60 protein-coding genes and 1 pseudogene are annotated in these 56,115 nt (G+C 59.2%); 31 read left to right on the top strand and 30 right to left on the bottom strand.

Annotated elements, in window-relative coordinates; all coding sequences use genetic code 11:
• A partial coding sequence (locus tag UNPA324_RS31930) for an ABC transporter substrate-binding protein (RefSeq protein WP_210246772.1) occupies window positions 1-721 on the top strand: 721 nt, incomplete at its 5' end.
• A gap of 457 nt (window positions 722-1,178) precedes the next feature.
• Here UNPA324_RS31930 and UNPA324_RS31925 read toward each other — a convergent pair.
• On the bottom strand, window positions 1,179-2,606 hold the full coding sequence (locus UNPA324_RS31925; RefSeq protein ID WP_245471576.1) for an alpha/beta fold hydrolase: 1,428 nt from the start codon (window positions 2,604-2,606) through the stop codon (window positions 1,179-1,181).
• Between the two features lie 294 nt (window positions 2,607-2,900).
• Here UNPA324_RS31925 and UNPA324_RS31920 point away from each other — a divergent pair, with 294 nt between their 5' ends.
• Entirely contained in the window at window positions 2,901-3,839 is a 939-nt protein-coding gene (locus tag UNPA324_RS31920; RefSeq protein ID WP_141937966.1) for a class I SAM-dependent methyltransferase, read from the top strand.
• Window positions 3,840-4,001: 162 nt separating this feature from the next.
• Here the strand turns inward: UNPA324_RS31920 and UNPA324_RS31915 are convergent, their stop codons facing one another.
• From UNPA324_RS31915 to UNPA324_RS31885, 6 genes and pseudogenes are all read right to left on the bottom strand, one after another.
• Window positions 4,002-4,238, bottom strand: a complete 237-nt coding sequence (locus UNPA324_RS31915) for a hypothetical protein (protein ID WP_141937964.1) — start codon at window positions 4,236-4,238, stop codon at window positions 4,002-4,004.
• A gap of 344 nt (window positions 4,239-4,582) precedes the next feature.
• Window positions 4,583-5,343 (bottom strand): annotated as a pseudogene (locus tag UNPA324_RS31910) (IS5 family transposase).
• A gap of 115 nt (window positions 5,344-5,458) precedes the next feature.
• Complete coding sequence (locus UNPA324_RS31905; RefSeq protein WP_128916494.1) at window positions 5,459-5,797, bottom strand: hypothetical protein; 339 nt, start codon at window positions 5,795-5,797, stop codon at window positions 5,459-5,461.
• A 449-nt stretch (window positions 5,798-6,246) separates the two neighbouring features.
• On the bottom strand, window positions 6,247-6,462 hold the full coding sequence (locus UNPA324_RS35870; protein ID WP_128916492.1) for a hypothetical protein: 216 nt from the start codon (window positions 6,460-6,462) through the stop codon (window positions 6,247-6,249).
• 69 nt (window positions 6,463-6,531) lie between these two features.
• Complete coding sequence (locus UNPA324_RS31890) at window positions 6,532-6,774, bottom strand: transcriptional regulator (protein WP_128916491.1); 243 nt, start codon at window positions 6,772-6,774, stop codon at window positions 6,532-6,534.
• 98 nt (window positions 6,775-6,872) lie between these two features.
• Complete coding sequence (locus tag UNPA324_RS31885) at window positions 6,873-7,082, bottom strand: cold-shock protein (RefSeq protein WP_128917146.1); 210 nt, start codon at window positions 7,080-7,082, stop codon at window positions 6,873-6,875.
• A gap of 431 nt (window positions 7,083-7,513) precedes the next feature.
• Between UNPA324_RS31885 and rpsU the strand changes: the two genes are divergently transcribed.
• Window positions 7,514-7,795: a 30S ribosomal protein S21 gene (gene rpsU / locus UNPA324_RS31880; protein ID WP_128917145.1), complete on the top strand. Its 282-nt coding sequence runs from the start codon at window positions 7,514-7,516 to the stop codon at window positions 7,793-7,795.
• Here the strand turns inward: rpsU and UNPA324_RS31875 are convergent.
• Both UNPA324_RS31875 and UNPA324_RS31870 read right to left on the bottom strand, forming a co-directional pair.
• Window positions 7,785-8,063, bottom strand: coding sequence for a DUF1488 family protein (locus UNPA324_RS31875; RefSeq protein WP_128916490.1), 279 nt, complete (start codon window positions 8,061-8,063; stop codon window positions 7,785-7,787). The genes rpsU and UNPA324_RS31875 overlap by 11 nt on opposite strands.
• A gap of 124 nt (window positions 8,064-8,187) precedes the next feature.
• The gene (locus tag UNPA324_RS31870) at window positions 8,188-8,484 is read right to left on the bottom strand and encodes a hypothetical protein (RefSeq protein WP_128916489.1); all 297 of its coding nucleotides are present in this window, start codon (window positions 8,482-8,484) and stop codon (window positions 8,188-8,190) included.
• Window positions 8,485-8,919: 435 nt separating this feature from the next.
• Between UNPA324_RS31870 and UNPA324_RS35865 the strand changes: the two genes are divergently transcribed.
• The gene (locus tag UNPA324_RS35865; protein WP_245471926.1) at window positions 8,920-9,261 is read left to right on the top strand and encodes a hypothetical protein; all 342 of its coding nucleotides are present in this window, start codon (window positions 8,920-8,922) and stop codon (window positions 9,259-9,261) included.
• A 127-nt stretch (window positions 9,262-9,388) separates the two neighbouring features.
• Here UNPA324_RS35865 and UNPA324_RS31860 read toward each other — a convergent pair whose 3' ends face one another.
• Both UNPA324_RS31860 and UNPA324_RS31855 read right to left on the bottom strand, forming a co-directional pair.
• Window positions 9,389-9,754, bottom strand: coding sequence for a response regulator (locus tag UNPA324_RS31860; protein ID WP_245471925.1), 366 nt, complete (start codon window positions 9,752-9,754; stop codon window positions 9,389-9,391).
• A 17-nt stretch (window positions 9,755-9,771) separates the two neighbouring features.
• Entirely contained in the window at window positions 9,772-10,758 is a 987-nt protein-coding gene (locus tag UNPA324_RS31855) for a sensor histidine kinase (RefSeq protein ID WP_141937960.1), read from the bottom strand.
• Between the two features lie 154 nt (window positions 10,759-10,912).
• On the opposite strand from UNPA324_RS31855, the gene UNPA324_RS31850 reads away from it, so the two are divergent.
• From UNPA324_RS31850 to UNPA324_RS31815, 9 genes are all read left to right on the top strand, one after another.
• Window positions 10,913-11,242 carry a cold-shock protein gene (locus UNPA324_RS31850; protein ID WP_141937958.1) on the top strand — a complete coding sequence of 110 codons (330 nt, stop codon included), beginning with the start codon at window positions 10,913-10,915 and terminating at the stop codon, window positions 11,240-11,242.
• A gap of 196 nt (window positions 11,243-11,438) precedes the next feature.
• Window positions 11,439-11,636: a hypothetical protein gene (locus UNPA324_RS31845; protein WP_128916486.1), complete on the top strand. Its 198-nt coding sequence runs from the start codon at window positions 11,439-11,441 to the stop codon at window positions 11,634-11,636.
• A gap of 69 nt (window positions 11,637-11,705) precedes the next feature.
• The gene (locus UNPA324_RS36015; RefSeq protein WP_283810285.1) at window positions 11,706-11,837 is read left to right on the top strand and encodes a hypothetical protein; all 132 of its coding nucleotides are present in this window, start codon (window positions 11,706-11,708) and stop codon (window positions 11,835-11,837) included.
• A gap of 444 nt (window positions 11,838-12,281) precedes the next feature.
• Window positions 12,282-13,559: a site-specific DNA-methyltransferase gene (locus UNPA324_RS31840; RefSeq protein ID WP_246667265.1), complete on the top strand. Its 1,278-nt coding sequence runs from the start codon at window positions 12,282-12,284 to the stop codon at window positions 13,557-13,559.
• Entirely contained in the window at window positions 13,552-13,965 is a 414-nt protein-coding gene (locus UNPA324_RS31835) for a DUF5681 domain-containing protein (protein WP_141937954.1), read from the top strand. Before UNPA324_RS31840 ends, UNPA324_RS31835 begins: the two co-directional genes overlap by 8 nt.
• Window positions 13,962-15,404, top strand: a complete 1,443-nt coding sequence (terL, locus tag UNPA324_RS31830) for a phage terminase large subunit (protein WP_141937951.1) — start codon at window positions 13,962-13,964, stop codon at window positions 15,402-15,404. Before UNPA324_RS31835 ends, terL begins: the two co-directional genes overlap by 4 nt.
• A 426-nt stretch (window positions 15,405-15,830) precedes the next feature.
• A complete protein-coding gene (locus UNPA324_RS31825) occupies window positions 15,831-16,625 on the top strand; it encodes a YqaJ viral recombinase family protein (RefSeq protein WP_141939139.1) in 795 nt (264 codons plus the stop codon).
• A gap of 72 nt (window positions 16,626-16,697) precedes the next feature.
• The gene (locus UNPA324_RS31820; RefSeq protein WP_141937948.1) at window positions 16,698-16,925 is read left to right on the top strand and encodes a hypothetical protein; all 228 of its coding nucleotides are present in this window, start codon (window positions 16,698-16,700) and stop codon (window positions 16,923-16,925) included.
• A gap of 19 nt (window positions 16,926-16,944) precedes the next feature.
• Complete coding sequence (locus tag UNPA324_RS31815; RefSeq protein WP_141937945.1) at window positions 16,945-18,105, top strand: ERF family protein; 1,161 nt, start codon at window positions 16,945-16,947, stop codon at window positions 18,103-18,105.
• Window positions 18,106-19,203: 1,098 nt separating this feature from the next.
• Here UNPA324_RS31815 and UNPA324_RS31810 read toward each other — a convergent pair.
• The 4 genes from UNPA324_RS31810 to UNPA324_RS31795 all read right to left on the bottom strand — a co-directional run bounded on the left by UNPA324_RS31810 (window position 19,204) and on the right by UNPA324_RS31795 (window position 20,899).
• Window positions 19,204-19,443, bottom strand: coding sequence for a PilZ domain-containing protein (locus tag UNPA324_RS31810; protein WP_141937942.1), 240 nt, complete (start codon window positions 19,441-19,443; stop codon window positions 19,204-19,206).
• A gap of 22 nt (window positions 19,444-19,465) precedes the next feature.
• Window positions 19,466-19,687, bottom strand: coding sequence for a hypothetical protein (locus tag UNPA324_RS31805; protein WP_141937938.1), 222 nt, complete (start codon window positions 19,685-19,687; stop codon window positions 19,466-19,468).
• A 65-nt stretch (window positions 19,688-19,752) separates the two neighbouring features.
• On the bottom strand, window positions 19,753-19,956 hold the full coding sequence (locus UNPA324_RS31800) for a hypothetical protein (RefSeq protein WP_141937935.1): 204 nt from the start codon (window positions 19,954-19,956) through the stop codon (window positions 19,753-19,755).
• A 604-nt stretch (window positions 19,957-20,560) separates the two neighbouring features.
• On the bottom strand, window positions 20,561-20,899 hold the full coding sequence (locus tag UNPA324_RS31795) for an H-NS histone family protein (RefSeq protein ID WP_141937931.1): 339 nt from the start codon (window positions 20,897-20,899) through the stop codon (window positions 20,561-20,563).
• A 369-nt stretch (window positions 20,900-21,268) separates the two neighbouring features.
• Here UNPA324_RS31795 and UNPA324_RS31790 point away from each other — a divergent pair, with 369 nt between their 5' ends.
• Window positions 21,269-21,994 (top strand): hypothetical protein, encoded by a 726-nt coding sequence (locus UNPA324_RS31790; protein WP_141937928.1) that lies wholly within the window; start codon window positions 21,269-21,271, stop codon window positions 21,992-21,994.
• 586 nt (window positions 21,995-22,580) lie between these two features.
• On the opposite strand, the gene UNPA324_RS35450 is transcribed toward UNPA324_RS31790, so the two are convergent.
• A complete protein-coding gene (locus UNPA324_RS35450; protein WP_181769591.1) occupies window positions 22,581-23,117 on the bottom strand; it encodes a hypothetical protein in 537 nt (178 codons plus the stop codon).
• 372 nt (window positions 23,118-23,489) lie between these two features.
• Here UNPA324_RS35450 and UNPA324_RS31780 point away from each other — a divergent pair.
• The 3 genes from UNPA324_RS31780 (at window position 23,490) to gmd (ending at window position 26,789) form a co-directional block, all read left to right on the top strand.
• A protein-coding gene (locus UNPA324_RS31780; RefSeq protein WP_141932835.1) for an IS3 family transposase occupies window positions 23,490-24,643 on the top strand; the annotation gives its coding sequence in 2 pieces (ribosomal slippage) (window positions 23,490-23,739 and window positions 23,739-24,643; 1,155 coding nt in all).
• A 280-nt stretch (window positions 24,644-24,923) separates the two neighbouring features.
• Window positions 24,924-25,508 (top strand): transglutaminase-like cysteine peptidase, encoded by a 585-nt coding sequence (locus UNPA324_RS31775; protein WP_246667264.1) that lies wholly within the window; start codon window positions 24,924-24,926, stop codon window positions 25,506-25,508.
• A 189-nt stretch (window positions 25,509-25,697) separates the two neighbouring features.
• On the top strand, window positions 25,698-26,789 hold the full coding sequence (gene gmd, locus UNPA324_RS31770) for a GDP-mannose 4,6-dehydratase (RefSeq protein WP_141937923.1): 1,092 nt from the start codon (window positions 25,698-25,700) through the stop codon (window positions 26,787-26,789).
• Between the two features lie 97 nt (window positions 26,790-26,886).
• Here the strand turns inward: gmd and UNPA324_RS31765 are convergent, their stop codons facing one another.
• From UNPA324_RS31765 to UNPA324_RS31750, 4 genes are all read right to left on the bottom strand, one after another.
• Complete coding sequence (locus tag UNPA324_RS31765; protein WP_141937921.1) at window positions 26,887-28,191, bottom strand: WcaI family glycosyltransferase; 1,305 nt, start codon at window positions 28,189-28,191, stop codon at window positions 26,887-26,889.
• A gap of 60 nt (window positions 28,192-28,251) precedes the next feature.
• Window positions 28,252-29,226: a GDP-L-fucose synthase family protein gene (locus tag UNPA324_RS31760; RefSeq protein ID WP_141937919.1), complete on the bottom strand. Its 975-nt coding sequence runs from the start codon at window positions 29,224-29,226 to the stop codon at window positions 28,252-28,254.
• Between the two features lie 279 nt (window positions 29,227-29,505).
• Window positions 29,506-29,778 (bottom strand): hypothetical protein, encoded by a 273-nt coding sequence (locus tag UNPA324_RS31755; RefSeq protein WP_235885170.1) that lies wholly within the window; start codon window positions 29,776-29,778, stop codon window positions 29,506-29,508.
• Window positions 29,779-29,987: 209 nt separating this feature from the next.
• Window positions 29,988-30,977 (bottom strand): ABC transporter substrate-binding protein, encoded by a 990-nt coding sequence (locus UNPA324_RS31750; RefSeq protein WP_246667263.1) that lies wholly within the window; start codon window positions 30,975-30,977, stop codon window positions 29,988-29,990.
• A 393-nt stretch (window positions 30,978-31,370) separates the two neighbouring features.
• On the opposite strand from UNPA324_RS31750, the gene UNPA324_RS31745 reads away from it, so the two are divergent.
• From UNPA324_RS31745 to UNPA324_RS31710, 8 genes are all read left to right on the top strand, one after another.
• Window positions 31,371-32,738, top strand: a complete 1,368-nt coding sequence (locus UNPA324_RS31745) for an undecaprenyl-phosphate glucose phosphotransferase (RefSeq protein WP_141937915.1) — start codon at window positions 31,371-31,373, stop codon at window positions 32,736-32,738.
• A gap of 67 nt (window positions 32,739-32,805) precedes the next feature.
• A complete protein-coding gene (locus UNPA324_RS31740; protein ID WP_181769590.1) occupies window positions 32,806-33,624 on the top strand; it encodes a class I SAM-dependent methyltransferase in 819 nt (272 codons plus the stop codon).
• Window positions 33,621-34,946, top strand: a complete 1,326-nt coding sequence (locus tag UNPA324_RS31735) for a lipopolysaccharide biosynthesis protein (protein WP_141937910.1) — start codon at window positions 33,621-33,623, stop codon at window positions 34,944-34,946. The genes UNPA324_RS31740 and UNPA324_RS31735 overlap by 4 nt, the downstream gene beginning before the upstream one ends.
• A gap of 22 nt (window positions 34,947-34,968) precedes the next feature.
• Window positions 34,969-36,288, top strand: a complete 1,320-nt coding sequence (locus UNPA324_RS31730; RefSeq protein WP_141937908.1) for a hypothetical protein — start codon at window positions 34,969-34,971, stop codon at window positions 36,286-36,288.
• 10 nt (window positions 36,289-36,298) lie between these two features.
• Complete coding sequence (locus UNPA324_RS31725; RefSeq protein ID WP_181769589.1) at window positions 36,299-37,426, top strand: glycosyltransferase family 4 protein; 1,128 nt, start codon at window positions 36,299-36,301, stop codon at window positions 37,424-37,426.
• Window positions 37,427-37,432: 6 nt separating this feature from the next.
• The gene (locus UNPA324_RS36010; RefSeq protein WP_283810284.1) at window positions 37,433-38,023 is read left to right on the top strand and encodes an acyltransferase; all 591 of its coding nucleotides are present in this window, start codon (window positions 37,433-37,435) and stop codon (window positions 38,021-38,023) included.
• 160 nt (window positions 38,024-38,183) lie between these two features.
• Window positions 38,184-38,597, top strand: coding sequence for a putative colanic acid biosynthesis acetyltransferase (locus UNPA324_RS31715; RefSeq protein ID WP_246667262.1), 414 nt, complete (start codon window positions 38,184-38,186; stop codon window positions 38,595-38,597).
• Complete coding sequence (locus tag UNPA324_RS31710; RefSeq protein WP_141937903.1) at window positions 38,590-39,525, top strand: glycosyltransferase family 2 protein; 936 nt, start codon at window positions 38,590-38,592, stop codon at window positions 39,523-39,525. The genes UNPA324_RS31715 and UNPA324_RS31710 overlap by 8 nt, the downstream gene beginning before the upstream one ends.
• 22 nt (window positions 39,526-39,547) lie before the next feature.
• Here the strand turns inward: UNPA324_RS31710 and UNPA324_RS31705 are convergent, their stop codons facing one another.
• The 7 genes from UNPA324_RS31705 to UNPA324_RS31675 form a co-directional block, all read right to left on the bottom strand.
• The gene (locus tag UNPA324_RS31705; protein ID WP_141937901.1) at window positions 39,548-41,716 is read right to left on the bottom strand and encodes a right-handed parallel beta-helix repeat-containing protein; all 2,169 of its coding nucleotides are present in this window, start codon (window positions 41,714-41,716) and stop codon (window positions 39,548-39,550) included.
• Window positions 41,717-42,159: 443 nt separating this feature from the next.
• A complete protein-coding gene (locus tag UNPA324_RS31700; RefSeq protein ID WP_141937899.1) occupies window positions 42,160-42,726 on the bottom strand; it encodes a hypothetical protein in 567 nt (188 codons plus the stop codon).
• A 184-nt stretch (window positions 42,727-42,910) separates the two neighbouring features.
• On the bottom strand, window positions 42,911-45,178 hold the full coding sequence (locus UNPA324_RS31695; RefSeq protein WP_141937897.1) for a polysaccharide biosynthesis tyrosine autokinase: 2,268 nt from the start codon (window positions 45,176-45,178) through the stop codon (window positions 42,911-42,913).
• Between the two features lie 281 nt (window positions 45,179-45,459).
• Window positions 45,460-46,083 carry a hypothetical protein gene (locus UNPA324_RS31690; protein ID WP_141937895.1) on the bottom strand — a complete coding sequence of 208 codons (624 nt, stop codon included), beginning with the start codon at window positions 46,081-46,083 and terminating at the stop codon, window positions 45,460-45,462.
• A gap of 108 nt (window positions 46,084-46,191) precedes the next feature.
• The gene (locus UNPA324_RS31685; protein WP_141937894.1) at window positions 46,192-47,730 is read right to left on the bottom strand and encodes an O-antigen ligase family protein; all 1,539 of its coding nucleotides are present in this window, start codon (window positions 47,728-47,730) and stop codon (window positions 46,192-46,194) included.
• Between the two features lie 30 nt (window positions 47,731-47,760).
• The gene (locus tag UNPA324_RS31680) at window positions 47,761-48,504 is read right to left on the bottom strand and encodes a hypothetical protein (protein WP_246667261.1); all 744 of its coding nucleotides are present in this window, start codon (window positions 48,502-48,504) and stop codon (window positions 47,761-47,763) included.
• Window positions 48,505-48,513: 9 nt separating this feature from the next.
• Window positions 48,514-49,716, bottom strand: a complete 1,203-nt coding sequence (locus tag UNPA324_RS31675; protein ID WP_141937892.1) for a polysaccharide biosynthesis/export family protein — start codon at window positions 49,714-49,716, stop codon at window positions 48,514-48,516.
• Window positions 49,717-49,990: 274 nt separating this feature from the next.
• Here UNPA324_RS31675 and UNPA324_RS31670 point away from each other — a divergent pair, with 274 nt between their 5' ends.
• The 3 genes from UNPA324_RS31670 to UNPA324_RS31660 all read left to right on the top strand — a co-directional run bounded on the left by UNPA324_RS31670 (window position 49,991) and on the right by UNPA324_RS31660 (window position 52,326).
• Window positions 49,991-50,554, top strand: a complete 564-nt coding sequence (locus UNPA324_RS31670; protein WP_246667260.1) for a hypothetical protein — start codon at window positions 49,991-49,993, stop codon at window positions 50,552-50,554.
• A gap of 74 nt (window positions 50,555-50,628) precedes the next feature.
• A complete protein-coding gene (locus UNPA324_RS31665) occupies window positions 50,629-50,904 on the top strand; it encodes a hypothetical protein (RefSeq protein ID WP_141937890.1) in 276 nt (91 codons plus the stop codon).
• Between the two features lie 150 nt (window positions 50,905-51,054).
• Complete coding sequence (locus tag UNPA324_RS31660; protein ID WP_141937887.1) at window positions 51,055-52,326, top strand: hypothetical protein; 1,272 nt, start codon at window positions 51,055-51,057, stop codon at window positions 52,324-52,326.
• 11 nt (window positions 52,327-52,337) lie between these two features.
• Here UNPA324_RS31660 and UNPA324_RS31655 read toward each other — a convergent pair whose 3' ends face one another.
• Complete coding sequence (locus UNPA324_RS31655; RefSeq protein WP_141937885.1) at window positions 52,338-52,964, bottom strand: transglutaminase-like cysteine peptidase; 627 nt, start codon at window positions 52,962-52,964, stop codon at window positions 52,338-52,340.
• A gap of 194 nt (window positions 52,965-53,158) precedes the next feature.
• On the opposite strand from UNPA324_RS31655, the gene UNPA324_RS31650 reads away from it, so the two are divergent.
• Together UNPA324_RS31650 and UNPA324_RS31645 are read left to right on the top strand one after the other, a co-directional pair.
• On the top strand, window positions 53,159-53,896 hold the full coding sequence (locus tag UNPA324_RS31650) for a metallophosphoesterase family protein (protein ID WP_128918041.1): 738 nt from the start codon (window positions 53,159-53,161) through the stop codon (window positions 53,894-53,896).
• Between the two features lie 62 nt (window positions 53,897-53,958).
• Window positions 53,959-54,621 carry a hypothetical protein gene (locus tag UNPA324_RS31645; protein ID WP_141937883.1) on the top strand — a complete coding sequence of 221 codons (663 nt, stop codon included), beginning with the start codon at window positions 53,959-53,961 and terminating at the stop codon, window positions 54,619-54,621.
• 1 nt (window position 54,622) lies between these two features.
• Here the strand turns inward: UNPA324_RS31645 and UNPA324_RS31640 are convergent, their stop codons facing one another.
• On the bottom strand, window positions 54,623-55,033 hold the full coding sequence (locus UNPA324_RS31640) for a hypothetical protein (protein WP_245471937.1): 411 nt from the start codon (window positions 55,031-55,033) through the stop codon (window positions 54,623-54,625).
• Window positions 55,034-55,451: 418 nt separating this feature from the next.
• Here UNPA324_RS31640 and UNPA324_RS31635 point away from each other — a divergent pair, with 418 nt between their 5' ends.
• The gene (locus UNPA324_RS31635) at window positions 55,452-55,829 is read left to right on the top strand and encodes a hypothetical protein (RefSeq protein WP_128918039.1); all 378 of its coding nucleotides are present in this window, start codon (window positions 55,452-55,454) and stop codon (window positions 55,827-55,829) included.
• A gap of 37 nt (window positions 55,830-55,866) precedes the next feature.
• Here the strand turns inward: UNPA324_RS31635 and UNPA324_RS31630 are convergent, their stop codons facing one another.
• Window positions 55,867-56,109: a hypothetical protein gene (locus UNPA324_RS31630; protein WP_128918038.1), complete on the bottom strand. Its 243-nt coding sequence runs from the start codon at window positions 56,107-56,109 to the stop codon at window positions 55,867-55,869.
• Between the last annotated feature and the right edge of the window lie 6 nt (window positions 56,110-56,115).

Genomic DNA, 56,115 nt, shown 5'->3' with positions numbered 1-56,115 from the left:
CGGGATTCTGGAGCCAATACCGGCGGCACGGAACGCCGCCAATCTTGAGGCCCTGCGCAAAGGTCTGCGCGATTTCGGTTTCTTCGAAGGACGAAATTTGATCATCGAGTATCGGTCGGCCGACGGTCGGGCCGAGCGGTTTCCAGATCTCGCATCCGAATTAGTTGGCCTCAACGTCGACCTGATCCTGACGAGAGGCACCCCTGCCACCACGGCGGTCCAAAAAGCGACCGGAACGATTCCAGTGGTCATGATGACAATGGGCGGTCCCGGTGCGATCGTAGCGAGCTTCGCGCGGCCGGCAGGCAACATGACGGGGGTGATTACCTTCAGCACCGAGCTGACAGCGAAACGGGTTGAGGTCCTCAAAGAGCTGGTTCCGAGTCTCACACGAGTTGCGTTGCTTCACAACATGGGCAATCTAGCTGTCCCAGCCGAATGGGAAGAGACAAAGGCAGCGGCGCGCTCGCTGGGTCTCGAGGCTGAGCTTCTTGACGTGCGGAGCGAGAGTGACCTGAGCCGCGCATTCGAACTGGTGGTCCGACAGCGCATTGACGGCCTCGTCGTTGGGGCAGACGGTCTCACCCAAATGTATCAACAAAAGATCGTTGAATGGGTGGCCGGGACGGTGATCCTCGCGATCAGCCAATCCGACGCCGATAGTGCTGGTGACTCGCACGGCGATGGGAACGACTCTGTCAGACCATCCAGCCCGTCGTGACCTGGAAACCGCTCGGTCCGACCGTCGGCCGACCGATACTCGATGATCAAATTTCGTCCTTCGAAGTAACCGAAATCGCGCAGACCTTTGCGCAGGGCCTCAAGATTGGCGGCGTTCCGTGCCGCCGGTATTGGCTCCAGAATCCCGATACGATAGACTTTCCCGCCTCGCTGCGCGCGCGCTACGAGCGGCCCGGCCGCCGAGCAGCCGGTTCATTGCCCGGTCCCTCTGTTCTTGCGGCCGAAAGGATAGCACACCTTATTGCGGCAGGAGACTACCGCGCTGCGGGATTTCGATCTAACTCATGTCGCAGATGGGTCACAAGCGGCGATCTTGCCGGCGCGTGGTCAGGTCCGACATACGGACGAGAGCCGGATTTCGCCGGTGTGGGCCAAAGGGCGACATTCCCGTGCCGCCAGTGAGCGTCAAGCAGCACGCATGCGGCCGCACGAAGAAGCTAGAGTAGAAAATTGCGCACTTCCTCCTGGAAAATAGGTGCGCCAGGATCCTGCGATAGCAGCATATGATTTTGACCAGGCAGCGAGACGAATCTGGCGCCCGGAATTTCTGCGGCCATATCTCGGCCCGAAGAGATTGGAACCCTGCGGTCGTCTCGAACATGCATCACGAGCGTGGGGGCCTTAATTTGCTTGAGAAGGGGTCGGACGTCGAAATTAGCTACTGTTTCGAGGTAACGTACCGCAGACTCCGCCGAGGCGCTGAGACGCTGGAGTTCATTGAAGGCGTCGACCTGCTCTTTTGTGGCGGTTGGTAACATCGAGGATGTAAAGAGCTGCCGGAAGGTTGGCTCATCCGCGCCCCAGCCCAGCTTCATCAGTGTTTTCATTGCCGCAAACCGCTCCCGGTCGGCGGCCGAAAGATTGGGATTTTTGTTGGCGCCGACAGCAAACCCGCCATACAGGATCAGGTGCGACACGCGCTCCGGATGCCGGACCGCAAACGCAATCGAAACGGCGCAACCCTGCGAGAACCCGAGAAGCGGAAACCTGTCGAGGCCGGCCGCGTCGGCCACGCTTTCCATGTCCTTGACCCAGGCGTCAAGCGAGAGCTCGCCGACGTCCCAGTCCGAGAGGCCGTTACCGCGAGCATCGTACCGGACGAGGGTGAATGACGAGGCAAGTCCGAGCAGAAAATCACGGTAGAGTGGAAGGTCCCAGTCATACTCAAGGTGGCCAAGCCAATGCGCCGATTTCAATAAGCCTGGTCCACTTCCGACCGTCGCATAGGCCAACCGCACGCCGTCCGTGGCCCTGCAATAACGGATGTCCTGTTTGAGATTAGCGGCCGACAGGACACGCGCTGCGGGCGATCCGTTCTTGTCCAGATCGATGGCATAGACTTCGATCGGTCGGGCGATGTTCTTGAGGTTCTGCCGGCCCAGCTCGCGAAAGGGGAGCTTCAGCTTACCATCGATCTGATCAAGGACCTGCCGGGAAATGCAGATGCCGCCCCGCACCGCCATGCCTTCGAGCCGCGCGGCGACGTTGACGCCGTCTCCGAAGATATCGCCCTCATCTTCGATGATGTCCCCGACATTAATGCCCACGCGGAATTCAATACGCCGATCGGGAGGGATGCTCGCATTCCTGGTGACCATCCCGCGCTGAACTTCGACTGCACACTTCACCGCTTCGACGGCGCTCGAAAACTCCACGAGCATTCCATCACCGGTCGTTTTGATAAGACGCCCGCGATGGGACTTGAGCTTGTGATCGACCAGCTCCCGCCGGTGCGCCTTTAATCCGGCAAGAGTGCCTTCCTCGTCGTCGCCCATAAGCCGTGAATAGCCGGCTACGTCAGCCGCCAGGATCGCCGCCAGCCGGCGCTCGACGCGAGCGTGCACCACGAAAGTGTCCTCCGTCACCTCGCTCAAGCAAATCATATGCAGTGGAATGGCGCCAGCAAAAACCTCCCGTTAGCCGCCGCCTGGGCGTATCGGCTTCGGGGTTGATTACGTCGAGCATGACGTTGGTCGGTCGGATCCGGTTTTCCTTGCCAACCGACGCAACGAAGGCTGAGCCCCTGGGCACGGGCCAAAAACAGAACTCCAGAATTCTATTTTCAAGTTAGTCTCTCGTCCGAAGTCACAAACCGCCGGCAATCCTGCCGTGCAACTAAGGCCCGCAGCGGCGGGCAAGCCCTGCTGGAGGGACGATCAATGGTGGAGTCATTGCCCAGCCGTACCGCGTTGGTGACATCGCTTATGCGAGCGCTGCATTCGCGGTCCGACCCGTCTCCTCTGCTCGATGATCCCTGGGGCGATCGACTCGTTCCCGAAGTCGAGCGCGAAAGAATGATCCAGCGGATTTTGGCTCGCATGGAGTCGAACGCGCGTGTCCGCGCAATGCGGGCAGCAGATTCCGTCTTGGACGAGTTTCTACTGACCAACGCCGCCTTCCCGGGAGTAGTAATCCGCTCCCGGTACGCGGAGGATGCGCTGAGGGAGGCGACAATCAGGGGAATACGTCAGTATGTCCTGATTGGTGCCGGATTCGATAGCTTCGCGCTTCGTCGCCCCCCGTTTTCCGACGCCCTGAGAATCTTCGAAATAGACCATCCGGCGACGCAAGCGATGAAGGCTCAACGTATCAAGGAATACGGTATCTCACTTTCGCCGTCCGTACATTTCATCGCTGCCGACCTCGCGAAGGAGGATCTAGCAACGGTTTTGGCTCGCACGGCGTTCCGAATGGACGAAGCAGCATTCTTCTCTTGGCTTGGCGTTACGGTGTACCTGACGCGGAAGGCCAATCTGGCAACCCTGCGTGCGGTAGCGACTTGCGGCGCTCAGGGAAGCGAGCTCGTATTCACCTACGTCGATCAAAGCGAGTTCGCCTCTGACAGATCGCAGTCCCCCCACAACGAGAATGCCAAAGTGGTGGCGGCAATCGGCGAACCCTGGATTTCGGGCTTCAATCCCAATGAAATTATCAACGATCTCGCTTCTGTTGGGCTTGAGCTGGTTGAAAATCTGGACGGAAAGGCAATGTGGGATCGCTACCAGGGAGCAAACACCACGCTCGGGCAACCGCCTGCCAGCTTGCACATAGCCCTGGCGCGCGTTGTTAAGGGACAGCGCATCAGCGGACTTCGGTGAGCGTGGCACTGATATCGCTCTCGGGTCAAAATGCGAACAACCCCGGTTGAGCAAATCTGGTCCGGTCTGCCGCAATAAGCGGACCTCGTAATGAAGCCATGTTCACGAAGCTGTTGTGCCGCAGCGCGATAGAGGTCGTCCTCGGCTTAAGCTTTTTCGGCGTCAGCCGCGCTGCTTCTGAGAGGGAGCCTTAAACTCCACGACCTCATGCTGGTCGCACGGGTTCAACGGCTCATTTTGTTTCACGATGAGCTCAAGCTCGAGAGCTTCGATGGCGAGTTCATCCGCCAAGCGCTTGAACAGCGCGCGCTTTTCGAGGTCCGGCGCCTGCTGACTCATCAGCGCAAAGTCTCTGGCCTCAGCGCGGACCTTCTCCAATCGTCGCCGGAGGTCCTTCATGGTGTGTTGGCCCCAGCTCCTAACCTCATCCGCGCCCCGAACAATCACCTTGCCTGTTCGAATGGCGCCGGAGTCAACTGCCCAACCAGGACATTGGTTCTTTGCGAACTGGAAATTCGTCGCTTAGTCATCCTGGCATGCCTGGCGGTCGCCTGCGCGATCAACTCCCGGGCCGGCCGCAGGTCGGCGTTTGCGGGGGCTGCAACGGCGGCCGGTGGCATTTGGCGAACGGGTTCCCAGGGCGAGGCCATCCCTGTCCGGTTCTGGCCTGATGATCTATAAGAATACCGTTCCCAAAGGCGTATGAATGTTCGCAAGCATACAGACCCGAATGTTGCGCCGAACTAGGGCGCGCACTCATAACACGCGGCCAGCCATAGCCGGATAGATGCGAGTTGGACGAAGGCGAGGTAGTTGGCGGCGAGCCTGTCGTAGCGAGTCGCCACCCGACGACATTGTTTGATCCTGTTGAAGAACCGCTCGGCCTGGTTGCGAGCGCGGTAAAGATATGGGCTGAAGCAGATCGGCTCGCTGCGACTGCTTTTCGGCGGGATATTGGCCCACGCGCCTCTTTTCATGGCAAGCTCTCTGATCCAGTCGGCATCATAGCCATGGTCGGCAAGCAGCATTGATCCGGATTTCAGACGAGACAGCAGCTTTCTAGCAAATCGGACGTCGTGGGCCTCGCCCGGGCTCAACGCCAGTCGCACCGGCAGACCATTGCTATCGACCACAGCATCTTGCTGGTCAATCCACCTCGCGAGCGCCCCATTGACTGCCGCCGGTTGCGTGTGATGCAAGCCCCATGCTGATGCACACGAACAATAGACGTGTCGATCATTTGCACGGCGGCATCATGGGCGCCGGCCAGTGCGCGCATAAGCTTGGTCCACACACCCGCCCGTCGCCATCGAACGAAGCGATTGTAGCAGGTGGTGTACGGGCCGAAGTTGTCCGGCAGATCGCGCCATGGCGCGCCAGAGCGCAAGATCCAGAAGATGCCATTGAGCACGCGACGGTCATTCACTCGTGGCACGCCGCGCGGCTTATTCGGCAGCATCGGCTTGATGGCAGACCACTCATTGTCGGTGAGTTCGTAGCGCATGATTCGAGCCCCTAGTTTGGGACTTTGAATCATGGATTGGAGGGCCAGCTCAACCTGGCGCGTCAAAGGGGAAAGTTTGGGATGCTATTTGCCCGAAAGCAGTCCTTTAATGCGCTCAGCAGGACGACAAGCTTAGCTTGTCCGAGGCGATAAGTCGCCTGTGCGGCTGGGACTTACGTCGCACGGCGGTCAGGATCGCCAGAAGCAGCGCGCACGCAAAATGGCTGGCGATACGATCGACCGCATAGGCGACACAACGACCACGGCGGACGATCGGGCAAACCGCAAGCGTGATCTGCTCGACGGGCCTAAGGAGTTCGACCGCGTGCGAATTGATCGCCCCAAGCGCATCAAGCCGAGCCAACAATAAGCCGAGCACGAAGAAGCCGCTAGTATCGGACGACTGCAGACCACCAGAAACAAGGAGGAGAAGCGATGAGACAGCATTCCCCATCGGATGCAGCCAATGAGGCGAATAGTCTGTTGAAGGAGACCGTGAAGAAAGTGACGAGCGAGTACGAACAAGCAGAACAGGCTTTCCATGCAAATCGGGACCGGCTGAAAGCTGAACGGTTGGCCAGGGAAGCGGAGCGACGAAGGCAGCCGGACAGGGCGCCTTAGGTGTCGCATTTCTATCTTGATGTCTGCGCTGGGGACTCGTTCACCATAGACAACGAAGGTTTGGATTGACTATCAGCGGGCGGCCGACATTGGGAAGCGGTGCTGTCTATTGCCGACCTTGCCAAAGAGCTCGAAACTTCTGCGCAACTCGATAGCTTGGCAATCGAGGTCGAAACGAACGCGATCTATCTTGAAAGCAACATTCGTCTGCGAACGAGTTCAAGCGCGGAACTGAGATCGCGACAAGCGCTCCGCTCATGCAAACCTGGTCCGGTCTGACAACTAGAGCATCGAAAGCACGACAATCCCGTTTTCGAGTTCGCCTGAAGCAAGACGCGCCCGCGCCATACGCTCGAACTCAGTTCGATGCTTCTGCAAATAGCTGAAGGCCTGCTTCTGCGTGCTGAATGTCGTCGCTAACCGGCACAGTTGTCGATTTGCGCCATGCGCGAGCAAGAAAGTGATCGTCCCGCCGCTCTCCGACCTGGTTCTACGCACAACCCGCTCTCTTTGGCATGTGATCGGCCTTCCAAATTTCGTTCGGCGTTAGCCTTGGTTGCTAGGTCGCTAAATCCGCGGCTTCGTCGAGCGCTTCTTACGCATGGGCGCGGGCAAAGCTGCTTTAAGGACTGCATCGGCTGCTTCCTTGGCCTCACGAACTTCTCGAAGCCGTGCCATGTTCTTGCGAACTTCAATGGCCTGCCTTTCGGCATCTGCCAATGCCCGTGCTCCTTCTTCAGCGGCGAGGCGCTTGCGATCGGAACGCGCAATGCCTTGGGGTGACGGCTCTGTCGGCTTCTTCTCGCTCATCGCTCACCGGGCTCTACAACGGAAGAAACCCGCTCAATCCGAGGATCGAGCGGGCAGAGGGTCCGTTTCAGTACATCCGTGAAACGGCGCCGACGATATCAAGCCAACGAGAGGTTCTCAGCGCTGACTTTGCCTCGCATCTTGTCTGTCTTGGCCTCGAAGTTGACCTTTTGGCCCTCCGCAAGCCCCGCAAGACCAGCTCGTTCGACGGCGCTGATGTGCACAAATACATCTTTGCTGCCGTCGTCCGGCTGAATGAAGCCGAACCCCTTCTGGCCATTGAACCACTTAACAGTACCTGTCGTCATTTTCTTCTCCAAAGCGCACGCGAGCGCATACCGCATGACAATCACGCGATAACCTTCAACTTCGTCGATGTCTTTGGAAAAGGAGCCCGCGGGCGCATTCAACAAGGCACAGCGGCTGATCGAACATACTCAATATACATCACCTTCAACATTTTGCAAGAACCGAAGCCGACTTCTTTCGGCCAAGCATCTCCAGTGCTCCGATCAAAGGACTCCAGGCGGATCTGGGGCAAGACCATATCGATTGACTTGTCCGCACGGGAGTGATCACGTGGACGGCACCGACTTGCATCGCTGTGACAAGCAGATCGGCTTGTCCGAAGTTGGCGACGGTGTCGCCGTCACGAACCTCAACAATCGTAATGAAGCTCCTGCGCAATTGGCTGCTTGCAGGACGTGTCGCATTTGCAGCCCCAAGCGAAGAGGATGAATTGCAGGTTCTTGTCAGAGACAACAATGTTGAGCAGGCACTCCGTGTTCTCAAGAAGAAGATGCAACGCGAGGGCGTCTTCCGGGAAATGAAGCAGAGGCGCTCCTACGAGAAGCCGTCGGAGAGAAAGACCCGCGAGAAATCCGAGGCTATTCGACGAGCCCGCAAGCTCGCTCGCAAGCAGGCAATCAGAGAAGGACTGCTGCCCGCGCCGCCGAAAAAGAAGCCTTTCGAGCGCAAGCCGCCCTTGCCGGAGGTCAAAGCTCGAGTCCCTATGGCCTGAAATCAATGCCTCGCAGCACGATTCCCGGCGGCGTGCCTTCGAACTCCGTCGCGCGATACTTGCTTGCCGCACATGCTTCGATACGGTCCCGCAGACGGATGAACTGCGCTTCCCGCTGGTCGGGTTTAACTTGCGGGCCGCCCTCGAGGTCGTCCATCGCAGAGGTTGAAATGGCGCAAGGAATCTCCCTGGCGCCGTCATGCATCGAGAACCGGACAATCATCCGGTCGTACTCGTGGCCGATAAAGCGCCCGCTGGTCAATGTCATGTCTTACTCCTTACGGTGATCGCTTCGGCATGATCGCGCGCTTAAGTCGTCGCCGTGACCGGCGTCCGCCTCCCGCTCCCTCTGGGCATGGCACGGGTCGAGAATGCAGGCGGCTCTCTTCGCTTCAGTCCTCCCCCGCCAATCGGACGAAATCGTCGAACAACGCTGCCACCAGCGCACGGTGGCGCGTGTCCTCTGCGGGCAGGCTTGCAGCATAGAGGTTGAGCAGATAGCGCGCTTTGGCCGCGGCCTCCGGCCATGACGCGGCCGCCACCGTCAGCAGGCGGTTCTCCAGATCGGCCTCGCGCTCACGCAGCTCGCGCGCATTGTTCTCGACCTCGGCCAGCGCTCGGCGCAAATCGGTCGCTTTCTGCGCGGCCATGCCGCGATGCTTGTCGAGGTCTACAGTGTGGTCAGTCACTGGCGACACCCGGTTCCCTATTGGGCCCTGCGGATACAAGCCATTTGATGCCGCGGATGCGAAAGAATGCCCAAAGGTGATGGATTCGCCGCGAGCGGATAGTCATGCAAGCTTGCCCTTCGCAAGTGAAGCCCGACCGATGCTGGCCGGGACGACCATGCGCCCTTGGCGCGGCAATGACCAGCGCTATCCTCACCGTGCCGGCTAGCGGTAATGGCAACGAGGCGCTTTAGCGCTCGCCATTCGCGTAACGTAGGCGTAAGCTTGCTGATATCGCCGCACCTCCCATGGCATCTACCGGTGACTGAGGAGCGCGCGTGCTCTCGCTATAAGCTTCGCAGGAGCGTTTGATGTCGCTCTTTCGTGCCTGGGGCGTGCCGCCGGGCATCGTTTCGCTGCTTCTTTCGCCTTTCGTGTGCGGAGCCGCCGTTCTCAATGGCTAGAGCAACACGCGTTCCGTATCTCGTCAGCGGGACCAACGAATACGGTAGCTCCAATCTCGGCCGCGGCACTGCAGCGGTCGCGCTGCGCCTTGCGCGGAAGCTGCTGCGCGAAGGCTACATGGACGTCAGGATTTGCACCCCGCGTGGGCGGTTGTTGCAGTCGGATGAATTCGATGAACTCAAGCCAAAGGAGAGCGACATGGCGAAGGGCCAGCAACGCAGTAATCGGGAAGCCAAGAAGCCGAAGAAAGAAAAAGCCAAGGTCATCGCCGCGGCGCCCAGCCGCAGGGAAGTCGCCTGGCAGCCCGATTTCGGACCCGCGAAGAAGAAATAGCAAGAGCCAACGGCGAGCAGGCAATGCGACAGCTCGAGGCGCCCGAATCGGCACTCCAGTCGACGGCTTCAATGTTGCCCGTTGTGGCCCAACAATGACTGCAAAGCGGTGCCCAGAGTGAACGGGCTCATTCACCCTTTAGCGCGTCGCCCAGGACCTTGAGAAGAAATTCGGACCGCCAGGTTTTTCCGACGTTGACTACATCCCGCAGGGCTGGCTCGGCCTGCAGGTCGGCGGCCACGTAGCCGCTGGTCAAAATGAACGGCACAAAAGATGCCCGGAGGACTTCCGCGACCGGAGTGACCCATTGTCCATCAAGGTTGACGTCGAGGATGGCGGCGTCAGGCCGCTCTGCCTTGAGCAGCTCCAGAGCTGCGCTTACGTCCGGGGCCGGGCCGATCACCCGATAGCCGGCGGTTCGTAGCGTGGCCTCAAGCTCCATTGCGATGAGGTACTCATCTTCGACTACCAATATTCGGGGAGCCTCGTGCACAGGGTCTCCCCGTTGCGCTAGTCCACAGGCGCGGTGATATGGGCTCTTAAACCCGTCGGCTCATACTTCAGTTCCGCCGTGCCGCGTAAGCCCTGCACGGCGCTGAGGTCAATGAGCTTGGAGCCGAAGCCGGTGCGAATAGGCGGCGTCACGGGCGGGCCGTTTTCTTCTCGCCAATCGATTTGAAGCACGGGCTTGCCGTCCTTCTTCACAATGTCCCAGGTGAGATGCACGAGGCCGCCGGTCTTGGAGAACGCTCCATACTTCCAGGCATTGGTGACCAGTTCATGCAGGATAAGGCTGATCGGGAGAACCTGCGGCTGCTTGAGAGGGACCGGCGGCCCGGGAACGATGCGGTATCGCTCGGCTCCCGCTGGCTGCAATGCCTGCTCGACGAGCGTGCTCAGATCGGCTTGATCGCTGCTGGCCAGCGCGAGCTTCTCGGCTTCAGCCACTGCTTGGAACCGCCCCAAAAACGCGTCCCGGTACTCCTTGGCTGACCGGCCTTCGACATCGGTCTGAGAGGCCAGGGAGCGCACGATCCCAAGAAGGTTCTTCATACGATGGCGCGTTTCGGCGAGGAGAATGTCCTTTTGCGCCTCGCTGCGGCGCCGGTCGGTCACGTCCTCAAACAGGATCAGAATGCTCGTGCTGTTATTGTCAGGGTGAACCAGGCGATGCGCACTTACGAGCATCGTGCGCCGGCCGATGGTTGGGAACTCCGTCTCGACTTCGTAACCGACGACCGCGGCGGACTTGGGAATGATCTCGCCCACGAGGCGCCTGAGGTCGGGGATGTCCCATTGACCGTCGCCAAGGCCGAACAGGCTACGCCCAACCGTGTAATCGCGGCTCACCCTGAAAGTCTCGTAAAACCCGCGATTAGCGGTAAGGACACAACCCGTCTGGTCCAGCACGAGGAGAGGCTCCTCCAGGGTGTCGACGATCCCTTGCGCCTGGACATGCTCGCTACGCAGCAGCCGGTACAGATCTTCCAGGTTCATCTTTCGGCCTACCTCAGCAGAGTTCCCCTAGGATAATATGGGGCATGGTCCCCCGCAAACCAGATTGAGCTGCTTTATCGGTGCCAGATGCTAATAATGCCGCCCACTAAACCCTCCTTCTGCCGTCCAAGTTTCCGCGGGACTGAAATTTCAGATGATCGCTTCGGGTCGAGTGTCTTGGCTCAAGCTGGACAAGAAATTTGGCTTCGTTGAACTGGAGGGGGGTGTCGGCGATGCCTTTCTCCGTGTTTCGGTTTTGAAAGCTGCTGGCTATGTGACCATCCCTGCAGGGACGACCATCCCTGTCCGAGTGGAAACCCAAGCCGACCGGCGGCGGGTGGTCGAAGTGCTCTCGGTAGACACCAGCACCGCGCTCGCGGGCGAACCAGTGCCAATTAAGCAAAAAACGTCGAGTGTGCCATCGGCGAGACTCGGGGGCATTAAAGGCCGATGCGCGCGAGAGACCTTGCAGGGCGAGGAATAATCCGGTTCCGCGGTAAGATCGATTGCCAATTTCGCATGGCCGGCGTTCTCCGACCGGGAAAGCGCGCTCGGCGTTTAATTAGGAACCGACCTTTCTCTCGCACATTGCTCCTGCATCACCCCGCTACCCCGGGCTCCTATCGGTGATGAGAACGCCGGTTGCGCTCCCGCCTACTCAAGCAGGGAGCAGCGCCACGATGAAGCGACGCCGTTTCGAGCAACCACAATCATTCCAAGACCGCCTTGCCGCATTCGCAGAAGACGCGCGCGACGAAGCCGAAAAGCTTCCGCTGGGCATCGAGCGCAACAACATGCTGCGCAAAGCCAGTCAGGCCGATACAGCGGCTCACCTAGACGATTGGGCCACTCCCCCTGAACTACCGCCACCGAAGTAAGGTCATTATGGCGCGCTACTACTTCGATACGCACAATGGCACGCTTGTTCGCGATGACGTGGGAATTGAATGCGCAGCGGGCTGGTGCACGGATTTAACGGGGATGATATCCTGTTGGGCCAGTACGATGCCGCCGGCTTCCAGACGGAAGCAGACAAGAACACGGGAACGCTTATCAGCTACCACGACTATCTGGTCTGACGCGCTGTCAGGAGATGGATCGGGCGAACGTTGCGGACCGGCGGACCTGCCGAACATTCGCCTGTATCCCGGCATGCGAGCGATCGTGTTGACCCCAACCGCTCAATGAACCGCGTTCGAGCATATCCTCCGACCACTCGCGAAAGCTACGCCCTTAATCAATCGTTCTTGTTACCAAACAACATCCATCTAGCGTGACGCTCGACTTGAAAGCAGTCCTCGACCGCCGTGGATACGCAGCGCTTCGCCGATCTCTGGATGAGAATCTTATCAATTCGTTTACACGGCACGACGCGATTCAGATTCTGTAAACCTACCGATTTGCGCGACTCATAAACTCCCGACAAACTCGATCTAGATTTCCTCGAGAGGGAGGCTGGTTTGCACACTCGCGACATCCGAAGCAATGGTTGTCCACTTCGCCATGACCTAACGCCACGGCTCGTGCCGATTGGCCAGCTCAAGCAGCTCGGACATGAAACGCGGCGCCATCCCAAGGGCCAGATCAAGAAACTCGCGGCAAGCCTGCAAGAGTTCGGCTTCGTGGTGCCGGTCATCGCCGATCGTGACTGCCGCATCGTCGCCGGAGCGGCCCTCGTCCGAGCGGCAGATCAACTCGGTCTGGGCGAGGTCCCGGTAGTCCAGCTGCGCGATCTCACCGATGCACAGCTGCGCAGCCTCAGACTGGCGCTGAACCGCCTGACCGAGGACAGCAACTGGGACGATCAGGTTTTGCGGCTCGAGCTGGTGGAGCTGAGCCAGCTCGATCCAGAGCTCGATCTGCAAATCACCGGCTTTGCTATGGGCCAAATCGATTGCCTATTGGCAACTCCCGAGGGCGATGAGGATGAACTGCCGCGGCTCATGGCGCCGCCGCCTGTCACCCAACCGGGCGATCTCTGGAATCTGGGTGAGCACCGGATCGTCTGTGCCGATGCAACTGATTCCGAGACCTATCAGTGCCTTCTACAGGGCGAGCTGGCGCACATGGTTTTTGCCGATCCGCCGTACAACGTCCCGATCAACGGCCACGTCTCCGGCCGCGGTAAGATCACGCATCCCGAGTTTGCGATGGCGTCGGGCGAGCTGTCCGCGGCCGAATTCGAGGCGTTCCTGGCCAAGGCGCTGGCGCATCTTGCCGCCTTCACGCATCCGGGGGCGCTGCATTTTCTGTGCATGGATTGGCGCGGCATAAAACCCCTGCTCGCCGCCGCCGAGCCGATCTATTCCGAGATGATCAATCTTTGCGTCTGGAACAAGGCCAACGCCGGAATGGGGTCGCTTTACCGGTCAAAGCATGAGCTGGTGTTTGTCTTCAAGAACGGCCAGGCGCCCCACATCAACAATGTTCAACTCGGCAAGCATGGCAGAAACCGTGCGAACGTCTGGGACTATGCCAGCCAGAACACCTGGGCCAATTCCGCCAAGAGCAAGCTGTCGCTGCATCCTACGGTCAAGCCGGTCGCGCTGATCGCCGATGCGATCCGCGATTGCTCGAACGAGCACGACATCATCCTCGATCCGTTCGGCGGCGCCGGAACCACCGTCATCGCCGCGGAGCGGACCCGACGCCGCGCACGGCTGAGCGAGATCGACCCCCGCTACGTGGATATCACCATTCGCCGCTGGCAGCATGTGACAGGCAGAAGCGCAGTTCACACCGCGACCGGCGCTACGTTCGAGCAACGTGATCGCGCAACATCGGAGAGCACGCGTGACTAAGAAAGACGGTAATCCGGTTGGCTATGGCAAGCCTCCACTTCACAGCCGATTCAAGCCGGGGCAATCCGGCAACCCCAAGGGACGTCCGCGAGGCAGGTTAAATTTCGCAAGTGACCTCAAACGCGTCTTGGAAGCGCCAGTCAGCGTGACTGAGGGCGGCAAATCACGCAAGGTCAGCACGCAGGAAGGTGTATTGCTCCGCCTTGCCAACAAGGCGCTGAACGGTAGCGATCGCGCGATGGACAAATACCTATCCCTGGCCGAGGCCCACTTCGCCAAGAACGCCGAGATCACATCCAAAACGCTGAGCGCCGACGACCAGGCCATCCTCGAGCAGTTTCGGCAAGAGCTTCTCGCCGAGGCCAGCGCTTCCCAGGATAAAATCAGGGACGAAGACGATACATGAGTGTACTTGCGGCGGTCCTCAGGCAGCATTTGCGCTACTTCATTCACAAAGCGTTTTGCACTGTCTTCCCAGGAGGCCCCTATCTTCCGAACTGGCATGTGGACGCCATTGCCTTTCAGCTGCTGCAGATCGAATCCGGCGATTGCCGCCGCCTGTTGATCAACCAACCGCCGCGCTCGCTGAAATCCCTCTCGGTGTCTGTCGCCTATGTGGCTTGGCTGCTCGGTCGCAATCCCGGCCGGCGCATCATCGTCGTTAGCTATTCCAACGAACTGGCGGCTGAGCTGCACCGGCAATTTCGCATGGTGGTCGAGTCCGCCTGGTACCGCAACCTGTTCCCGGCAATGCGCACCGCGAGGGATACCGGCAGCGAATTGGTGACCACCGCCGGAGGAGGACGTTACGCCACCTCGGTCGGTGGGACCCTAACCGGTCGGGGTGCCGACCTCATCATCATCGATGATCCGCTCAAAGCCGAGGACGCAATGTCGGAGCTCGCGCGCAAGCGCGTCATCAATTGGTTTGGCGGCACGCTGGTGTCCCGCCTCAATGACAAGGACAGGGGTGCCATCGTCGTCGTGATGCAGCGCCTACACGAGGATGACCTTGCCGGGCACCTGCTGCAGGCCGGCGGATGGCGTCATCTCAACCTCCCGGCGGTCGCAACCGAAGATGTTCAAATTCCGATCGGCCGCGGCAAGCATCACACCCGGCGCGCCGGCGAGGTGCTGCACGCGGCGCGGGAAGACAAACCGATTCTGGAGCAGATCAAAGCCGAAACCGGCAGCCTGCAATTCTCGGCGCAATACCAGCAACAGCCGATTCCGCTCGAAGGCAATTTGATCAAGCGAGAATGGTTTCGTCGCTATGCCCAGCTGCCGACCACTGACGCATCTAGCAACGTCGTGCAGAGCTGGGACATCGCCATGATGACGGGAAGCGGCAATGATTATTCGGTCTGCACCACCTGGCGCATGGTCCACAAGGACTATTACCTGATCGACGTGTACCGGGGCCGCCACCAATATCCCGAGCTCAGGCGAATACTGATCGGACTGGCAAAGCGACATCATGCTGCGACCGTGATCATCGAGAACGCCGGGCCAGGCATGGCGATGTTACAGGATCTGCAGCGCGAGATGCCCGACGGACTGCCGCGCCCGATCGGCATTAAGCCGGAAGGCAGCAAGGTCGACCGCATGGCCGCACAATCGTTCAAGATCGAAGCCGGGCAGGTTCACCTGCCGGCCGATGCGCCATGGCTGGACGCCTACCTGCTGGAATTGCTCGCCTTCCCGCAAGGCCGGCACGACGACCAAGTCGATAGCACCTCACAATTCCTAAAATGGGCGAGCACGCGCTATATGTTTGACGACTGCCCTCTTGGAGTTATCTCGGTGAAACTGACGCGTGGCTACGATGGCTCATACATGGAATGAGCCGGCACTCGGCATCCAGACTGACACGTCGCCGAGCAATCAGGCAGCGCCGCGGTATACGACGCTCCAATAGAATAGGAAGCGAGAGCGGACCGGTGGATGCTCGTTCGCTGACGTGCGCAGTCCAAAGGACGGCCGGCTTTGGCTGTGGAGCACATCGCTCCTCGCAATTGCCGCCTGCCTGAGGGGCGGTGAGAAGCGCTGAGACACCAGGTACAAAAGAGCAAGAATGTTGCTGCAGAATGGACTGGCATTCGCGGGGAAATGGAGCGTTACTAAGTCGACCGGAGTCTTGGCGATACCGGTATCTCACCTCGCAGGTGCGGGGCTTTCGGCGGTGCGGCCCGCGGGCCGCTCATTGCCAAACCCAAGGAGATACCGGTGAGCACGCTTGCAGCCAATGGCGCCCAGCCGCCCAGTTCCCTCATCCCATTTAAAACCAACGATCGCCGAGCCTTTATCGGCGGCTCGGACGCCCGGATCATCATGGGCAGCGACGCGGCAGCGCTGCTCCGGCTCTGGCAGGAAAAGCGCGGCGAGGCCGAGCCAGTCGATCTGTCGGGCGATCTCCTCGTCCAGCTTGGCACTGCGACCGAGCGCCTCAACCGCGCCTGGTACGAACGCCAAACTGGCCACGCCATCGAGCACGTTCAGCGCCGGGTTGTCCATCCCGTGCACAAGTGGATGGCCGCGACGCTGGATGGGCGGGTGCAGCAAACCGGCGCGGTGTTCGAGGCCAAGTTCATGTTGCCCTGGAATTTCTCCGAGGAAGCCGCGGCGGACAAACATATGGCGCAGCTGCAGCACAGCATGTGGGTGGTCGCCGCCCGCTCCGCGGTGCTGTCGATCATCACCGGCGGCGGCAAATGGCTGGAGATCGAGGCCCATGCCGACCCGCTGTACCAGCATCTGCTACTGACCGCGGAAAAGAAGTTCTGGCGCTGCGTGCAAACCGGCGAGGCGCCGCAGCTGTTTGGCATCGAGCCGCCGCGGCCGCGGCTGGCCGCGGTGCGGGTGGTCGACATGACAGGCTCAAATGCCTGGGTGGAATTGGCCGCGCTCTATCGCCAAACCCGGGCCGCGGCGCTGGAGCATGAACGGGCGAAAACCGAGCTCAAGGCGCTGGTACCGGAGGACGCCAAAGAGGCGCGCGGCCACGGCTTGCGTGCCAAACGCTCCAAGGCCGGCGCGATCAGCTTTGAAGTGGTCGACGCCGCCTAGGCGGCCCGCCAAGCTGAGTCATGACCGCAGCTCGCGCCCAACCATTGCTGGGATGCTTTGGAGGCCCTGTCGATGCAGCCAGACTTCGACTTCGTCCATCTCGACCCCTCCTTCGATCCTCCGGAATCCTACCAGGACGCCTTCGAGCTGTTTGGCGAGCTCTGGACCGAACTGCGCGCCTTTCAAGCGAGCTGCGCGCACGACCAAGTCATTCTGACTGTGACTCAGCATTTGGAGCACCAGCTGGCGGTCGCCGGACTGGTGCTCGCGATCCAGCTTGACATCCTGAACCACCCCTAACTCGGATACGGAGACCGCCATGCAGCGCTCCAGCGAGACCATCAGCCAAATCGCCGGCGCGCTGGCCAAGGCGCAGGCCGAGCTAGAAAACCCGGAGAAGGCATTGACCGCCACGATCATATCGCCGTTCCCGCGCGAGGAGAGCCGCACCTTCCGCTACGCCTCGCTCGCCAGCGGCCTTGAGATCGCGCGCAAGTGCCTCACAAGGTACGAGATCGCGACAGTGCAGGCCACCGCGATCGATGCCAGCACCGGACTGATCAGGCTCACGACCACCCTGCTCCACAGCTCGGGCGAATGGATTGCGTCCGACTGGCCGGTGTGCCCGGTCGCAGATACCGCCACCCCGCACCGGATGGGCGCAGCGCTAACCTATGCCCGTCGCTACGCGCTATTCACCCTGGTCGGCATGGCCGGCGAGGATGATCTGGACGCGCCGGAGCTGATGGCCGGCACTCCAGTTGCGGTCGCACCGTCCGTTGCGACGGCGAAGCTCGCCAAAGGCGGCTTGAATCAACCGCCACTACGAAATCCGCAAGGTTCGGCCGAACTCCGGGACAAGCTGCTTAGCGAGTTGATCTCCCTAACGAGCGAAGATGAGCTTTTGAGCTGGGCCAAGACCAGCCTTCCTCTCAAGAACACCCTTTTGGAGGCGGATGCCCGTTCGGTTGAGGTCGCCTACTACGCGCGGCTTGAGGCATCCGATCCGACCGAGATCAGCATCGCGCCGCAGCTCGCCGTCGCAAGACCGGTCCGGTCGGAGCGACCTGTTCAGGGCCGCGCTGAGCGCGTTCGCGATCAATCCGCCGCGGAGCCGAACATCGGGCTTGCCTTCCCCAAGGAAGCATCGCGCAAGCGCAGCAAGACGCACCTCGCGTTCGTACGCGGCCAGCCCTGCCTTGTCTGCAAGCAGACGCCTTGCGATCCCCACCATGTCAAATTCGCGCAACCGAGAGCTCTCGGCCGTAAGGTCAGTGACGAATTTACGGTGCCGTTGTGCCGCTCGCATCATCGACAGCTGCACCGCCACGGAAACGAAAAAGCATGGTGGTCGGATATGCAGATCTCGCCGCTGGCCGTTGCAAAGGAGTTGTGGGCAGCGAGCCCAATCCATGAGCGATCGGCAGCATCCGCCATATCAACCTGCGCCGGCCCGGGCCTTGAGACGACGCCACGATGAATGGTCGTTCCTGGCCCCCAATGTCAACAAGTCACGCAGGTTCATACGGACGTCTTGCCCGCAATTCCGGCGGGAGAAAACGTCGCCCGACATTACAAAGCTACCACCCCATCAGGATTTCAGCCCCTAAACTAGAGCGGCTGTAAAATAGCTTTCGCTCTCAATATGAACTGCGGGGTGAGACATGAGCGCCGCATCATGAAAACACCTAGGCCAAAGCGAGCAGGAAGACCGTCGATTGATCAAGGTCGCCCAGAAGCGAGTTGGTTTATCGAGGATCGCAGCCAAACTCGGCCGTCGCACCGGTTCGGCAGCCGAATGGCGCGGACGGTGGGAATACTGCTGAAGTTGCGCGGCTTTGGTGCTGGCCCAATGAACGTCCGGGCGCAGTCCTAAAGCCCAAAACCGCGGCCAATCTCCCGCGCAAGCCTGAGCGCCGCGTCGGTATTCCGGCCATAGAAGAACGCTCGATCAAGCTGCGAAAAGATTCCCATTCCAAATAGCGCGATCGCAATGCCTCTAAGCATGGTTGTGGACCGGGTTGAACGATACAGCGAAAAGTTCAAAACGGCCCCAGCCGCAGGTTGGGAGAACAGCCGGGGCCGACATTCCCATTCCATATGCCGTAATCAGCGGTAATCGGCACGCGGCCAGGTTAGCCACATGAAAGCTAATGAACTGTTTCGCTCATCGCTATTCGAGCCCCCGAGCCGTTGGCCCCAGGTGAGGCGCCGCCATGGATCGCGCCCCCTATGCCACGCAGCTCCCTCATCGAGAGGGCATGGCGCGACGCCGATAAGAGTTAGATCGCCATGAAATTAGCTAATCGGCCCATTGCGGGAATAAACGTCCGCTAGTGCGGCTTACTCGGCCTCGCTGTTTGCGGAAGCGCAGCAATCGACCGTAGACCGCCAAGCGAGTGCGTCCCAACTTCTGCCCCACCTCGCTTGCGGTCATGCCACTTTCGATGAGCGCAAGAAGCTGCGCTTCTTCCTCGGGCAACCACGGGCGTGTCTCAAGTCTATTGTTGGACATCATCGATCCCATGCCGGGAATAGCGCCGCGGAAATCCATTTCCTGATCAGGGTGATCGTTATGCTATTCAAACGCTACCCCAATGCGATTGTCACTCGCCCAGATTAGTCGGCAACTATATACGACGCGATTTCTCTCAAGCATCAATCTGAATGTGGGGTTCACGAACTGCTTCGACGGAAGCTCGATTGCCGCGCCTTGTTCGGACATATTGACCACGCGGCAGCGTAAACTGGTGCCGTCGCCGAACATGTAGGCGACCTCGTCCACATCGATGCGTTCAAGCTTTCGACGTTCTGTCATTTATGTTGCCCGCCAATAAGGCTCATTCGGCCGATGTGCAGCTTTTCTCTAGCAACCGAAATTGTCGAGCGATTTGCGTTGCCAAGGCTGATCGCTCTCTGGCAAGGAGTCTTCTTTGTTCATTCATGTCGTGTCCGTCACGTTCAAGCACCTCAATCAAGATTGCCTGGTTTTCAACTTCGAGTTGTTTGGCCGCAACTTCTCGGGAAAGGATTGCTAATTCATCGTCGCATTCTGAGGTCATGGGAATCCCAAGGCTGATCTGTCGGTACGAAAATTCCATCCTACCTGACCGACCCTGCTAGAATGTTACTTTGCTTCGAAGAGGCGCAGCCACGGGCTCCATCCTTTCGACAGGCCGTTTTCAGCCAATATGATGACCATCGACGGGACCTGGCGGCGAACCATGCCTTCTGCACGATGTACCTCGAGATACCCGACGCTCGTCGCGCTTTTCCGGGATCGTTGTGCCAAATCCTCAAGTTGTGAGAGTAGCGGCGCAAGCGTCGGCATCTCTATGCTCGATGACGCCAAAGCTGAATTGGAGACGGGCAATCTCGCCCTGTTCGTTGGTTGGAACAGAGCTATGTCGTCGCAGGCGAGCGCCAGCTCAGATTGGCCGATGAGAGCTCCTGCTTGAGCGCCCTCTGCTCGGTCATGTCCCGCAGCACGCCGACTGGACTCGGCTGGTTCGCTTCCTCTCATCTAAGAGGAATGACCATGAGATGGCTGGATCTGAGATGCGGCACGGTGAGCTGCATCGATATGGGGAAGAGCTTAGGTCGCCTATCACTACACAGCTCGAGGCTTGCCGAGATCAGCATCGCGTCGCACCACCGCGCCGTTGCAAAACCGGGTCCCAATGAAGCGACCTATTCAGCGGCTCGTTTGGGTGATCCTAGCCTAAAGGCTCGGCCAATCTCTGAACGCGGCGTCGTTATGGGGAGCCACAGAAGACCGCGCGATCCAGCTAAAAAAAATCGCCATTGCAAACAGCGCGATGACAATGCCTCCAAACATGGTTGTAGACCGGATTTCGACGGTGCTGTGAAGTAATGCTCCCAGCCGCAGGATCGGGTTGCGCCGGCATTCCCATTCCAATGGCCGCGATCGGCGCTCATTTTGTCTGGCGCTTTTGAACCGAAGCCTGCTGGATGAGGAAATCGTCTAACTTCCGACCGCCTCGGAGCTGCGGTTGCAGCCATCGCGGCAGCCGGCCGCGACCGGACCATGTCTCCGCCGGGTTCTTCGGATTGCAGTATTTGGGACGAACGGGCGGGTATGGACGGCGCTTACGATCGAAGCGTGTGGCCTTCTCGGCTAGCCCAATCCTGTGGAGCCGTTCGTCCAAATGAGCTTTTTGCATTAAGATTTTCTGAGTCAGGCTGGCAGTGACCTGCTGGTGCAACATCCAGAGCTCATCAAGGGAGAGCGAATTGAAATGCGCGGTGTCCATGGCTGATCCGAGGTTGGGGTCAAAAGCCCAGGCACGAAAGTCTAGGATGAAGAAGCAGGCAAGCCGTCAGACCAATGATAATCGCATAATCCACATTTAAATGCGGGATGCGGCGGGGAGAATGGCATGACAGCGGTAATATCATGGCAAGGGATTTAATTTGCCGGGAGGAGGTAGCGCCCACTGAGGTGGCAACCAGGATCGCGACATCCAGAAACTTGCGGCGCATGGCCGCCCTGCAACCCGGCGCGCTGGATTAATTCGACTGACCAGCGACACATTTAATTCATTGCGCTGCCAGATTTAAGTCGTATCGGGGCCCATGTCGCCCCGAAGTCTCGGGTGGGGGCTCATCACCGGGAGTTTTCGATGTCCGGTCATTTGCGATGTTATTTCGCCAGTTTGGTTCTTCTTGGAGGTCTTGCGGCGACACCTGCGCTCTCCAGCCCGTTTACCGACTTGTTCAATCCTGCTCCTCGCGAGCCTGCTGCGAGCTCGTCGGCACGACCGGAATGCTTGGCACAGCCCGGCGATCCGCCCGGCGCCGGCCAGCGCTGGGTCTATCGGCGGGACGGCCACAGCAAATGCTGGTTCTTGGCCGAGGGAGTCGCGACGGCGCGAAAACCGGCTCATCGTCGCATCTCCAACCGGACCGTCAGGGCCGACGAGAACGAGACCATGCGGCAAAGGCGGAGCCCGGTAAGCGATGCGCGGGCGGAGTTATCAAGCTCTGCGAAGGCTGACGAGCCTCAACCGACGCCGCCGGCACGCGAAGTGAAGGTGGCTGATGCTGCTTCTGTTTTCGATGCGGGCGCGCCAATCCTGATTCCGGCGGCATCCGTCTCGGGTGTTCCCAACAGCCAACTCACGCCCGAGCATTCCGTGCCGCCCCAAGTCGACGCGGAGAACCTTTCCGCTGCCGCGCGAGCCGACTCATCTCCCGCTATGCCGACGGCCGGGCGCGATGAACAGGCGCTCGGCGAGGCGCGCAGCCGGACGGTAACTTGGCTCGGTGTGGCGCTGATGATGCTGGGGGGCTTCTCGATCTTAAGCGCGAGCCGCATACTTCGGCACGCGGTGAAATTACGCCACTGAAGACATTTGCAGGTGACCTAAAGTCGTCGGTGAGCTCTTCGCGCGCTGATATATCCGAATTGCAACACTTATAATGTTCCGCGCGTCGGCGCTCCATCTGATACTGCCTCAGGCCGATGTTCGAGTATGATGCGGTCCCTCTTGTGCTTGGGACTGCCATCATGCGGTACAAAGTGTTCATGGTGGACAGCAATCGGCGAGTGATCTGCGCTGCAAAGCTTGACTGCATTGACGAGCAGGCGGCGAGACGTCGAGCCGAGCAAATGCATGGCGAGCACGACGTTGAGCTTTGGGACGGCGATCGACTTGTTGCGGTGTTCCGAAGTGCATCGAATGAAGATCTTGGGCGAGCGCGCGATCCTGGATAAACGCCCGGTCTCGCCGCCGAGTTAGTTCGAACGTTGTGAGCCACGCCGGCCTGGCGGTTGCCGGCACCTCGCAGGGACATACTCACCCAGGTCTCCGCGCGATGAAGGCGTCGGCCTTCCCCAGGTAATTGTAGATACGAGGATCGCGAGCACTCCGTGCACAAAATCGCACCAGCGAGCCGACGAAGGTCAAGCTTCGGACCAGGAGGGTCTCCAGTCTAAACGGCTCTCGCTCTGCCGTCAGCTCTGGTACGCCGTCTTCGGCCCATTGTTCTCGCTTCTACGTGTCGGAGCTTACTTCGAAGCTTCTCCACCTCTCTAAGCTCCGCCACAAGCGCTTGCAGCCGTTCGCTCAGAACAGCACAAGTATAGATCTGACGCGTACGCAACATCACATGCCTCAGAAAATGACTTGAAGTAGATAATCGCCGGAAAAGAGAAAGACGAACAACCGCTCGACCGAAGCTCAGTGAGCTAAAGCCGCAGCCGCCAGATGCTCCCAGTACTCTGCCTCTGCAAGCAGCTTCCAGCTTCTCTCCGGTTGGAGCGCAGCTGTCTGTCGGCAAAGCAAAGCCATAGCGCGAAAGCGGCGAGCAGCTTCCATTTAAACCTCCCATGTTTTCCCCAAACATATTTTTCAATTTTGCGATGGAGTCATCACGATTATATCGAATAATCAAATTTATCATTGAATAGCAGGCAATTAAGTTCCGCTCGCGCGCTGAAACAGGAGTTAATTTCGGTTTGAGCTTCACATCGGTTTCGAATGCTAGTAGCCGGGGCCCTATCGCGCGTTAAAGCGCACGAAAAACCTGCGGGACAGCAACACGAGATGCGAAGCTTCGTGCGCGATCATCGCAATCTCAGCTTCCCGACCGAGTGGACACAAGGACTCTTTCTCGTGGCGCTCCGGGCCCACGCGCGCCGGCTACCAAGGTAAATCAGCGGTTGGATTGCACCAACGAGCTCACTCTGGGAGCGCGTCATCCTTGTCCCGGGCTGGTCTTGCTGCGGCACGTGCAAGGCGCAAGTCAACCGAGCAACGTCACCCTCCAGCGAAGAGGACTGAGCTGCTGCCGGTTTGATGGACACCGAGATTAGGTGTTTCATGAAGCCGGAGGTGGGCGATGAAGAGACGGAAGTTTAGTCGCGAGTTCAAGGTCGAGGCGGTCAAGCTGGTCCGGGAACGCGGAGTGTCGGTGGCACAGGCCGGCCGCGACCTGGACGTTCATGAGAACGTCCTGCGCAAGTGGGTCAAGGAGTTTGGCACCGACCCAGTGCAGGCCTTTCCCGGCCACGGCCAGATGAAGCCGGAGCAGCAGGAGATCGAGCGGCTGCGCCGTGAGGTCGCCAAGCTGAAGGCAGAGCGGGATATCCTAAAAAAGGCCGCAGCCTTCTTCGCGAAGGAAGCGACATGAAGTTCGTCTTCATCGCGAAGCACCGGACGATCTGGCCGGTGGCATGGCTATGCGATGCGCTCGGGGTATCGCGGTCGGGCTTCCATGCCTGGCTGAACCGTTCTCCCAGCGCCAGATCCAGCAGCGACGAGGAACTCGGCGGCAAGGTCAAGGCTAGCTTCAACGCCAGCGACCGCACCTATGGCGCGCGCCGGGTCTGGCGCGATCTGCTCGCCGATGGGGCGGACTGCGGCCTGCACCAAATCGAACGGCTGATGCGCCTGCAAGGCTTGCGGGCGCGGCCGCGACGCCGGCGCTTGCCGAAGGACAGCGGCGATCGGCAGCTCGAGACCGTGCCGGCGAACCTGCTAGACCGGCAGTTCGCTGCCGAGCGGCCGAACCAGAAGTGGATCGCCGACTTCACCTATCTCTGGACCGCCGAGGGCTGGCTCTATGTGGCGGCGGTGATCGACCTGTTCTCCCGTCGGGTGGTGGGATGGTCGATGAGTGCCGCCATGACGGCACAGCTTGTGACGGATGCATTGTTGATGGCCGTCTGGCGGCGGGGCAAGCCGGATGCGCTGCTGCACCACTCCGACCAGGGCAGCCAATACACGAGCGAGCAGTTCCAGCGCCTCATGGCCGACCACGGCATCGTCTGCAGCATGAGCCGCTCAGGCAATGTCTGGGACAATGCGGCGATGGAGAGCTTTTTCTCCTCGCTCAAGACCGAACGGACAGCCGACAAGACCTACAGGACCAGAGACGAGGCACGAGCCGATGTGTTCGATTACATCGAAAGATTTTACAACACGACCCGCAGGCACTCGACCATCGGTTATCTCAGCCCGGTTGAGTTCGAGCGCAAGGTGGGATTAGCTTAACCCGGTGTCCATCAAACCGGCAGCAGCTCAGACTTCCGGACGAGGTTCTTGCACAGGCCCTAGCTTCATTCCGCAAGCGGCTTCATACGACGGGGGATCGAACGGGAGCAGACACCTCCAGATCTTGCAGGTGTTCAAGGCAACGGACTCCTATACCGTGGCCACCTTCACCCCGTTCAGATCAAGCGCGCGCAAACTGCTCCACGATTGTGCATCGATTGCCTCACAATTGTCATAGCGCTTCCACTGCATCGCAATATACTTCGTCTAGCAATCAGAAATGTCAGGCGAACTTTCGATGATCCGACATGCGGTCCGCATGCTGGCCATAATATATTGTGTTTGCGGCCAGTCCGCCTATTCAAGCTATGAATCGCAAGCGGTGACGCCACCGCTGTCGTTCTCGCAATTCTGCATTCAATACCCCGAGGACTGCCAACGCCACGACGATCGCAGGGTCCGAGATTTCCGCTCCTCAATCCAGCGTTGGCGAGAGCTCGCCCAGATCAATTCGACGGTGAATTTCGGCATAGCGCCGAGGGATCCGCCCGCAAGCCGCCGAGATTTGGAGTGGCAGATATTTCCTGACCAAGGCAATTGCGGCGATTACGCCGTCACCAAACGCCATCTCCTGCTGCGATCCGGTTGGCCCAGCTCCTCTCTCCTGCTTGCAGAGGTGGTCATCCGAGCAACCGGAGAGCACCATCTTGTGCTGCTCGTGCGCGAGGGGAAGGCGGTCCTTGTGCTCGATAATCTAAGCCCGGTTGTTACGCCGCTCGTGGATGCCTTGGACCGATATGTCCTCGTGCGGGCGGAGTCAGGAACAGATCCCCAGCATTGGACACGCGAGGTTGCAGCCTTCTAGCCGCCAATCGACAGCCCGTTGAAGCTATGCCTCGTAGGCATCGCCCATATTGGCCAGCAATCCCAGAGTAACCATGGCGCGGATTCCGGTCGCCGAAAGGCTGTTAATCTAACCTTACTTTCGGGCGATTTCACCCTCCCTACTCAAGTCAATTCCATGTAAGCACAAGTCTCAAATTTTGGGATCGATATGACAAAAAAACGAGCTCTGATTACTGGCGTGACAGGCCAGGATGGCGCCTATTTGGCCGAACTTCTTTTGCAGAAGGGATACGAGGTCCACGGCATCAAGCGCCGCACCTCGCTGTTCAACACCGATCGCATCGATCATCTGTACCTCGATCCGCACGAGCCCGATCCGCCCTTCAAACTCCACTACGGCGATCTGACGGACTCCTCGAGCCTGATCCGAATCGTCGGCCACGTGCAGCCGGACGAGATCTACAATCTCGCGGCTCAGAGCCACGTTGCCGTTTCGTTCGAGGAGCCGGAATATACTGCAAATTCCGACGCCCTCGGCGCGCTTCGCATCCTCGAGGCCATGCGCATTACGGGATTGGAAAAGAAGGCGCGCTTCTATCAAGCCTCAACGTCTGAACTGTATGGCTTGGTCCAGGAGATCCCCCAAAAGGAAACCACGCCGTTCTACCCGCGCTCACCGTATGCGGTCGCCAAGCTTTACGCCTACTGGATCACGGTCAACTACCGCGAAGCTTATGACATGTATGCTTGCAACGGCATCCTCTTTAACCATGAATCCCCCGTCCGGGGCGAGACCTTCGTGACTCGAAAGATCACGCGTGCTTTGGCGCGGATTCATCTCGACTTGCAGGAGCGTCTTTACCTGGGCAATCTCGATGCCTTGCGCGATTGGGGACACGCGCGTGACTATGTCGAAATGCAATGGCTGATGCTGCAGCAGGACAAGCCAGAGGATTTCGTGATCGCTACCGGCGCGCAACATTCTGTCCGAGATTTTGTCAATGTCGCGGCGAACGAAGTCGGCATGACGGTTCGCTGGGAAGGAAGCGGCGTCGAAGAGAAGGGATACGACGCCAAGACTGGGAAGTGTGTCGTTTCAGTCGATCCTCGCTATTTCCGTCCGACCGAAGTAGCGACGCTCCTCGGTGATCCATCAAAGGCCAAGCAGAAACTTGGCTGGGAGCCGAAGACAACGTTTGAAAGCCTAGTTCGAGAAATGATGAAGGAAGATCTCGAATCCGCAAAGCGCGACGAGCTGATCAAGCAGCACGGCTTCAGATATTATCCGCGACACGAGTAGTTTCGTCGCCGAGGAATCGATCCAAGCAAATGAGCGCCCAACACGGCGCTCATTTTTTTTGATTCATCGGAACTTAGACAAAAGGCGATGGAATGCCTCACGGCCGAACGGCATCTTCCACAGGAACCCTAATGTCCTCGGCAGCGGCGTTCAGTCCGGTATTCTTCTGCCCTATCGCATTGCCCTGCCCTGCCATGGCCTCAGACCACCGGTGCACAATCGTGCGTCGATCCCAACGGTCAACGGCGCGCCTTCTACCTTCCGCACCGAAATGTTCACAGAGGGCCGGCGCCTCGCTGAGTTGGCAGATAGCAAGCTCAAGAGCGGCCGAATCTCCGGGCGGAATCACAAGGCCCGCAGCCGTGACCTCCGCCGCCAGACCCGTACCTTCTTCAGCCATCGCAATGACAGGCCGAGCGGACGCGAAGATTGCACCAAGTTTCGAGGGCAATACCAGATCGGCGGCCTCAGCTTTCTGCGGAATCAGATGAAAATCGGCTGTGGCCATCAATTGATTGAAGCTATCGACCGGTTGAAGCCCCAGAAAATGGATATTGCGATGTCCGGTGGCGAGCTGCTCGAGCCTCATTTTATGAGGCCCCTCACCTGCGAGGATGAAGTGGATGTGCGGATGGCTTTTCTCTAATCCAATCGCGGCCTCGATCACGAGTTCGAGGCCTTGCTTGTTGGACATTGTTCCAGAGTAAAGTGCAACGATATCGCTGTCGCCCAGCTTCAGCTCCTGCCGGTATTTGGTCATTCGCGGGCCCGGACAGATCGCATTGGTGTCGATCCAGTTTCTCACCTCGGCTGTCTTGTCGGGACCCAGCCCTTTGATTCTCAGCCGCTCCACCATCGCTTGAGAGATGGTCGAAACATGATCGAACGATCTGAGGATCGCGGCCTCGGCTTTCAGCATCCATTTTCGCAGAGAAGGATTGCGCAGCAAGCCAAGGTCGAACGCCGCATCGACCTCGAAATCCTGTACATGGAGCCACGATTTGGCACCGACGCGACGAGCCACGAACGAGACGAAGGCAGCGGACATCAGCGATGGCGCGACGGCGATCATAATGTCGGGTCGCCAGGATAGCGCCTGAAAGAGGACCGGCGCCGCGCTCGTGAGCGCGAATGAAGCATGATGGACCAGCCGTCTTGCGCCTGAGGGATGTCTCGGCACATAAATCGGCGTACGCGTCACTTGAATGCCGCCAATATCTCTCGATCTGAAGTACGACGACTTGAACGCCGGCGGAATCTTCCAGGCCGGATAATAAGGCGGCGCCGTAATGACCTTAACTTCATGCCCCTCGGCGGCCAGGCTTTCGCAGAGCTCGGCGTTGTATTTCGCCACACCGATCAGATCGGGGGCATAGTTGATGCCGACCAAGAGAACACGCATAAAGCCCCGCCCAAATCAAAGTTCAGAATAAAAAATCTTCTTGCAGCCCAAGTCGTCTACTCAGCGCGTTGCGCTGACTTCCAGATGGCGACCGTAGCCCTTCAAAAAATCTGCGTAGGCGGCCGCAAGACCCGCCCGCAGAGCAACGTTCGGTCGCCAACCAAGCCCACGAATTCGCGAGCTATCGAGCAGCTTGCGGGGCGTTCCGTCCGGCTTTGAGGTATCGAACACGAGCTTGCCTTCATAGCCCACGACCTCCGCAACCGCTGTTGCAAATTGGGCAATCGACAACTCGTCGCCGCTGCCAACGTTAATTGGCAGGTCGCTCGAATAACTTTTCAGAAGGAAAACGCAGGCGTCGGCAAAATCCTCGACGTTGAGGAATTCGCGGAGCGGCGTGCCCGTGCCCCACACAGTGACCGTCGGCGCCTTGGCAAGCTTGGCTTCGTGGAAGCGCCGAATCAGTGCTGCGGGCACGTGACTATGGTCAGGATGATAATTATCGCCGCGGCCGTATAGATTGGTCGGCATGGCTGAGATGAAATCATCGCCATATTGCCGACGATACGCCTGGCACATCTTGAGGCCGGCAATCTTCGCGATTGCGTACCACTCGTTGGTCGGTTCAAGCGGCCCCGTCAACAATTCGCTTTCGGCGATCGGCTGCTTGGCGTGCTTGGGGTAGATACAGGACGAGCCGAGGAACAGCAGGCGCTGCACACCAACCGCGTGACTTGCGCGGATCACGCTCAATTCCAGCGCAAGGTTGTCGCAGAGAAAGTCGACCGGGAAATTGTTGTTGGCTGCGATACCACCGACCTTTGCCGCGGCATGAACCACGACCTCGGGACGATTGGCTTCGAGCCATCTCAGCGTAGGCTCTTCCTTTGTCAGATCGAGTTCGCCGCGGTCGGCCGTCAGGACGGTGCAATTCTCGGAGGCAAGCCTGCGGACGACAGCTGATCCCACCATGCCGCGATGACCCGCGACAAAGACACGTTTGCCGGAGAGATCGTAGGTTGCAGCCCCTGTCATCGTATCCTCTAAAAGCATCGGTTCGCCGGATCATCAGCGATCCAGTTACCGCCGCATTACGCAATCACGCTGCCGATGCAGCCCCGCGAGACAGGTAACACAATCTTCACCATGCGACAGCCTGTCCGGCCCTAGCAAAGATATTCATGGTGAACCTGCGTTGCGCGCACAAAAGGTCAGCACACAATGAAACAAAAACGAGCAAGGCAGCCGCATCGGCTGTGCGGCTGCCCTAAAAGATCGTCGAGAACGGCAGCCGCCGCTCGGGTTAGCTCAACCTCAGTACGCCCGGCGCAGGACAGGGCCGACGGGCGCGCAAACCCGGTCCATGTACCAGCCATAGGGCGTCTCGACCCGCACGAGCGGGCAACGGCGCCACGGCACATAACGGTAGGGATACGGCTGCGCCCAGAACGTCACAGGCGTCGCCTGGCTTTCACCCGTAAGCAGGGCTGCCGGTGCCGGCATCTGCATCGCGGCGCTCGCTCCGCTCGCCGCGCAGAAGGTAACAGTTGCGGCCAAAAGGCCTGCTCGGATCAACGTCTTAAACATCCAAAATAGCTCCTCGCCCCTGCGGATTTGATCCCCGACCGTACTCGTCAGATCCCGGCCGACCGACGTCGCCGGTTCGCAAGGTCACTCCGCGACCAGCCCAAATAGTGAACCGAACTTTACCAAGGCCACCGCCGGAAATGCAACCGGTGCCGGGGCAGCCGAGCGACTTTTGGGACGATATGGCGCGCAGGTGTGGCTTCTTGGTCCTATTTTTCCTCGCTCCAGGCGCCCGGAGCAGCGAGGTCGGGTGAACGGCGGTACACATCCCGAAGGAATTGGTAGTTGACCGTCTGGGCCAGAGGCACGTCTTCCTCGCCGAGTTTGGCAAAGAGAAGGATATCCCGCAGCGTCCGCCAGCGGCTTTCATCGTAGTCGCCGATACGGCCGCCCGTGGGAAGCACCAGCGGGCGTTGCTGCTGCAGCTCGAATCGCAGCCGGTCGGAATTCAACCTGACCGGTCCGGTACCAGCGAGAACGGGCACGCTCCGTGCATAGTCCGCGTAGGTGAATTGCCATCCTCGAATGACGCCCTGAAGGACGTCGGCAATCATGGATGGCTGTTCATGGACGAGAGTATTGCTCGCGAAGTAAACCAAGCCAGGGACATGGATACCGTAGTCTTGCGGTTTGATGACATTCAGCTTCACGAAGGCCGAACTGGTCGGATCCGGTTGCTCATCGATTGCGGTGATGATGGCGTCCACCTCGCCGGCTCGCAGAGCGTCGAAGCTGTCGCGGTCCGGCACCTTGGTGATCTGGCTCCGGGGCAGTCCGAGCTGCGCCATCATGGCGTCGAAGGCAACGTCGCCTTCGCTCGCCCTGCGGTATCCGACCCGCTTTCCGACGAGATCAGCCGGCCGCCGCAGGCCCGAGCTTTCGAGCGTGAAAATCGCGACGGAGGTATCAAGGAAGCTCGCGGCAAAGGCCGTAACGGGAACGCCCCGCCAGGTTGCCAGCAAGAACTTCTGGCCACTCGTCACGCCGATGGCATGTTGACGTGCAACAGTTTGGACGAAGTCTGGATCGGGTTGGGCGGCCAACTCGATGCGGGAGGAGAAAAATCCCTGCCTCGATGCCGCAAGTTCGCCGGCAAAGCGCGCGCCATATGGCCCGTCCAAGAGGAGCTTGACCGCGGCGGCAGTCGAGACGGTCGGAGCGCGTACGGGCGCCGCATCGGGGCGAAGAAGGAGAAGCACGGTTCCGGCCAAGGCGAGGGCAGCAAGGCCAATGGCGAGGGTGCGCTTTCCTCTCGGCCGGGTCCGCCGCCGGGACTGGGTTCGAGGCAAAGAGATCTTCCTAACAGGTTGCGAAATTTAACATATCAACGAGGGCGAGATGGGCTACAATGCAAGCTTGTGGGGTAAGGTTAACTTTTCCTTCGCCTTGTTTTAACAGCGATTTTGACCGATAGCACGGCGCGTTCGGTAAATGAATTTTGCGTCAATGGGTTGGGCAGGATGACGATTCTTTCCACACGGCCGGTGCCTGTCGCTGATTCTACGACGGAAATCCGTGTGGTCGCGCCAGGCGCGGAGGCGGTTACGGGTTTTGCGCCGAGCTGGATGCGACCTGTGGTTGTCGAGCGGGCGATGGCTGTCATCGACGCGGCCCTGGTCATGGTCAGCGGGATTGGCTGCGCGGTCGGCTATCACATCGTCACCGCGGGCACGCTGGGCAAGGCGGATGTCTATGCGGCGGCGAGCGTGCTGGTTGCGATCAATTTCGTGCTGCTGACGGTGGTGCAGCACGGCTACCGCCTGAAGAACGTCACCAACCTGCCGCGCACGTTCCGGCTGACGCTGACGACATGGACCGGACTGTTCGGGGCGCTGCTGGCGATCGCCTTCACTATGAAGGTCAGCGAGGAGTTTTCGCGCGGGACCACGATCTCGTTCTACTTGGTCGGCCTTGCCGTCCTGCTCGCCTGGAAGATGATGGCGGCGCGCTGGACCGCGCATGCCTTGCGCACCGGCGCCTTCGCCAACGGCCGCGCCATCATGATCGCCGAGTTTGGCCTTGCGAGCTCCTCCAACGCGGTCGATGACCTCGGCCAGCACGGCTACCGCCTGGTGCGGGTGATGGAGATCCCGGCCAAGGACCTCGCCTCGCCGCTGCTGCTGTCGCAGCAGGCACCGCGCTTCGAGGAGCTGATCGCGTTCGCGCGCGAGCAGCGGATCGAGCACGTCTTCCTGCTGATGAACTGGAGCCGGCAGCACGCGATCGACAGCATTCTGGACGCGCTGAAGATCCTGCCCATCCCCGTGCATCTGGTGCCGGACCCCAACGCCGCGCGGTTCCTGCGCTATCCGCTGGTGAGCACCGGCAACACGTTCACCGCCGAGCTGCGCCGCGCGCCGCTGTCCTGGAAGGAGCGCGCGCTCAAGCGGACGCTCGACCTCGTCGGCGCGAGCGTTGCGCTTTTGGTGTTCGCGCCGGTGATGCTCGTGACCGCGATCCTGATCAAGCTGAGCTCGAAGGGCCCGGTGTTCTTCCGCCAGACCCGCCACGGCTTCGGCGGACGCGCGTTCAAGATCTTCAAGTTCCGCACCATGCGTGTGCTGGAGGATGGCCCGACCATCGTGCAGGCGCAGAAGAACGACCCGCGCGTCACGCCAATCGGCAAATGGCTGCGCAAGACATCGATCGACGAGCTGCCGCAGCTCTTCAACGTGCTCAAGGGCGACATGTCGCTGGTCGGCCCCCGCCCGCACGCGGCCGCCCACAACGACGAATATGAGCAGATCATCGGCAACTACGCCTTCCGCCACCACGTCAAGCCCGGCATCACCGGCTGGGCCCAGGTTAATGGTTATCGCGGAGAAACCCGCACGCTCGACCTGATGCAGAAGCGCGTGGAGTATGATCTGTGGTACATCAATAATTGGAGTGTGTGGTTGGATGTGAGGATCCTGCTGGGGACAGCGGCGGTCACTTTCGCGCGCCCGACGGCCTATTGAAATATCACCACTAAGAGGAATGGAACACTCGTGAGCGGCCAGTACCTTCGCGAGCATGAGAGAACGAATGCCCGATATCCAAATCAACTATCACTTCCTCGACACAGGAAAGACGTTCGAGCACTACGCAAATCGACGCTCTTCGTTTCAGTCGATCTACGCGGACTTGCTTTCATCGGAACCTAGGCTCTCGGGCAAAGTGCTCGATATCGGCTGCGGTCACGCCATTAATCCCACGCTCGAAAAGATAATTTCTAAGGTCGGGACTCTGGACGGTGTCGATCCCTTTCCGTTGATCGACCCACCCCTTCATCTTCGGAACCGTTGGACTTGCAAGCTCGAAGACGTGCCGGTCGAACGAGACACATATGACATGGCATACTCGTACAACGTGGTCGAGCACGTCGAGAATGTTGAGTCATTTCTGGCGAAGGCCATCGAAATTCTCGCCCCAGGGGCGGTCTATTGGTCATTGTCGCCCAATGCCCATCATCCCTTCACCTGGGCTACGCGCCTCGCGGAAAGGCTGGGTCTGAAAAAGACATACGTCAAAAATATCAACCAAAAAGCGAACGACTATCCCGCGTATTACCGTCTGTCGCACGACGAGCGAATAGTGCGCGCTATCACGGCGCTCAAGCTTCCAGTTAGCCAGATCGATTTTTACTTCGTTCCAAATGTCCACTGGGACACCTATTTTCCTCGCGCGTTGAGGATCATCGCTCATTTGTTCGACCGCTGCTGGCTCTTGCGGCGGCCAAAACGCTCCTTCATCTTCATGTTTCGCCTGAGAAAACGGCCTCTCCTTGGCGAGGTCCTCAGCGAAAATTCGATCGAACAAGGTAAGCTCAGCTCTGATCGCGCGAACATCGCGCACCAGACATGACGATCAGACGTCGAATTGTCAGCGGGACTGCCGTCAACGCAGCAGCACTTGTGCTGTCTGCGACGGTTCAATTGCTGTCAGTCCCCGTCTTAATCTCCAACTGGGGCGTCGACAAATACGGTATCTGGCTAATGTTGATAACGATACCAACGTATTTTGCTTTGTCGGACTTCGGGTTTGCGTCTGCGGCAACTAGCGACATGACTATTCACGCGGCCAAGGGGCAGCGCGGGTTCGTCCGCGCTACGTTCCAGAGCGTTTGGTTGCTTCTCAATGCAATTTCATTGGGGCTTGTCGGCCTTGTGGCAGTTGTGGCGCAAGCAAGCTCCAACTGGAGAGCTTTGGCGTGGTGGACCAATCAGTACGGCGGTATTCTTGTGGGGCTTGTGCTCTTTTGCGCACTAATAATGAACACGCGGCTGATCTTAGGGGCTCTTCGCGCCACTCAAAACTACGCATTGGGAACCGCCATTCATGAAACTCTAGCCATCCTTGAAACCTGCGGCGTCCTTCTAAGCGCATGGGCAGGTTACGGCTTTGAAGAGGCCGTCGAGGTAATGATCGCACTTCGGTTACTCAACTTGGGGATGCTGTATTTAGTGCTGCGCTACAACGTGCCATGGCTCCGTCTAGGTGTGGCTCACGCCTCCATCACACACGTGAAGCGTCTATTGGCACCCTCGCTTGCAGCGATGGCGGTGCCACTTGCTCTCGCGCTAAATGTCCAGGGTATGGTCGTGGTTACCGGATTGGCCATCTCGGCATCCGCCGCCGCGACCTTTGCCTCTGTTCGGACGGTTAGCCGGGTCGCGATACAGGTTGTGGGCGCAATAAATCGCGCGAGTATGCCCGAGTTTTCTGCTGCTGGAGCTCGCGACAACCGGAAGTCGCTGGCAAAGATTGTTGGGCTAAATCTCGCTTCGGTGGTAGTTGTTTTGATTCCCGGCGCAGTATTGTTCACCCTGTTCGGCTCAAGAGCAGTAGAGATATGGACTAACAATAAGGTTCACCCCGAACCAATATTCGTCCTGTTGATTGCGATCTCAATGATCGCTCACGCCCTATGGTACTATACCTCAAATCTACTACTAGCATCGAACACACACGGTCGGGTCGCCCCAGTCTTGGTAACCGTATCAATTCTTTCCGTGCTGGCCGCCTTCCCAGCAGGAGCGACCTTCGGCCTCTACGGAATCGGGCTTGCACTAGCGCTTGCGGAGATCATCTGCTTGCTCGGCGTGCTTCGCGCAGCGGTCAATCTTGATCTCCTGAGAATGGAAGATCTCGACCACGCGCTTCGAGTGCGAGTCTGGCGACAATAACCTGGACTGCAGAGACGAAAACTTGACAGAGCTCCTCATTATTCTGCTGTTTTTACTGAGCTGCATGGCTACTTGGAAGTGCCTTGCGACAGTCCGCTTGGCCGACTTGCGCTTTGAAGACGGCATTCTCGTCGGCATGATGTTCTACGTCGTCTGCCCAAGCTTTTTCATTCTGCTCCTCGGAGAGATTAACAATTATGAATTGGAGGCAGAGCCGTTCAGGCCCTTCGAGGATCTTTCGACTTCTTTCAATATATTGGTCGGTTGGTGGACAGTCCTTTGCTTCCACGCGACCAGATCTGCCCGAAGAGCCGACATTGTCGCGAGGCCGACTGACGCCTCCTACATTGACTTATTCCTATTCGGTGGACTGTATGTTTGCCTAACAGGAATCGGCTTTGTGCTTTCGGGTCGCGCTGAGGGCGGCCACTGGCAGCACACACTAGGTCAGAATCTGGGCGAGAGTACCGCACTCATCCTAATCCTAAACTTTGCCAACGTTTACCGCACAGCGATTTTTGGATATCTGCTATTCGCCTTTACTCGTGGACGGATAAGCCGAAACGCACTCATCGTTGTTGGGCTTCTTGTTGTTGCTTTCGATTTCTTGCTCACCTTCAATCGCATCACCGCCGTCTATTTCATTATATGCGTGCTGTGGATTTACCGGCGCTACTTCTGGGCACTTTGCCTGAGCTTCCTCGCACTTTCACCAATCGTTGGCTATCTAAGCACAGTCTGGAGCGTATTTCGGGCATTTGCGCTCCGAGACGGCTACAATTTAAACGGGCTGATCTCCGCGTTCGAAATATCGATGAGCATCAGCGGCTCGAAGGAGCAGCCGATTGATCGGCTCTTGAATAGCCTTTTCGAGTCTTCCAGTCTTGTCGTCCTCAAGTACATCGTAAAGCATATCGACGAAAGCTTTCCTCCGCTTTGGGGGAGCACATTCGTGGGACGAAGTTTCACCTTTCTTGTTCCGTCCACTTGGTGGCCGGACAAGCCGAGGGTCTTTGGGACGATTTTAGGTCAATACATTCAATCCACGCAGGGACTCGCTCTTAATTCGACTCTGTTCGGTGAGGCGCTCGCAAACTTTTACTATTTTTGGCCGCTGGCGCTCTTCCTGATGCTCTTGCTTGTAGCCGAAATCTTCAGATCGCTAAGTCGCGCATTTAGAGCCGCTGGTTTTCTAGGCTTCTTTATTGCGGTAGCGCTTTGGAGGTTCGATATGGCGTTCGCCTTCATTTCTCTCTTTGCGATCTCCGTGTTCGCCATTTTGCGCGCCATAATCCGCGGCTCTTTCGTGCGGCCAACCAGAAATGCACGCTCCTACTCTTAGCAGTGAGCCCATGGTGACCCAAGTAGCTGTTATCTACCACATGTTTCCTCACTACCGTTTACCGGTAATGCAGGCACTCGACTCCAGCGATAGATTCGCTTTTGCCTTCTTCGGTGACGACAAAGATCATCAAGGAATCCGAACAGTAGACCCGCGCTGCGTCCGAGCCTTTCACCCCTCTCGGTTTTACCAGTGGCGTGGACTATTTTGGCAAGGTGCTGCTGTTCGACAGGCGCTCTCTCGCGACCATCGAGCCATCATTTTCCTGGGAAATCCGAATTTCATCTCAACTTGGATTGGTGTTCTATTCGCGCGCGTCACCGGAAAGAAGACTCTGCTCTGGGCACACGGCTGGTTGCGACCGGAGCCGTGGTCAAAGCGCATCGTGCGAAATCTCTTCTATCATTTGGCGGACCTCGTCCTCGTCTACGGAGATCGAGCCAAGCGCTTGGCTAACCAGTCTGGTTTCCCGACGAAGAAGGTAAAACCCATCTACAACAGCTTGGACTACGCCGCGGCTCAAGCCATCCTTAATTCAATTCGAGCGAACGAGCTGAATTCGATCCACCCACAGAGCCTCTTCAAGAACTCCTCACCGATAATGATATGCACTGCGCGTCTAACCCAGTTATGCGAATTGAACCTTCTGATGGAAGCATCTAGCCTTTTATCTCGGCGAGGTAGGCCCGTGAATGTGCTCCTCGTCGGCGATGGTCCAGAGCGCGCCGCACTCGAAGTTCAAGCGAGCCATCTTGGCCTCAGTGTGCATTTCTTTGGTTCCTGCTACGATGAGCAGATGTTGGGTCGACTAATCTTCCATTCGGATATCATGGTGCAACCAGGAAAAATGGGACTGACAGTAATTCACAGCTTGATGTACGGGACGCCCGCGATCACCCATTCCGATATGAACCATCAAATGCCAGAGGCGGAATCAATCATTGAGGGCAGGACTGGTCTACTTTTTCGACGTGGTGATGCTGCGGATTTGGCTGACAAGATCGATCAATGGCTCTTGTCTTGCACAGATCGGGAGGCCGTAAGAAAAGAGTGTATGGCTGTCATTGAAGAAAAGTGGAATCCGGCCGTTCAAAGAAGACTCATCGAAGAGGCTCTTGAGGGATTACTGGGGAGATAATATCAAGTGAAGGACTCTGTTGTGGTCCCTCCGCCGATGAAGGTTGGCGAAAGCATTATTCTTCGCTGCCGAGCGGAGATAGAAGGGCAAAAGAAGGCGGCAGTCAGGCGCGCAGTAATTCCACTCCTCAGTCGCTGGTACAGGTTCGCCGAACTTGGTGAAGGATTTCAGTTCGGCTGGAAGATTCGGCCGGCGGCAGGCTCGCGGGTGGGGCGTTTCGCTTACATTGGCAACGGATTTGAGGCGAGCGATCCCGTCAGTATCGGCGATCTTTGCATGATCTCGACACATGTAAAGATTGCCGGAAACGATCATGGCGTAGACAGGGTGGGTACGCCCACGAGACTCTTCTTCAAACGTGAGAAAAAGATCACAGTGTTCGAGGCTGACTCCTGGATCGGTAAGGGGGTCATCATACGCGCCGGGGTGGTAATAGGAAAAGGCGCTGTTGTCGCCGCTGGTGCCGTGGTTACTCGAGATGTAGCGCCATACTCCATTGTGGCTGGCGTCCCAGCGGCCGTGATCCGCAGACGGTTTTCGCCTGAAGATGAACGTAAGCACGAATTAGCGATCTTCGCCGAAACGCATACAGGTTAGGCTATTCTCTATGGCTCTTCTCAATGAGGAACTCGCACAACCTCGAACCGGCGGAGCAACTTTTTCACTCCGACATCGACTAGAACGAACTGCCTGGAACTTCACCTGGCGCTTGTTAGGATCATGGACCCCCACGCCTCTCCATGGATGGCGGAGATTTTTGCTTCGCCTCTTCGGCGCGAAAATTGCCAACACCGCAAAGGTCTATCCGGGGACCAACGTTTGGTATCCTCGCAATCTCGAGATGCATGAGTATGCTTGCCTAGGCCCGAACGTCATCTGCTATTGCATGGACAAAATAGTACTGGAGCGATTTGCGCTCGTTTCGCAGAGAGCGCATTTGTGCGCCGGAACACACGACGTCGATAATGCGGATTTCAGGCTGATTACAAGACCAATCCGCATCTGTGAGAATGCGTGGGTGGCCGCCGAGAGTTTTGTCGGTCCGGGCGTTACGGTAAAGAATTGTGCCGTACTCGGAGCACGCGGTGTAGCCGTGAAGGATCTCGAAGCGGGAACAATCTATGCCGGCAACCCGGCAAAGCCATTGAGGGTTCGCAAGACAAATGTCTAGGTTAGCCATCGTTATCTTAACGTACAACGAAGAAAAACATCTCGAAAGAGCGCTGCTCAGTGTGGCTAGAGTCGCTGATGAGATTTTTGTCGTGGATTCGTTCTCGACCGATGGGACGACCGCAATCGCGCGAGAGCACGGCGCGCTAGTGCTGCAGAATGCATTTGTAAATCAAGCCAAGCAATTCCAATGGGCCCTTGAAAATGCGCCGATATCGTCTGACTGGGTGATGCGGCTTGACGCAGACGAAATCGTTGAATCGGATCTTGCGCTCGAAATCAAAGCGAAACTGCCCAATCTTCCCCCTGAAGTGACTGGCGTCAATCTCAAGCGCAAACTGGTCTTCATGGGGCGAACAATCAGATTCGGCGGCAGAGGCACACTCGTGATGATGCGGATCTGGCGTCGCGGCTATGGTGAAATCGAGAGCCGCTGGATGGACGAACATATGTTTGTTCGTGAGGGACGGACGGTAACATTCGAAGGCGGCTTTGCTGATCACAACCTCAACGATCTCTCCCATTTCACCGAGAAGCACAACAAGTACGCAACTCGGGAGGCGATCGAAGTCTTAAATCAGCGGCTCGGGTTTATGGGATCGAATAAGACGTTATCACGATCCGTGAGTTCCCGACAAGCAGCTGCTAAGCGGTTTATCAAAGAGAATGTTTACAACAGAATCCCATTTGAGCTTAGTGCCGCGGGATATTTTCTTTATCGCTACTTCTTTAGACTGGGCTTTCTTGATGGTAAGGAGGGTCTTGTTTACAACGTTCTCCAAGGGTTTTGGTATCGGTTCCTGGTTGGCGCGAAAGTCGAAGAGCTCGAACGGGCAGTACGCGATCTAAACAGTGCCCAAGAGATCGCAGCTGAGCTCGTAAGACTCACCGGGCTGCGAATAGAACGCGACAAGATAGTTGCCTCCTAGGATGCAGAGTAGGCGAGCTAGCCTATCGACCGTTGGCCACAGCCTCCCGCGCAGGTTCTGTTGTATTTTTCCTCAACAATACACCAATCGCACCTTCATCCACGAGAATGGCACCGTCTTGTTTTTGAATATGGTTGCCCTCGACAATCACATCTCGGACCCCCGGAGCAATCTTCGTATACCCTCTAATCTCAATGTGCGAGCCAGCTGCTAACACATTCGAGCGAATAATCGTTGCCAGCGATAGTGGTGCGGCATTTGGAGATTTCTGCGAGCCCCAAACAGCCAGTATCGCATCCCTGAAACTGTCACCCTCCTCAATGCGGTTGTTCAGAAACTGATTGTACCAGGTCGGCTGAAACTGCCGATATAACAACCCACGACTGAGAAAGCCCCCTGTTCGTCGCGATACGTTTTCTGCAATCACGTGTTCGACTGCTGAACCAAAGAGCTGGACCGCTATCCCAGTATCCGAGAACACATTGCCAACAACTAGGTAGTTCCGTTGCAGAGTAGTTATTGAAATGACTGAAGAGCTATCAAGCGGTGCAGTCAGTGGATCTTCGATACGGATGGTCTGCCCCTCAATTGACTGAATTCGACGGACCTGGCCAATGCCGCGTCCTCCCAAAACGAACATGCCTGCGCCAACGCATCTTTCGAGGTCTTGCACAACGTTAGAAGTTGGAGGGACCAACGTTATTACCCGCCTATCATGGCTTATCGCCGCAACACGCCCATAATAGCATCCTCCAGGCCCATCGGACGTCATGGCCTCACGATCCCACCCATTCATCATCTGAAGGCGATTATGAAGGAACGCTACATTCTGGGCGAACATATCAATCTTGCCGAGCGTATTTATACCTCCGCCGGTGCTTTGCAGATCAGCGCCGGTAACCTCATTATTCTCAAAGATCACCCGGTCAGCTCCGCTGATTGAGTACCAACCCCATCGTCCGTTGTACAACCTATTTCTCTCAATGCGAGCATTTCGAGGCTGCTGCAAATAGAGCGATCGACCCGAGCCATAAAGGTCACAATCTTCGACCGTGAGGTTTTTGCCAGAGAGCCGGAGGGTATCCGGCCCGCCGGATGAGCTTTTTAGTGCCGCAGCCAATCTATCAGCAGTTTCCCCGACGGAGAGATGTCCTCGATACATCGAGGCGCGCACGGTAACCCGCTGGATAGTGATATTCTCAGCGTCCGGGAGGCCCACGTTGGATCCAGACTGGAAACCTCCACTAATGATGTGAGCGTGATTGCCGGCAAAAATGGTCAAGCTTTCGATGCCAAAGTTTGAGCTCCCTTCGATGAGTGCATAGGGCGGATTTGGCAGCTCCGACCAAACTAGGCGAACCAGCTTCTGATCTTCACCTCGAAGGTGAACGCCGGGCGGAATTACAAGCGCCGCCGAAAGTTTGTAATAGCCGCGGGGCATCCAGAGCGTACCCCCTCCTCTGCGAGCCACTGTTGCCAATCCATCGAGCAGAGCGGATGTATCGTCATGTTCGCCATCCCCTCGCGCCCCCAGTTCCTTTGCGTCAAGTTGCAGCGCCGGAGGGCTAGCTTTACTCTCTACCTGCAAGGTCCCTGCGTCCCGCCACGTATTGGCATCGCCGTTGCCATTCCACAGCCGCACATTGTATGATCCGAGAGAGAGGTTGTCGGGAAGAGTAAACGAGGCCTCCCAAAGGCTCGCACGCGAGGCCTTAAGTGTAATTTGGATAGATCGATCGGCGCTAGATTCTAGCCGCACTAATGCATCCGAGGTGCGGCCAATGTTGCGTCCGAAGATACGAAGCCATCCTCCTGGACTACTGACCCTCCCGCCATTGCCTTGCATCCAATAGATGGACGGCGCATTGAGATACTGCGTAGTATTGTCGTTGGACCTCAAATTGAACCGATAAACGCCTGGGCTGAAGTCCTTCGGAATCGTGAACTTCAGCGAGGCAGACGAGACCTGCTCCGTTTTCACCTCCGAGGACTGGACGCTCTTCGATATTACGTCGGGAGAATCCGACATACGCTCGATGAAGACCCTCTCGATGCGCTCCAGGCCATCCCCAACTACAAGGACGGTTTCGTCTGGGCTAACGGGATCGCTCGCCCAAAGAATCGTCGAGTCAGCGAACGCCGGCTCGCCGGAAGCGAGAACAGAAACGAGAACAGAAACGAGAATTGCCAAACTTCTTAGAAGGCGCAACTTTGGACCTCTGTCGCAGAAGAGACACTATTTTTGAAAGATGTTGTAGCGGAAGAAGTTCACGCCCCGCATTGTCCCTAGAATTGTATCTACTCTCTTGTAACCCTGAACAACGACTTCGTTGCAACGATCCGAATTGAAGTAGCAGACCTTTGCATGAACGACGCGCGGACAGTTGTTCTTCAGACTAACAACATGGTCAAGCATCTGCGTATTTACGGCCTGAGCTCGCGCCGCAGCTTCAATGTCCAGACACGGACGTCCTAAGCCATCCCGAACAACTGACGAATTGGATCGATCGGCAGGGCCTTGCAATGTTAGCCTACCCGTTTGACTGTTCGTCTGGGCACGAGCCGAGGACGACAAGTCGACGGTGAGGCCAATTAGACAGACAAAAAGGTAAGACTTGATACCAACATTGGGCTTCATCTCCATGGCCTGTCACCTGTTTCAATGCCGGGGATCCGAAGTTTCACACCATCGACGGAAAGCCGTCTTGCCAAGCTTTGTCGGCTGCTGATGTCCGCCTTTTCGAGGCTGGCGGTCAGGCGTTCTCGATGGACCCAGCCCACGGTTGTTAGGTTGAGCGCAGCTTCATCAATGAAGTCTGAATCCACTATCGTCGTGAATTCTGAAATCACTAGGCTTTGCGTCCTTTCGCTGAGCATTGGAAGAGCGGCCAAAGCCAGCCGATTGCGTCGAAGTGCGACCCAACCATCGTTGGGTCCGGACACATAAGATTGGTCTAAGTAGACAATATTTCCGGCGTCGAACCCGTTGCGCGCCGTCTCTACGGAATACATCATCAGCCACATAAGAGAATCTGTTGGGGTGACGGAGAGCGTAGTCCTGATCTGATTCTCAGCAGCTTCGATCGCTCGATCCGCCGCCTCCGGGCTCTTCATTGCTTCTTCCGCTGTCCGCAATGTGACTAACGCTTCGGCTTGATGGAATTCCGGCTGTAGGATGGATGGGCGCTGAGCGGCTTTCATACGCGACAGCATTTCTGAGAGAACACCAGATGTGAACCGATCATCCGCAATGAGTCGTGCCGTTACGTTCCGGGCCGGCGTAGTCAGCAAGAAGGAGGGAAACGCCGATAACGCCCAGATGCCTCCGGACAGGCCACACAGCAGAAGCAGGCCCCGCAGGAACGCTCGCACTAGCAGTTGACCGCTATTCCACATACCCGTAACGGGCGTAGTACTTCTGGTAATAATATCGGCCGTGGTACGATTCGTAGCGCGCAAGCGCCTTGGTGTCGGCTTTGTTCAGGACAACGCCAAGCAGCTTGTCTTGGATTTCCGGCGAACCGCGCAGATTGTGCCGGACGACGTCGATCTTGGTCCTGCCCCACTCCACCACGAACACGTAGGAGTCGACGAAGGAGGAGGTGACGCGCACGTCGACGACCGGCGCCATCGGCGGCATGTCCAGCACCACGTAATCGAATTTCGAGCGGAGCTGGGTCACCAGTGCGTGCATCGCCTTGGACGCCAGGACCTCGTTGGTGTGCAGCAGCTTCGAGGTGGTGCCCGCCGGCAGGATCGAGAGCTTGGTCTCGGGATCGACGACCAGGGCGTCCTCGAGCTGGACCTTCTGGGCGACGACATCGACCAGGCCGATCTTGGCATCGGGCACCAGCGCGCGCGACAGCGAGGGATTGCGCAGATCGGCATCGACCAGGATGACGCGCGCGCCGCCATGCGCCATGAGCTGGGCGAGGTTGGTCGAGAGCGTGCTCTTGCCCTCGTTCGGCAGGGTCGAGGTGGTCGCCAGCACGCGATTCTCGCGCACGATCGAGTTGAGGTCGACCGCCACCTTCACTGAGCGCACGGCTTCCGCAAAGCGCGACAGCGGATTCTCGACGACATAGCGCAGCAGATCGGGCTGCGGATTGCCCTTCTTGGCAAGCTTGCCGCCCAGCAACTTCTCGCCAAGTCCGGGCCCGGAAGCGGCGGCACCGAGCGCCGGCAGGATCCCGATGCAGTTCGCGCCCAGTTGCTCCTCCACCTGCGAGGTAGTGCGGAACACCTTGTCGGTGAACTCGCGCGCCATTGCCACACCCATGCTCAGCATGAGGCCGCCCAGGAGAGCCGCCGCGAGAATGATCAGCGTTTTGGGGTAGCTCTTTTTTAGCGGCATTGTTGCCGCGCTGATCACACGGGCTTCGGTGATCGGGAACGATTGCTGCTGCACGCTCTCCATGTAACGCTGCAGGAAATTGTCGTACATCGCCTGGTAGGACTGCGCGTTGCTATCGAGCTCGCGCAGCTGCACCTGTGCCTGGTTGGTGAGCTGCGATTCAGAGACGACGTTATTGAGACTCGATTTGATGCTCTCCTCGCGCGTCATCGCGATATCGTAGTCGCTCTTGTAGGATTCCTGGATGCGCTTCAGCTCGTCGATGATGTTCTTCTTGATCTCGGCCATCTGCCGACGAAGGTTGACCGCGGCCAAATGGTCCGAGCCGTATTTCATCGCCCAGATCGATTCCTTGGAGGCCATGTCGACATACTGCCCGCGCAGCTTGACGATCGTGTCGTTCTTCAGCGCGTCGGCGACGCTGGCGTCCGGAATCTCCTGCTTGAGGATATCGTTGATGCGATCCATCCGCGCCTTGGCCTCGGCCGTGGCCGCATGCGCCATGATGAGTTGGCTGTTCACCTCGGCGAGTTGCTGCTCGTTCATCAGCCGCCCGCCGGTGTCGACGATGTTGTTGGCGGTCTTGAAATCCACCACCGCCTTCTGGGCGGCCGATGCCTGGGTGCGCAGCTCCTTGATGCGGTCCTGAAGCCAAACGCTGGCGCGGCGGGTCGCCTGATACTTCGCCTCGAGCTGGTCGACGATATAGGCGTCTGCGATCGCATTTGCGATCTTGGCGGCTTTCGCCGGATCACGCGAGGTGAAGCCGATTTCCATAACGTAAGTGAGACCAAGTCGCTTGATTGTTCGGCGCTTTTCGAAAAGCTCCAGCGCTTTGCGTGTTAGCTCAAATTCGGAAGTTGCCTGTCCACTTGAAAATATGTTCGACACAAAATCGATGAGAGCGCCACCCAATCCGCCGCCACTACCGGTGAACTCGGGATCGTCGATCAGACGCATGTCCCTAATGACGGCGAGACTGATGTTCTCGGACTTCAGGATTTCGACTTGCGTTTCCACAGTGGCTGAATCGACCGCGATATCGCCAAGCACGGATTGCTGCTGGAACAGCTGCACCTTGCGGGTGTCGATCACCATCGAGGCCGTCGAGGTGAACTGCGGCGCGGCGGTGAAGAGATAGAGCACGGCCAGGATCACGCAGGTCGAGACGATCGCGACGATGGTCGGGAACTGGCGCCTGATAATCTCGATATAGGAGGTGAGCGTCTGGGTCGGGGAGCTTTCGGCCTCCGCGTAACCGCGGTTGATCTCCGACGAAGGCTTATTCACCTGCAGCATTGTGCAATTCCTGAAATCGTCCAGCGACTGGCTCTGGAGGATGGCACCGGGGATAAGAAAGTCACGCGAGCAAAAGCACTCAAAAGGGACCGGCAGTTGAAGGCGAATATAACACGCGGCGACACGCGGCTGAACTCAATTGATGCAGCGCAACTGTGTGCGCACATTACAATTTGCTTGGAAGCTTAACGGCCAAAATGCAAAACGGCGCGATGAAGCGCCGCTTTGACTAAATCGCGAATGAAGCAGCCAGGAGGCTTTTCGCCTCCGGGCAATTACGGTCAGCGCGTGCTGATGCGATTCGCTGCGTTGGTGGTGCCGGTCACGCCGGCGCTCGCGTTCGGGCTCACCGTCGTCGCGTAGTGCAAGCCGCCGAAGGTCGGCGCGCCGTTGTTCGCGCCGCCGGTGTTGCCGGGATTGCCGATCGGCCCGCCTGCGCCAGAGCTACCGCCGCCGCCACCGCCGCCGGTCGCGGCGATCGCGACATCTCCGGTCGCGGCCTGGTAGGCGGCGATCACGTCGGGGTTCTGGGTGCCGGCGATCGCGCCCTGAATCTCATTAGCGAAGGCCTGGTCGGCCTGCGCCGCCATACGGGCGACCTGGGCGAGGCCGCCGACGATCGCGCGCATCTGGTCCTTGGTGGTCGCGGGATCCTTCAGGAGCGCGATCAGGCCCGGAAGCGTGGTCGGATCGGAGGCACCGAGATCGCGCACGCGCGAGATCAGCTGCGGGCCGCCGGTCGGATATTGCTGCAGCAGGCTGTTGGGTGCGGCCTTGAAGTCGGAAATGACGGTGGCCGGCAGCTGGCGCTGCGGCGGGTAAACGGCGGCGCTGGCGGCCGTGGTGATCGTCGCGGCGAGGGCCGCGGCGGCAGCCATGCGAAGCGCAATTTTGATAACGCTCATAAACAAACCTCCAAAAATCAGCTGCCCCGATATGCGTCCTCGGCCCCGGGCAAATGGCTGTGCTCGTCGCAGGAACCTAGCGGAAGAGAAAAGAGCTGTCCACTTATTCTAAAGACTTCGTAAACAGCACAACTGCTTCAAATCTAGACACTTTTGTGAAGCTGGGGCCACCGCGCGCGGGGCGGCGTCGGCGGTTGCGCGGCGGCCCTCGCCTCGCCGGCTGGTAGCGTTCGCCTCGGCCGCCGAGCGGCCCTCCTTGGTGCGGAAGGATTGCGACAGGCCCGCGCCGAAAAGCGCAAAGAAAGGAATGCTGTAGCCAGGCACCTGCAGCGTGAAGTCGAGGCACGAGTGCAACAGCGACAGCGTCGCGGTCGCCGCCGCCGCCAGCGGGATGATGGCATCGCGGCGGCGGGCGAACACGCCCCTCGCCAGCACCAGCAGCATGATCGCCCAGCCCAGCGCCACCAAGATCGCCATGGGAATGCCCACCTCGGAGGCAAGCTCGAGCGGCGTCGAATGCGCGGCGTCCCAGATTCCGCGAATCGAAATGTTGGGGCTGCGGTACGGCGGAAAGGCCCATTGGAACGTGCCCATGCCGGTGCCGAACCAGGGATTGTCGCCGATGATTTTGAGCGTCGATTTCCAGGCCTCGATGCGGCCTTCGTCGACCAGGCCCTGGCTGTCGAAGCGGCTGGAGACGCGGCCGCCGAGCAGTTGCAACAGGCCGAGCGCAACCGCGATGCCCGAGCCCAGCGAGATCCAGATGCCGGTGCGTGGCGGCAGGTCCTTCCTGAGGAACAGCGTGAACGAGACGATCATCGCGAGCAGCGACAGGCCGACGCCGGCGCGCGAGGTCGTCATGAACATCGCCATCAGGCAGATCAGGAGGCAACCGAGCTGCGGCAGGATTTCTCTTGGCGGGATCGCGCGCAGATCGAGCGACAGGCGCCGCCATTCGATGTGCCGCTCCGGCAGCCGGCGGCGGACGTCTTCCAGGATCAGCAGCATCCAGATCACAGCGCAGGAGCCGAAATAGGCTGCCGCCGTGTTGCGGTTGATGAAGGTGCCGGTAACGCTGCCCATGTAGGCCGTCTTGTCCCGCCACAGGATCATGGTGGGCTCGATCAGGAACGAGAGCACGCCGTAGAGCGCGTAGGCCGCGCCGGAGATTGCGATCACCCACAGTAGACGGCGTGCCCGCTCGCGATCGGCGCCGACGGTGATGCCGAGCACGATGGCGAGGATGTTGGCGAGCGGCGCGCCGAGCGCGAAGAATGCCTCGTTCTTGACGATGGAAGCGGACGGGGCGATCGGCACGCCCAAGAGATCCGAGGCCTGCTTCCAGATCGGCTGGAACGGCGCCACCCAGGGATGATCGGAAAGCTGCTCATGCAGCACGAAGGCGTAAGCGGCGACGATCATTCCGATGCCGGCGAGCAGCCACAGATGCGGCGCCCGCAGATCGCGCGTCGGCGCGAAGATCACCGCGATCCCGAGACACAGACACCAGAACGCGATCGACAGATCATTGGTCGAGCCGAACGGGAACGGCGCGCCGGCGGCCACGAAGAACAGGATCAAGGTCGCGGGCAGGCTCCATGACCAGCGAATCCTGGACCAGTTGATGGTGGGAGGCCAAAGGGGCATCGTCGTGTCTTGCGAACTTTGCTTTCGGGCTTAGAGGAAGCAATCGATCGGGTAGATCTTCAGATCGACGTTGAGGCGGCTGTTCCGGGTCTGCGCCCGGAACGCATAGAATAGCCCAAAGCTATCACTGCCCGGATCGAGTTTCATTCCGGGGGTTAATTCGTCAGGCGGCACCAGAACGCCGATGTGCCGGTTGATGGCCGAAATCTCGATCCGCCCCTCGCCTTCGGCAAAATGCCCAGCGAGCTGGGTCACCGTGACCTTCGGCAGGCCGCGGCGCTGATGACAGACGTCCTCCTCCCACAGCTTGGTCTGTTGGACCAGCGGTTTGCCCGCGCGTTCTGGAACGATGATGTCGGGGAACGACGGGCGCAGCATCCCGAAAAACTTGCTCTCCTTGGAGTTCGCCGACAGGCGAACGGTAAAGGAGAGCTCGCCCTTGGCGCCCTTCAGGCGCGACAAAATCGGGGCATCAGGTTCGGCGGAGACCATCACATCGATGCGATGGCGGACGCCCAGCTCTGCGGCAGCGCCGAGGGCCTTTCCGAGCGGTGCAAGCCCGAGGGCAAGCAAGACGAGGGCCGGAAGGCGGCCAAATGTTCGAAAGCGCATGAAGCCCCTTGCAACACTGCGGCGGAAGCGATGACCGGCGCGACGTGCTCGGCACGCCTTTGAGCCAGACGCTGTCCCCGCGGCGCCGACAATACCGATTGGATCGCGAAACGAAAATGGCACCGGGACGAAGCCCCGGTGCCATCGCTTTTGGTGGATCAAGTCGGCGTGTTACGGCGCCAGCTTGATGTTGTTGCGGAAGATCAGCGCATCGTTGCCAAGGTTCACCGCATCCGAACCGGTCGCCATGATCACACGCAGGTAGCCGAGGAACTTGGCAACTTCGACGTTGCGCGAGTTCGAGACGTAGATGATGTCCTGGTTCTTCATCATGACCTTGGTGGCGAGGAAGAAGCCGCCGGGATCGCGCATGTTTATGCTGAAGATAACCGGGATCGTATCAGTGGTGTACTTGCTGACGTCGATACCGAGCTGGGCAGCGACCTCACGCGGCTCGCGACGATAGAGGAACACGCCAGCCGGCTCGGCCTGGGCGTCCAGAAGACCACCGGCCTTGCCGACGGCTTCGCCGAGGTTGATGCGCCAGGCATCGAAGTTGAACTCACCGCTCTGGCCGCTGGCGCCGAACGCCAGGAACTTCTGCTGTTCACGATAGACGTAGATGCTGTCGTCGGGGCGAACATAGACGTTGTTCTCAGGCGCCATCACGAGATTTTCGAACGGCACGGTGGCCCGGCGTCCGCCACGCTCCAGCATGACCCAGGTCTCGAAGCCCTGGCCCTTGATGCCGCCGGCGCGGGTGATCGCATCGAGCACCTTATCCTTGGCGCCCGCCGCGCTCGCGGGGTAACGCGCCGGCGAATTGACTTCGCCGAGCACGCTGATGAGCTGGGTGCGCTGCGAGGACATCGACACCACCGCCTGCGGCTCGATGGCGCGGTTGCCGATCTTCTCGATGATCGCGCGCTGGATTTCCACCGCCGTGCGGCCCGCGGCTCTGATCTGGCCGGCATAGGGCACGGTGATGAAGCCGTCATTGTCGACGGACTGATCCGGGATCGTCACATAGTTACCGGGACGGACGCCGGCTTCCGCCGGGATGAACAGGCCGCCCGCCGCGGCTTCGAAGATGGTGACGCTGACGACGTCGCCGATCCCGAACACGATGCTGGCCGGAGGCCGCTTGTCCGTAAAAGCGCCGGCGAGCCCCTTGGGCTCATGCGTATGCAGGATGTTGACCGTGGCCGGATTGATCGGCACCAGCTCATAAGCTGGGGCATTTTCCGTCTGAACGTGATTGTTAACATCGTCGATCAAGGGGCCAGAACCCGGATTGGTCGAGCAGGCTCCGAGCGCCAAAGCGGCGGCCAGAAATGCTGGCTTGAAAAGATATGACTTGGCAAAGGAATGCATGTATCGCGCCCCAGGAGACCCCAATTGGTCTCGATTGGTACGGCGGCGTGGGCGGTGCGACAAGGGTTCCCGAGTGGTTAACGGTACGATCGCTCCGCTACTGTTGCGTGCGGGACACTCTTTGGGGCTCGGTTTAACCCTTTGTGACTATTTGTTGTATTTCGTGTGCCCGGTCGGCGGGCAGTTCGCCCAAGTCGAGAGCTCAGTGTGTCGAGCGCAAGGCTTCTTCGACCTCCGTCTGCTAAGATGGGAACCATCAAGAGAGGACTCCGCCGTGTCTGGCCTCGTTCTGTTCGCCTTTCTCGCAGCATCGCTGCTTGGCGCCGCCGACCGCCCTCTGGATCGGGCTACCTCCTGCGCGCGATCTCCGTGCCGGGTCGCCCCCATCGTCGAAGTGGCGACCACGGCTTCCTCCTCGGTCTGGAAGTTCAGCCGCACACAAGGCGCCAAGGATGGCGAAAGCTTCGCCGCCATCATGAAGACCGCGGACACCACCCAATCCGATCCCGATTTCGCCGGCCTGATCGTGCGCTGTGCGCCCAAGGGCAAGATCGACGTGCTGGTGGCCTTGATCCGGCCCTTTCCACCCAGGAGCCACCCCAAGGTCACCATCGCCGCGAGCGGCGGCGGCACCCTGACCATTGATGCCAGCATGGCCGCCGCAGGGGCCGCCGTGCTGCTACCCGACGAAGTCTCGGCCTTTGCCGCCGGCAAGTGGCAGGCAACGGCTTCACTGTCCATCGTGGTTAAGGAAAGCGACAGCGAGATCAAGGGTCTGGTAGCGCTGAACGGCTTGCGCGAGGCCTACCATTCGCTGCTGGCCAATTGCGGCCAATAGGCCAAATTTAGCCATACAACTTAAGGGTCCTTTTAGGGTGGGGAACCTAGGGTCCGAAGCACGGAGTGTTTCGGATGATCGCGCTTTTGATTTTCAGCTTTCTCGTTGGAGCCGTGCTGGGCCAACGCTTTCGCGTCCTTGTGCTGCTGCCGCTGACCTTCGTCATGGCGCTTGTCGCCATCCCGGCCGGCCTGATGCTCGATGTCACCGTACTCGACAGCCTGAAAGGCGCGGTGTTCGCGGCCATCGCCCTCCAGGCCGGCTATCTCTTTGGATCAGGCGCTCGCTTTGGCCTTGCCGCCGCACGTGCCGGGCGCGTCTTCGGTCGTCCGGTCAAAGTTACCCGCTGACGCTGATCGCGCCGATCAACAGAACAACGCGCCCCGCGCGCAAGCGGTCCAAGTTTTAAGTGTTGGACCGAGGCAGGCCTCTGTTTGAAAACCACCCGCTCGCTTGTATGGTGACCTGATCGTTTCAGGATTCCGCATCGAGCGCGCCGTTTGTCCCTCGCTTATTTTGCCCTCATCGTTTCCATCGTTTCCGCTTCCGCTCTCGAAATCGCCGGCGCCAAGTTCGGTGCACAGCTCGGGACGATGGCTGCCGCACTAAGCTTGCTGGCCGCCACGCTAAGCGCGCGCAAAGCCGACTACGACCACTATGTTCGCGCGACCTCCTGGGGCCGCTGGATCCTGATTGCCATTCCGCTGGGCATCGCCGCTCAACTCGTCCCGCTTCCGCTAGGCTTGGCCCATCCGATCTGGGCCAGCACGCGCGAGGCGCTCGGCGGCCTGCCGCTCGGACCAATCACGGCCGATATCGGCCTGACGCTGGGCGCGCTGCTGCTCGCGCTTGCAGCGATCGCGTTGCTCGGGGTCACGATCTCAGTGGTCCGCAACCGTGGCCGCGCCGAGCTGGTTCTCTTCGTGCTGGGCGGCGTGACAGCAGTCTCCGCCTTGGTTTTGGACTTGCATCGGCTCTCGCCGAGGCTTGTGGCAGCCGCGCCGTCTGACCTCATGACGACTTTGGCCGGCCTCGGCCTCATGCTCAATCTGGCGGTCATGCAGCTCGCGGCTGAACGGGCCGAAACGCATCACTCGGTGCTTCGCTCGGTCGCGATCGGTCTTTGCGGTCTTGTCGGCGTCGTGGCCAGCGCAGCCGCGATCTTTGCGTCGTCGGGAACGAACAGCGCGATCGCAGCGGCTCTTGGTGTCGTGTTGATCCTGCTGATCCTCGTGATCCGCAGACTGGACCTCTCGCCATTGGCCGCGGTCGCATTGTCGGTGGCAGCCCTGATCGGCGCGGGGATCGTCCTGACCTTTCTCTTTGAAAAGAGCTCCGGACCGGTCCTCCTGCGGCTCGTCCCGGAGATGGGGACCGAGACGACGGCCGCCCTCGAGCGGATGCTGGCCGACACGCGCTGGTTCGGCGCCGGCGCCGGGACCTTTACTGCTCTGGGGCGGATCTATCAGAGCGACGCTGGAGCTATTTTGACCGCGCCGTCGGCAGCCATTGCTGTCTTTGCCGGTATGGGATGGATTGGCCTCGCAGCCGCGCTGGCGGTGAGCCTGATCGCTCTGGTGCGCCTGGTCTTTGGCGCTTTACAGCGCGGACGCGACTCGTTCTTTCCTGCGGCCGCCGCGGCCTGTGTTCTCTTTGCGATGGTTCAGAGCTTCGCGGGTCCCGGATTGCTGCGGCCCGCAGCAATCCTGTGTCTTTCCGTGATCGTCGGATTGGGGCTGTCGCAGAGCGTCAGCCAATCCGGATCACGATAGGGCGCCGGTGATCAGACCGAGCGATCGCCGAGTGAAGCCCAGTAGTTCGGGTTCTTGGGCGACTGGATGCGGACCCAGCGATAGGGCTTCTTCGACCACGGCAGGATGTGGCCAGAGAGATTGTCCAGCACGAGGTCGCCGGAGAAAGTCCGCACTACGACCACGAGATGATGCTCGCCCCAGGTGGTCACGACCTCGCTGAGCAGCACCGCGCGCGCCGGAAAGCCCTTGGCGATCAACTCGTGGCGTTTTGTCACAGCGTAGTCGTTGCAATCGCCGCTCGCCGGATGCAGCAGCCATTTCTCGCCGCGCAGCCCTTCCAGATTGGCCTCGGGGCGAATGGCGGTATTGACCTGCTGGTTGACCTCTTGCATCTGCGCCAGCCGCTCGGCCGTGAGCTTCAGGCGCCCGCCCCGGAATACGATCTGCTGCGGCCGCGGCTTGCACTCGTCCCTGTACTTCAGGCAAAACAGCGTGAACGCCATCGGCGCCAGCGTCGGCTGTTCGAACTTGATGTACTGGATGGCACCGCGCAGCCCCATCGGCGCACCGACGAAAGCGGCTTCAGCGCGCTGCTGCACCCCCGCAGCAACGACGATTGCGACCACGGACGCAAGGAACTTCACAACTTTGCGCATGTCGCGCTCCCCGTTCTTGTTGAGGGAAACGCTACGCGAGACGTCTTGAAATACGGCTCAAAGGCCGCACGATCCTTTAATCAAAATGCGGGCGACTTGGTCGGAAACAATTAAGAATACCGATGCGTGACTTGTTCTGCTAAGAGCGGTCACAACGTTCCGCGCGTGACGCAAGAAGCGATTCGACCGACCTGATGGGCCTTTCCAGACGCTTTCGCAAGAAGACCAAGCCGCGGCTTCCCGACGGCATTCGCGTCTATGCCATCGGCGACGTGCACGGCCGCGCCGACCTGCTTCAATCCCTGTTAACCGTCATCGACGCCGATCTTGCCCGCTCGGCCCCCGAGCGGGCCATTCAGGTCTTTCTCGGCGACTACGTCGACCGCGGACCGGACTCACGCGCCGTGCTTGATCTGTTGATCGCGCGCTCGAAGTCCCACGAGACTGTCTGCCTCAAGGGCAATCACGAGGTCTTCCTGCTCGAGGTCCTCAAGGACCCGGCGCGCCTGCAGGAGTGGCGTCACTATGGCGGCCTCTTGACGTTGGTCTCCTACGGCATCACGCCGACCATGAACCCGTCCGCGGAGCAACAGGTCGAGCTGATTGAAGGACTGAAGCGCACGTTGCCGCCCGAGCACCTCGCCTTCCTGCAGCAACTGCCCTCGTCCTTTACCTGCGGCGACTTCTTCTTTGTGCATGCCGGCGTCAAGCCCGGCGTCGCGCTGGAGCGCCAGAAGGATGAGGACCTGCTCTGGATCCGCGAGGAGTTCCTGGCGTCCGAGGAGCGCTTCGGCAAATATATCGTCCATGGTCATACGCCGGTCAGCGTGCCCGATATTCGCCCGAACCGCATCAACATCGACACCGGCGCCTATGCGACCGGAAACTTGACGCTGTTGACGATCCAGGGCGATAGTCTGATGGCAATTTGAGATCTCTGCTTTCCTTTCCATCCCGTGTTTGCTTCGCCGCCACAGGCCTCCTCGATTTCACCATGAACCGCATGATCCTGCTTCGCGTCATCGGCATCTCTGCTGCGATCGTGCTGGCGCTTCACGCCGGCATGGAATTCTACGGCGATCTGATACGACCGAACTTCCGCGCCGGCGACCTGTTCTCGGGCGAGATTCCGCCTGACAAAGCCAAGCTGGCGACCGCCGGTGGTCTGGCATCGGTTTCATGGGATGGCGACCTGCTCGCCAATTACGGGGCGGCCGCGGCCGCTGACGTTCTTCATCGCCCCTCGATCGATGCCGACGGCAGGGCCAGCGAGATCAAGGCGGCGCAAGCCGCCGTCGTCGCGGCCTTGAAAGTCTCACCGATCAGGCCGGCGCTCTGGCTCACGCTCGGCACGCTGCAGGTCCAGGCCGGCGAAGCGGCGACGCCAGCGGTGAAGATGTCCTACCTGACCGGATCGGTGCCGATCGCCGTTGCTATCTCTCGCGTCCGGACCGTGACCTCGGGCGCCGCCGCAACGGATGAAGAGATCAGGCTGCTGGCGCAATCCGACATCCGGTCGGCGCTCTCCAATCGCTCTCGTTACGAGCCGCTGCTGGTCGCGGCTTACGTGCAGGCAACGCCGCAGGGCAAGTCGCTGCTGCTCGAGACCACGAAAGTGAGCGATCCCAAATTCAACGAGATTTTGCGGCGCTACTAACTCAGCGAACCGATTTCGGGTTGACCGGCACGAAATCCTGATCGCGGCGCGGTTGCTCGGATCGCCCCTGGTAGACAAACATGCCCTTCTTGGTCGTGACGATGTCGCCTTGCTGCAGACTGTCGTCGCGGAGCAGACGTTCGGTCGCGACGAGGTCCGGATCTTCCGGGACCGGCTTGTAGAGCTCGGGATGCTCGCGCCGCTCGCGCGAGACGTCCTTGGCGCGGCGCCGCGCGTCCTCGATCCGCTGCCGCCATTCGTCGCGCGAGACTTCCGGCTCCTTTGGGGGAAGATAGTCGCTGAGTGCGGGCTCCGGGTCGCTCTGAGCACGACATGGGAGCGGACAGGCAACAGCGACGGCGAGTCCGACAGCGGCGGCCAAGATCGCCTTGACCGGCGCACCCCCAAGCATCAGGCGATCTGACAGCGAATTCCCGCGAGTTGATTGCACTCTGATGACTCCAAGTAGGCCAACAGCAGCCAGAGGCCGATACAAGTTCAGCTTATAAGGCTCCCAATTGCAAGAAGCTGGATTCGTCAATGAGCTGCATTGGCCGTCGGGGGCTTTGGAGATCCCGTCCCATCAAAAATCGAAAAACAACCCCATGCACAGTAGCCGGCCCCAGCCAAATCAATAACTTACGAATTTTCCGAAATGCAAATTGACCCGGCGGGCAAAACGGGGGCAGAATGGTATCGCTCCGACCTACACCGACGGATGACTGCTGTATCCGAGATGCGCGTCGGAGCGGACAACCCTGCTGCATTCCAAGACATCGCTAGATCATCGCTGCTATTGTTTTTGGCATCCACCCGCGGAGTTGCCGAGCATGCGTGCAAGACCGGTATTGTTGTTGGCTGTTGCCGTCGCGGCCTCCGCGGCGGCCGGCCGCGCAGCGCATGCCAGCCCGCTCTGCATCAAGGAGCGGACGCCGTTCGCTTTCTCGAACGATACGGTGAAATGGACGATGTCGATCGCGCCTGGTGCGGAGTGCATCCAGGGCCTGCGCTGGTCGTACATGCAGATTTTCAACGTGTCGGTCGTCAGCGGACCATCACGGGGACAATTGGCCGTGGTCGGCTCCGGTTTCCGCTATTCGGCCGAGAACCAGACGCGCGGCACCGACAAGTTCACACTGCTGATCTCGGGTAAGAACGGACACCATGCAGGGACCTCGACCCTGGAGGTCGAGGTCAACCCGCAATAGCTTGGCTTACAACGCGACCGAAGATGGGCGGCGCGCCTTAGCGGCGGCTCGTCCCGCTGCCCCGGGTTCTATTCCCGTAATACGGCCGCGCGCGTCCGCCGCCGGTCGTTATGGGCGGCTCGATCCGGCTCGGGATATTGGGCGTCGCGTTGGGTGGCGCAGGCTGCGACGGATTGACGATGGTCACGTTGCGGTTGGGCGTCGAGGGGTCGTTGACGCCCTGGGCCCAGGCAGCGGCCGGCACAAGCAACGCGATTGCGATCAGGACTGGTCGTTTCATACGATA

This window comes from Bradyrhizobium sp. UNPA324 (assembly GCF_006658635.1).
GTDB lineage: Bacteria > Pseudomonadota > Alphaproteobacteria > Rhizobiales > Xanthobacteraceae > Bradyrhizobium > Bradyrhizobium nanningense.
Note: the sequence above shows the minus strand (reverse complement) of the source record. Positions and strands in the feature narration are given on the sequence as shown.

Bases quoted from the DNA above. Each gene is read 5' to 3' on its own strand.
- UNPA324_RS31920 (WP_141937966.1), top strand. From the start codon at position 2,901: ATGGTGGAGTCATTGCCCAGCCGTACCGCGTTGGTGACATCGCTTATG.
- UNPA324_RS31915 (WP_141937964.1), bottom strand. From the start codon at position 4,238: ATGAAGGACCTCCGGCGACGATTGGAGAAGGTCCGCGCTGAGGCCAGA.
- UNPA324_RS31905 (WP_128916494.1), bottom strand. From the start codon at position 5,797: ATGGGGAATGCTGTCTCATCGCTTCTCCTCCTTGTTTCTGGTGGTCTG.
- UNPA324_RS31890 (WP_128916491.1), bottom strand. From the start codon at position 6,774: ATGAGCGAGAAGAAGCCGACAGAGCCGTCACCCCAAGGCATTGCGCGT.
- UNPA324_RS31885 (WP_128917146.1), bottom strand. From the start codon at position 7,082: ATGACGACAGGTACTGTTAAGTGGTTCAATGGCCAGAAGGGGTTCGGC.
- UNPA324_RS31875 (WP_128916490.1), bottom strand. From the start codon at position 8,063: ATGACATTGACCAGCGGGCGCTTTATCGGCCACGAGTACGACCGGATG.
- UNPA324_RS35865 (WP_245471926.1), top strand. From the start codon at position 8,920: ATGGCTAGAGCAACACGCGTTCCGTATCTCGTCAGCGGGACCAACGAA.
- UNPA324_RS31855 (WP_141937960.1), bottom strand. From the start codon at position 10,758: ATGAACCTGGAAGATCTGTACCGGCTGCTGCGTAGCGAGCATGTCCAG.
- UNPA324_RS31850 (WP_141937958.1), top strand. From the start codon at position 10,913: ATGATCGCTTCGGGTCGAGTGTCTTGGCTCAAGCTGGACAAGAAATTT.
- UNPA324_RS31845 (WP_128916486.1), top strand. From the start codon at position 11,439: ATGAAGCGACGCCGTTTCGAGCAACCACAATCATTCCAAGACCGCCTT.
- UNPA324_RS36015 (WP_283810285.1), top strand. From the start codon at position 11,706: ATGCGCAGCGGGCTGGTGCACGGATTTAACGGGGATGATATCCTGTTG.
- terL (WP_141937951.1), top strand. From the start codon at position 13,962: ATGAGTGTACTTGCGGCGGTCCTCAGGCAGCATTTGCGCTACTTCATT.
- UNPA324_RS31820 (WP_141937948.1), top strand. From the start codon at position 16,698: ATGCAGCCAGACTTCGACTTCGTCCATCTCGACCCCTCCTTCGATCCT.
- UNPA324_RS31815 (WP_141937945.1), top strand. From the start codon at position 16,945: ATGCAGCGCTCCAGCGAGACCATCAGCCAAATCGCCGGCGCGCTGGCC.
- UNPA324_RS31810 (WP_141937942.1), bottom strand. From the start codon at position 19,443: ATGACAGAACGTCGAAAGCTTGAACGCATCGATGTGGACGAGGTCGCC.
- UNPA324_RS31805 (WP_141937938.1), bottom strand. From the start codon at position 19,687: ATGACCTCAGAATGCGACGATGAATTAGCAATCCTTTCCCGAGAAGTT.
- UNPA324_RS31800 (WP_141937935.1), bottom strand. From the start codon at position 19,956: ATGCCGACGCTTGCGCCGCTACTCTCACAACTTGAGGATTTGGCACAA.
- UNPA324_RS31795 (WP_141937931.1), bottom strand. From the start codon at position 20,899: ATGGACACCGCGCATTTCAATTCGCTCTCCCTTGATGAGCTCTGGATG.
- UNPA324_RS31790 (WP_141937928.1), top strand. From the start codon at position 21,269: ATGTCCGGTCATTTGCGATGTTATTTCGCCAGTTTGGTTCTTCTTGGA.
- UNPA324_RS31775 (WP_246667264.1), top strand. From the start codon at position 24,924: ATGTCAGGCGAACTTTCGATGATCCGACATGCGGTCCGCATGCTGGCC.
- gmd (WP_141937923.1), top strand. From the start codon at position 25,698: ATGACAAAAAAACGAGCTCTGATTACTGGCGTGACAGGCCAGGATGGC.
- UNPA324_RS31765 (WP_141937921.1), bottom strand. From the start codon at position 28,191: ATGCGTGTTCTCTTGGTCGGCATCAACTATGCCCCCGATCTGATCGGT.
- UNPA324_RS31760 (WP_141937919.1), bottom strand. From the start codon at position 29,226: ATGACAGGGGCTGCAACCTACGATCTCTCCGGCAAACGTGTCTTTGTC.
- UNPA324_RS31755 (WP_235885170.1), bottom strand. From the start codon at position 29,778: ATGTTTAAGACGTTGATCCGAGCAGGCCTTTTGGCCGCAACTGTTACC.
- UNPA324_RS31745 (WP_141937915.1), top strand. From the start codon at position 31,371: ATGGCTGTCATCGACGCGGCCCTGGTCATGGTCAGCGGGATTGGCTGC.
- UNPA324_RS31740 (WP_181769590.1), top strand. From the start codon at position 32,806: ATGCCCGATATCCAAATCAACTATCACTTCCTCGACACAGGAAAGACG.
- UNPA324_RS31735 (WP_141937910.1), top strand. From the start codon at position 33,621: ATGACGATCAGACGTCGAATTGTCAGCGGGACTGCCGTCAACGCAGCA.
- UNPA324_RS31725 (WP_181769589.1), top strand. From the start codon at position 36,299: ATGGTGACCCAAGTAGCTGTTATCTACCACATGTTTCCTCACTACCGT.
- UNPA324_RS31710 (WP_141937903.1), top strand. From the start codon at position 38,590: ATGTCTAGGTTAGCCATCGTTATCTTAACGTACAACGAAGAAAAACAT.
- UNPA324_RS31700 (WP_141937899.1), bottom strand. From the start codon at position 42,726: ATGAAAGCCGCTCAGCGCCCATCCATCCTACAGCCGGAATTCCATCAA.
- UNPA324_RS31695 (WP_141937897.1), bottom strand. From the start codon at position 45,178: ATGCTGCAGGTGAATAAGCCTTCGTCGGAGATCAACCGCGGTTACGCG.
- UNPA324_RS31690 (WP_141937895.1), bottom strand. From the start codon at position 46,083: ATGAGCGTTATCAAAATTGCGCTTCGCATGGCTGCCGCCGCGGCCCTC.
- UNPA324_RS31685 (WP_141937894.1), bottom strand. From the start codon at position 47,730: ATGCCCCTTTGGCCTCCCACCATCAACTGGTCCAGGATTCGCTGGTCA.
- UNPA324_RS31675 (WP_141937892.1), bottom strand. From the start codon at position 49,716: ATGCATTCCTTTGCCAAGTCATATCTTTTCAAGCCAGCATTTCTGGCC.
- UNPA324_RS31665 (WP_141937890.1), top strand. From the start codon at position 50,629: ATGATCGCGCTTTTGATTTTCAGCTTTCTCGTTGGAGCCGTGCTGGGC.
- UNPA324_RS31655 (WP_141937885.1), bottom strand. From the start codon at position 52,964: ATGCGCAAAGTTGTGAAGTTCCTTGCGTCCGTGGTCGCAATCGTCGTT.
- UNPA324_RS31650 (WP_128918041.1), top strand. From the start codon at position 53,159: ATGGGCCTTTCCAGACGCTTTCGCAAGAAGACCAAGCCGCGGCTTCCC.
- UNPA324_RS31645 (WP_141937883.1), top strand. From the start codon at position 53,959: ATGAACCGCATGATCCTGCTTCGCGTCATCGGCATCTCTGCTGCGATC.
- UNPA324_RS31640 (WP_245471937.1), bottom strand. From the start codon at position 55,033: ATGCTTGGGGGTGCGCCGGTCAAGGCGATCTTGGCCGCCGCTGTCGGA.
- UNPA324_RS31635 (WP_128918039.1), top strand. From the start codon at position 55,452: ATGCGTGCAAGACCGGTATTGTTGTTGGCTGTTGCCGTCGCGGCCTCC.
- UNPA324_RS31630 (WP_128918038.1), bottom strand. From the start codon at position 56,109: ATGAAACGACCAGTCCTGATCGCAATCGCGTTGCTTGTGCCGGCCGCT.